The sequence below is a fragment of the Novosphingobium sp. NDB2Meth1 genome, from assembly GCF_900117425.1.
In the GTDB taxonomy this organism is placed as follows: Bacteria; Pseudomonadota; Alphaproteobacteria; order Sphingomonadales; family Sphingomonadaceae; genus Novosphingobium.
This window is the reverse complement of record NZ_FPEH01000022.1, coordinates 1-55,324: the sequence shown is the minus strand read 5'-3', so window position 1 is coordinate 55,324 and position 55,324 is coordinate 1. Positions and strand designations below refer to the sequence as shown.

Below are 55,324 nucleotides of genomic sequence, written 5' to 3'. Positions count from 1 at the left end.
CATGAAGGTTGTGCTCAGCTGCACCTCAAAGGCCAGTCTGTGGGTGTCTGTCCGCGCCGAAACGTCAGGTCGGCGGAGGCCGCAGAGACCTTCGCTCGCTCTCCAGGTCCTTTCTGAGGCCACATCCTTGAACCGTGGATCGGCCGAGAGGCTCCGCAGAAGAAGTTCCTTGACCCGCTTGTGCGCGCTGCTCTCCTGGGCGCCGCGGTACTTCATGGCCCTGATATCGGCTTCGCTCAGATCCGTCCGCGTGACAGCCGGACACGAGCCATTTTCATGGCGATGCCGAAAGAAGAACCGCTTGGTCGTGCTGCAAGCCAAATAGACCGGAACACCGCACGTCGCGCAGACGAAGCGTGCTTCCTCACGTTTGACGAGCGCCTTAAGTCTTTGGCGTAGCAGAATTGCGCGCTCATACCGGAATGCCCGGATCAACCGGCGGACATTGAGCACATGCCCAGTTCGCGGGTTCCTGACAGCGTCAATCTCGGGCTTTGTCACCGCCGATGCCCATGCCAGCGGATCGACGGTCGTGTTTCCAACCATGGCCATTTCCTTTCCTTGTGGCAGCAGACTCCCCTCGCCCGGGATGGCTAACAGCGCTCCAATCGCGCACCCGCCTGTTTTAGCCCCCAGCGTCGCTCGACATAGAATTCGAGCGACTTGCGGACCTCGAAGCTCAGAACTTCCTGCGTGAACCCATATTCCAACCGGACAGCGGCCTGCTGCTCTTCTGTAAGGCTGCTCAGCGGCCGAAGCCGGACTTCAACGAACTCTTCCCAGTCAGCATCGCGCGGAACGTCTTCGCCGACCGGTGCCACATCGAAGGTGCTATCGGGATGGACCCGAACCGGAACATAATCGCGCCATTCGCGGTGGTGGAAACTCCACGCCCGAACGTGCAGGCGCTCGCCGTCGGAGGCAAAATGCGCCGGTGCGATCCATTGGTTCTGACGCAGCCCACTCGACATTGACACATAGCCGATCTCGATCTTCTGCCGCTGCTCGACCGCCTGCCATAGGCGACGCATCACAAATGGGGGGCACTGCCGGGCCGGTGATGGAAGAATAGAAAGGCCGCTCGATGTGGGATGGCCGACAAACTCATCCGGCGAGCCTGCATCCTCCATAAAAGGCAGGCCGCGATGGTGGGGGTTGGCAACATAACACTTTCGGACCGTGTCATAACGAGGCTTCGGCTCTGCAACCCGCTCGAGATATTCCCTCAGATCGATTGCCGCCTGCGGAGACGAAATCCCGAAACGCTCGATCAGGTCCTTCCGGTTCACCTGCCCGCGCCATGTGAGGCACCGGTCGAGATAGACCAGGCGGGCGAGCATTGCTGGCTTGAGTGCAGGATCGTCCATGTCCGAACCCTACTTGACGAGCTGCCGCACGTCTATATAAATTTTATATGCACTTGGATTCGAGGACAGAATAATGCGCATCTTGCACACCAGCGACTGGCATCTGGGCCGCCAATTTCATGGCCTGTCCCTCGATGAAGACCATGACCACATTCTCGTCCAGATCCTCGCGGTGATCGATGATGAACGCCCCGATGTCGTGATCATCGCCGGCGACATTTTTGACCGGGCGAACCCGCCGCAGAACGCGATAACCCGCCTCTCGCAGTTTCTCACAACCGTGCGTGCAGCGTCCGATGCGGCGATCGTTATCATCGCGGGCAACCACGATTCCGCCGCACAAATCGGTGCGATGGGCGTTCTTGCAGATGGCGGCGCGGCGATCGTGCGCGGACCACTGGATGAAGATGAGCGACCGCTCGTGGTTTCCGATGCGCATGGGCCCGTGGCCATTTCCGCCCTGCCCTTTGCCTTCGAATACGCCGCCCGCATGTGCTTCGAAGACGACGGCATCGCCTGCCCGGCAGATGTCATCCGGGCCCAGCTTGCCAGCGCTCGCAAGCACGTGGCCGAGGGAATGCGTTGGGTTGTCGTGGCCCATACCTTTGTCGACGGCGCAGCAACCAGCGAAAGCGAGCGTCCGCTCACGCGCATGGTCGGCGGGATTGAGACGGTATCGGCGGCCGCCTTTGAGGGCGCACACTATGTGGCCCTTGGGCACCTTCACCGCCCGCAACCGGTGGGACTGGGTCACATCCGTTATTCCGGCGCACCTTTGGCATTCGGGTTCGATGAGGAAGGTCAGCAGAAGTCGGTCAGCCTGATCGACCTTGCGGCCGACGGCACTGTCACGGTGGCCGAAGTGCCGCTGCGGCCGCTGCGTCAGGTGAGAACCATCCGAGGCAAGCTGCTCGAGCTGCTCGCGGCCACGGAAGTGTCCAACGACATCATCCGCGTCGTTCTTACGGACGACGCCCCGCAGATCGACCCGATGAAAAGGATCAGGGCATTCTATCCCAATGCCGTTCAGCTCTCCTACGAGCGCAACGAGCGACCAGCAGAGCTCCGCCTCGAGGAGCAGCGCGCTGCCATTGATGACCCGCAGACGCTCTCCTCCGCATTCCTCGAGTTCATCCGTGGTGAGCCCCTGTCGGAGGCGGAAGGGCAGATTGTGGCCTCCACGCTGCAATCCTTCGCTACGATGGAGGAAGAAGCATGAGGCCCATCAAGCTCACCCTCAGCGCTTTCGGTCCCTATGGCGGCGCGGAGACGATTGATTTCCGCGAGGCGACGGATGCCGGCCTTTTCGGGATTTACGGTCCAACCGGATCAGGAAAGTCGTCGATCTTCAGCGCGATTTCTTTCGCCCTGTTTGGCGAGGGGGCAAAGGAGGAGCAAGGCATCGGTACGATGCGCTCTGACTTTGCGCCTGAGGATCTGCTGACCGAAGTGAGCCTGCAATTCGAACTGGGCTCCAAGCGATATTATGTCAGGCGTCAACCTGACCAGGCACGGCCGAAGGCGCGAGGCGAGGGTCACACCATGCAGCCACACGCTGCCTGGCTGTTCGACGTATCGGACGTCGCAATCGATGATGTCGGTCCGGATAACTCGGGCGTTCCGATCGCAGAAAAGAAGGTCGGCGCCGTCCTCAGCCACGTCGAAGGTCTTCTCGGCTATGGCGCACAACAGTTCCGCCAGATTGTCCTGTTGCCGCAAGGGAGGTTCGAGCGTTTCCTAGTGTCGAACAGCAAGGACCGGCTCGAGATTCTGCGGGAGCTGTTCGACGTCTCTCTGTACCGCCGGCTCACCGAAAAGCTCAAAGCCGATGCCGCGAACATCAGACGCGAGATCGAAGACGGCTACCGCTTACACGCAAGCCGCCTTCAAACCGAGGGCTACAGCAGCTCGGACGAGCTCGCCGACGGCATCGCCTCGGCACTTGAACGGTACGAATTTGCCCAGCTGGCAGTCTCGGAGACAGCGGCCGTGCTCGCTGTTGCCAACAAAGCCTATGCGGCCGCTGAAGAGCAGGAAAAGCGCTTTGTCGAAGTCGAGGCTGCGTCGGCTGCACTCAAGCAGCTCGAGGCACAGGGCCAGACTTTCGAGGTGATGCGAACCCGCAGATTCCAGGCCGATTTGGCGCGGCGCATATCGGACCTCGACGCCAGCGTTGCCGATGCCCAGAGGCGCTACCGCGAAGCGATTGATGCGCACGCCAACGCTGAAGTCGGAGCACGAGAGGCAAGCGAGGCTCTTTCGGCAGCGAATGCGACGCTGCTCGATCTCCGCTCCCGCGATCATGAGATCGAAGACATCACGCGCAAGATCGACCAGCTGAACCGCCACAAGCAAGTTCTGGTGGATGCCGCCGAGCGTCTGGCTGGCCTTGAAGCCGCCGAGGCAGGGCTGGAAAAAGCAAAACAGGCTCACTCTCAAGCCGCCGACGCTGAGGCACAGGCTGCTGATCTCTGCGAAGAGAAGGAGGCGGCGCTCGCGGCGGCCCAAGCCAATGGTCTTGAGCGACAGAGGCTGAACGCAACTCGCGATGGTTTGAAGAGCGAAGTAGATGCAGCACAGGCCTTCGCAAAGGCGGCGCAAGATTTGGAATTGTCGCAGGAAGCCTGCGAGAAGGCATCAAAGATCGCCCGCGACGCACAGGCCCGCCATACCGAAGCGGTCGCTGTAGCCGAGATGCACGAGCGCGCCTTCCTTGCAGCCCAGGCCAGCGTCCTTGCCCAGCGATTGCAGGACGGGCACCCCTGCCCGGTTTGCGGCGCCAGCGACCACCCCGATCCGGCGCATGATTCAGGCGATGCGGGCGCACTCGAAAAGGCGTGGCGCAATGCTCAGGGCGCTGCGCTTGCCGCTTCAAAGGCTGATCGCGAGGCCCAGGCTGCCGCCAGCTCGGCCCGTGCCACGCTCGACGCGAAACGTGCCGTTCTGGACGGGCTCACGGAGCCAAAGCGCGACGTGAGCGAGATCGATGGCGATCTGCAACACGTGCTTGGCCAGATCAGCAGTTTGGGTCCGGACGTCGATATCGGCCTTCTCACCGAGGAACTGGACGGCGCACGCAAGCGCAAGCTGGCAGCGACGGCGGCCCTCCAACAGGCTCGAGACGCGCTCGGTAAGGCAACGACTGCAGAGGCACTGGCCCGGCAGGCGTATGACGAGAAGATTGCATCGGTCCCCGAGAACCTGCGCCAGCAAGACACTCTGCAGACCACAATCGATACCGCCAGCGCAGACGTGAGCAGCCGGAAGCAGGCTCTTGCCGATGCCGACGCGAGGCAGCGCGAGCTCGATGCCCTTGCGATCAAGGCAGCAGCCGCACTGCAAAGCGCTTCGACCGCAGTCAGCGAAACCGGCATCGATCTCGCCGCAAAGCGATCAGCATTTGAAGCCCGCCTTACCGAGCTTGGGATCGCCGAGGCAGACTATCGCGCGGCGATCCCCGACATTGCCGAGATCCCTGCACTGGAGCAGGCAATCGCGGGTTTTGACACCGCCCTTGTTGAAGCCCGCGCGCGGGAAACGATGGCAAGAAACGCGGTCGGCAACGCGCAGCGGCAAAGCCTCGAACCCTACCGTCTGAGCTGCGCGCAAGCACAGGCCGCCGCCGACGAGGCAGCGAAGCAGAGCGCTGCTGCTCAGCAGAAACACCAATCGCTTGTCGAGCTGCAGACCAGTCTGGCAGACCAGCTTGAGAACCTTCAAGCCCTTGAGCAATCGTCTGGCGCGCTGCGAGGAATTGCGGAAGCCTTCGACGGTCAGAACGAGATGAGGACCAGTCTCGAGACATTCGCCATCGGTGCGATGTTCGATCAGGTTCTCGAAGCAGCGAACCTGCGCCTCGATCCCATGACCAGTGGCCGGTATCGCTTTGAGCGCGACACCGTTAGCGTTGGCGGCCGATCCAAGAGAGGACTGGACGTTCGCGTCCATGATATCGAGACCGGCCGCGCTCGCGAGATCATCACGCTTTCGGGCGGCGAGACCTTCATCGCAGCCTTGTCCCTAGCACTCGGGCTGTCCGACATCGTCGAAATGACAAACGGCGCCATCAGGCTCGACACTATTTTCATCGATGAAGGCTTCGGCAGTCTAGACACCGATAACGACGCCGGCACACTCGATCAGGTCCTGCAGGTGCTTCAAAGTATCGTGGGCGAACGGCGCGCTGTGGGGCTCATCTCTCACGTGCCGTTGGTGCAACAGGCTGTTCCCAATGGATTTACTGTGCACAAAGGTGCCAATGGAAGCCAGATCGAAGTAAGGTCGGTATGAAGCCGTAAGGTGAGCCCTTGCTCACTGCGACGGGAATAAATGGAAGAAGCAGGGGCAAATATGACCACAGCGCGACTGTTCGATCTGAACATCGAGAAGATCCTAGAAGCTTGGGAGAGCGCGCATGCGGTCCGTGAACTGATTGCCAATGCGATCGACGAACAACAATTGACCGACACCCCCGACATCGAGGTCTTCAAGACCGAACATGGCGACTGGATGATCCGCGATTTCGGACGCGGGCTCCGATACGAGCACTTCACACAGAATGAAAACGCCGAGAAGCTCCAGAATGCCGGGAAAGTCATTGGCAAGTTTGGGGTCGGCCTGAAGGATGCGATGGCAACCCTCCATCGCAATGGTGTCGCCGTGATCATTCGGTCCGCCCACGGCGAGATCACGCTAGCCCAGATAGCCAAGCGTGACTTCGATGATGTGGTCACTCTTCATGCCGCGGTTCAGCCATCACCTGATCCGTCGATGGTTGGCACCACAATTCTTCTACGTGGGCTGAGCGATGAGCAGATGGAGAAGGCAAAAAGTTTCTTCCTTCGATTTTCCGAGGAGGAAGTGCTCGAATCAACGCGCATCGGCGAGGTTCTTCGACGGAAGCCGAATGTGTCGGCACGGATCTATGTAGCTGGCCTTTTGGTGGCCGAAGAGGAGAACTTCGCGTTCTCCTATAACATCACAGCCCTCACTGAGCCGATGCGCAAAGCACTCAATCGTGAGCGAACCAACGTAGGCCGCACAGCCTACTCTGATCGCGTGAAGCAGATGCTGCTCAATGCGACCACAGCGGAAATCGGTTCGGAGCTTGCTGACCAGTTGCAGGCATTACAATCAGGCCTCGGCAGCGACGAAGTTCGATGGAAGGAGGTGGCAATTCACGCCGTTCGGATCCTCAGCGGCAGCGGCAAATACCTATTTGTCACCGCCGATCAATTGATGACCAATTCGTCCTCGGTGGATCATGCCCGGAACGATGGCATCAAGATCATCACGATACCCGACAGCATTCAGAGAGACGTTGTCGGCATGACGGATCTCAGCGGTGAGCCGATCCGTGATCTCGGCCAATATCAGACAGAGTGGAACGATAGCTTCGTATTTGATTTCGTGGAGCCCAGCTCTCTTTCAGCTGCAGAGCGAGCGGTTTTTGAGAAGGTGGAGGACATCGTCGCGCTTGTTGGCGGATTGCCCCAAAATGTGCAGTCGGTTCGCGTGAGCAATACGATGCGGGTGGAACTTGCGACGGGCAGCGATGCTCTGGGACTATGGGATGGCTCTACCCAGTCGATCGTCATCCGTCGCGACCAGCTCTCTTCGGTTTCGAGTTTTGCGGGCACACTGCTTCATGAGATCGTCCACGCCCGCACCGGGTTCGACGATGTCACGCGAGATTTTGAGAACGCGCTTACAGATGTGATCGGTCAAACGGCTGCAACGGCAATTGCATCCGTTCGAAGGCCGAAGTCGCTTCTCACCGGTCTGTTTGGCCGTGCTTGAGCTGAGCACGACGCAACCGATGCCAATGTTTGTCGGTCATTGCTGGAGGAGCTTGCGGGTGATGATCATAGTTTGATGACGGTGCCTGCTGGCCACCGTGCCCGACGATGTCTTCCTTAGCGGGCAGGATACAGCGGCAGCCTCATCCTGTTGTAAATATCGGCAATGGCCTCGTAAGCTATTGTTCGTTCATGTGGAAGGACAACTGGCTTCATGGGCAGATATCTCTAGATCACAAATATTCGCAACGCAGCGAGAGCCTGCGGGGTCTGCGTATACAAAAAGGGGCAATCCGTGAGCGGAACAATCTCGGCAGATGCACTTGGGCGCCTACGCGCTGCAAAAGCGGCAATGCAGAAGGACGGTGATATCCGAGAGATTCTCGAGTCGCGGGATAGCGTCGTCGATCGCTATGGCCCACAATTCCAGCCTGGCCAAATCGAACAGATCGACGAGAAGGTATTGCGCTCCTTTCTTCTTATAGAGAACAACAAGCATTGGTCTGGGCTCTTTCGGCAGAGCAACCGTATTTGTGCTGACATGACCGCAACTCGGGCCGCACTCGCAGCGTTGGTCGATGAAAGCCGGCCGATCGAGGAACGAACCCGGCCTGCGACCGAGATAAAGGGTCTAGGCAAAGGGATCATCACAGCGATCCTTCTCGTAGCATACCCAAACAAGTATGGTGTCTGGAACAATACGTCGGAGAGCGGGCTGATCGACCTTGATCTGATGCCTGACTGGCCGCGCGGAGCGAGCTTTGGCGTACGCTATGCCGCAATTAATGGCGTTCTGAACGAACTCGCCAGAGAACTTGAGGTCGACCTTTGGACGCTCGACACCATTTGGTGGTATCTGTCAGGCGATAAGGAAGAGACCGAGGTCGACTCTGAAACCCCACTGACCGCTGATTCCCCAACAGGACAAGTTGCAGCCCGCTTCGCGATCGAGCGGCATCTGCATGACTACCTCTTCGACAATTGGTCTCAGCTCGAACTGTCCAGGGACTGGGATATCTACGTTCGAGACGGGGAGCCGGACGCAGGATACGAGTTTCCGACTCCGATCGGACGGATCGACCTTTTGGCTAAGCACAAGCACGAGTCGAAATGGCTCGTGATCGAGCTTAAGCGCGACAAGTCGTCGGACGCAGTAGTAGGGCAGATACTGCGCTACATCGGATGGATAAGCGCTCACCTCGCTCAGCCAAGCGAGACCGTGGAGGGGCTGGTCATCGCCGCGCGGGGCGAAGACAAGCTCCACTATGCGCTTAGCGCGGTGCCCTCCGTCTCGTTCAAAAGCTACGAAGTGGAGTTTCGGCTGAAAGACGGACCCCCCGTTCGATGAGTTCTCGCGCCCCTAATCGGTTTTGCTTACGGAAAGCTTGCCGATGAGGTGAAGCGCAGATTGAAACATGTCTTGGCAGTGGTCAGGTATCCAGCCTCGCGGCTTTGCTGATCGCAACTTTCGCAGACAACAGTAAGGTCTGCCTAAGAGGGCAATCGGTAGCGGTTTCGCAGTACGGTACAAGGAACTAGCAAGATGCGAAGCGGTCTATAGTCGACAAGGTGGCTCGACAGTTCGCGGATTATCGGCCTAGATTTGAATCAGTTTTCAGCGGGAGCTTTGATGGGGCATTACGAGGATTTCAAGCGCTTGCTCGCCGCCATTGAAGCATATCGGAGGGATGCTAGCATTCCGGTCGAAGCTGAACAGATCGACGCAGCTTGCGAACGAATTCTGACCCATGATCCCTTTGATGAAACCGCCATTGAATGGAAACGGATTGCTGAATTGGTGAAGGAGCTCAACGGGGGCGATTGGCCGCCGACCGGTTGATGATCCACCCTTCGCTGCTATCCTCCGGCAATGCCCAACGGAATCGACCAACTCTATCGGACCGCGATCGAGAAGCTCGCCAAAAGCGCTGATGCCGATATCGAGCATCTCCGCCGCGCAGTGATCAGGGGCGACGGTGTACCCCTTGAGCCCGACCCACGCCTTCTCGCCGAGGCGTCCGGTAAAGGCGCGGATTGGGGGGAATATGCGTTTGGGGAACTCCGCGCATTTGGCTTCATTGTGGCGGATGTGGCTAGGTTTGTTTGGTATCGGCCGACGAAGAACGAAATGTGGGAGCGGCAGGCGGTTCTAGCCGGGATCGAGGCTACGGCTATCGTCAGACTGGTCTCGATGGACCTTTCTCCTGCCATCCCTGAAATACAAAGGCGGCTAGAAGCATTCGACCGAACTGCGGCTTCCGGCAAAGCGCTCGCCTCACTCCTCGCGCACCAGAAATTGATGGTCAGTGTCGTCGCAGCGACAGGCGAAGTCGCCACGCTCGAGGAATATGCAAGGCGCGCCAGCGTTGCACAGGTCTATGCGCGAGCAGCGACCCTGGAGCTGACGGATATAGAGGGCATGACGACATCTGCCCGAACCATGGTCCAATTGCTTTGTAAGGGCGACGCGCGCGATTGCGCTGCCGCTGCGACTGCCATGCGGATCCACCCCCGGCAGCCCGCCTTTGCGGCTTGAGGTGTGAGCGCTGCTACAAGGGATGCGCGGCCGCGCCGGCATCACTCAGTGGACCAAGCAGCGGGCGCGCGGCCTTCGTACTCCCCGTATACGTCGGCAATCCGCTGACCTGGGGCTCGATGGCCTGAAGGGCGTGATACTGGGCGCTTTTTGGAAAGTCTTTGCGCTCCATCTGCTCGATCAACTTGTGGAGCGCCGGCGCGGTTGAATCGAAGAAGAAGCGGCTCGCTTTCCGTACGCCATCAAGATCACCCGCGCGCGCCGCGACCAGATAGCTGTCCGCAGCTTCAACCAGGAAACCCGTGCGCTCGGCATAGATGTCCGAGAGCCAGAGTAGCCTGAAAAAGGCCTGCGGGATGAACTGCTCGACCAGCTCGGACAAGGTGCTCTGCGGTCCTCCCAAAATGATCGTCGCGAAGGACATCGCCCCGAGAAAGAACGCCTCATCCTCCACTGCATGGCTGCGGACGTCCTTCTCAAGGCTCTCGGCCACCGCCTGCAACCGCGAACCTCCCGCCAATGCCAGACGAAGGGCGCCGATCTCGACGATCGCTCCCAGCGCAAGGCGCCATTCCTCGATCTGTTCTCTCGTGAAGGTCGAAACAACATAGGCACGGCCACGCTTGGTGAGATAGCCCCCGACACCCAGCGACACCAGAAGATGGCGAGCCATCGACAACGACACGCCGGTATGCGCGACAATGTCGTCAGCGGTCATCGACGTACCGGGCGGCAAGTCGCCCAGCATGACCCGCTCACGCAGCTCGATATAGGTCGCGTCAATCTTCGACAGCATGAATTCCCCACGGCCCGCCAGACATGGCGCTTGCCGCTCTCTCCGGGTTTCAACTTAGCATAACGCCTGCGAAATGCAGCCTCCTATGCTGCTTCGCTCAACTCCAGCCAGTCCCCAACACCACCTCCAATCGTTGTCATCGAACCATGATAATGGTATGTTCAGATTGGAGAAAGACGATGGAAGACTATGAAAACTGGCGAACTGTCGATTTCTCGAAACGAGCAATACCTGACGACCTGACTGGGAATGGTGATCCAGATTTCTTGAAATCACGTATTCCAGAAAACGATGCCCGATCTCATCTGGATAGCCACCCCAGAAACAGCGCTGGACCTTGGATCGTGATTTTGGTTTCCATCGGTTTCATCGCATTCAGCTTGCTCAGCTGATAACTGCGAGATCGTATCCGGGCGCTGCCACAACTCCCCATCCGCTCTACCGCTGATCTCGATCATAGAACCGTTCATTGAAGCGCTCGTCAGCGCCACCTGAAGTAGAACGACCCCCGTCAAATTCCCGACGCCGATCATCAAAGCGGGTGCCATTGGCCTCGTAGCGCTCCTTCAGGCTCCCCTGCCCTTCGCTTATCCGAGCACCAATCGAGTCATCGGTCGATCCCTCGACAAGATTCCGGGAGCTTCCGCCAGAACGCTGTGGCGCTCGAGCCCTAAGGTCAGTTTCGGTGAAGCTACCGGGCCCGGCGACTTTGCCGGTAAGCGTTCCCTTTTCCGGGATGAGATCATTGAAAGGCGCCACCCGCTGATCGTAGTAGTCGGAGATGATCTCGCGCGCGACAAGCTCGTAGACAGCCTGCTCTTGCGGACTGTAGTCGGTTCGAGCAAGGCTGGGTGCAGTGATCCCGAGTTCCGCCGCCTTTTCCTGATAGCGGCTTGCCACGATCTGGCTCATGTCGAAGGCGAGACTAGCACCAAATCCCTCCCGTGTAGAGGTACTGTCGGTGAGTGATGTCGCCAGCTCGTCAATCTGGGCGATCCGCTGATCGATCCGCCGGATCTCCTCGAGTGCACGTTCACGCGAGTAGGCGTTCTCGGAATAGCCCTCACTCCGGCTGAAGCTTCCGCTTTGAGCGTAGCTCCCACTGTCTTGCGTGACATTCGAACCATTCGAACGATTGTCCGAAGTCGAGGACTCGAAGCCCTGCGTTTCGTTCCGATCATTTCCTCGAGAGACAACGTCTGTTCGCTGGCGGCTACCGCTGATGCCAGCTTGGACACCTCCATTGGCGCCCACACTCCCCTTGCCCCCAGGCCCGCCATCGCCACCTCGAGTGCCTGCAACGCTGCCGGACAACCCGACACTGCCGCTGCGGCTCGTCTCGAGACGATCAATGTTGGTTTGCTGATCTCCCCTCGACCGCGTGACACGATCGCTTTCGCTGACGGTGTCCCTGGCATCCAGCGACTGATTGTCGAACCGCTGCAGGTTCTCGCCCGAGCGATAGCCCGCCGATCTTTCACTGCCACTCGAGTTGCGCACTCCGCTGGTTTGCCGCGTCGAGGTACGGTCGAGGAACGAAAGTGCGCGCGACCGCTCTTCCGAAAGAGTGTTCCGCGCCGTCTCAAGTTCAGAAAGGGTCTGCTGCCGCTCGGCATTGGCGAACTGGCTGAGCGACGCGCCGAACGCCAATCGGCTCATGCCCGGCGACGTGTCAAAGACGCTCGCACCATCCGTCATGGTCTTTGTCGTTGTCCCATTCGCATTGACCGTCGACATGACCGGCGCCCCGCCGGTGAAGGAGGGAGCGGCATTCCATTGTTCGGACTGCCGGTTGAAGCTTGAGAGGTTCATGAAGCTCTCGTTCCCGTAGGAATAGTTGCCGGTCGTACGCTCGACGGCAGCCGCTTCGGCTGCCGCCTGCGCTGGGGCAAGCATCGAGGTCGCTTGCGACGAGACGGCCATGGCCCCTTTCGCCATTCCGCCGGCGAGGAAGGGGATCGACATCATTAGAAAGCCCGCGATCGTTGCCGTATCCGCATTGACCGCATCGATGCCCGCCATCCCCGCCATGGTAATCCCGCCCGGTGCGGTGGCGTTCAGGGCATCGGAAGCGCGGTCCATGATGAACATGTGCAGGACCACATAAAGCGGCCCCCACGCAGCTAGGTAGAAGAACCCTGTGAAGTAGCCCTTGAGCGCCATCGTACCTGTCCGCGGCATGAGAAACAGCGGAAAGATGACCGGGAACATCGCATAAAAGACCACCGTCAGGACGATGTTGAGAAGCGGCACCCAAGTCATCGCCTGCTGAGCGATCGAGCTGTAGGTGTTGCGCGCCTGCTCCTCTGCTCGAAGCATCGCAAAGGTATCGCCGTCCGCGGCCCCAAGATTGGCCCGCGCCTCGAGGAAAGCGTTCACCAGCGAGCGCTGCTGGAAAACCTGCTGAGCTGTCTGCGAGCTCCCGTGGAACTGGTTTGCGATCACAGGGAGATCAGAAACCAGCTTCGCTCTCGCCAGAGCTGGCGTCAGGCCGGGGAACAGCTTGCGGCCCTCTTGCTGCAGACCCAGCTCGGTATAGGCGGTGATGCCAGTCTGCAGCTCGCTATAGGCATTCTGGCAGGTGACGATGATCGGTGGCCCGCTCGCAGGCAGGAACTTCATTCCCCGCGCCGGAGACCCAGGCCCCATATCGGCAAGGATGTTGTTCGAGTTGGCGATTGTGTCGAAAGAGGTGTGTCCGAGCAGAATGTCGTAGAACAGACACTGCTTGAAGTACTCTCCGAGGTTTGCGCTTATCCGCGGGTCGCGAATCTGAAAGTCGCGGGTCCGGTCCCAAAGCCGCGCACCGTAGATCATCCCGTTGGTCGACATCTGCAATGCACCTGGCATCACGAAGACCGTTTCGGCGGTGCGTGTCAGCCAGTCCCCGGCCTGGCTGCTGACCGACGCGATCATCGCCAGACCGATGGGCACGTTGGCAACCGTGGCCGGCGCGAGCGAGGGATTGAGGCGATCGGTAATCCGGACCGAGGTCACTGGGACGACCAGAGCGCCGTAGATCAGTGTCGCACCTAGAAACCAGTTGAACCAGGCCCGCCAGTCGAGACTGAAAGCCACGATGAGCAGGGTATAAATGAGCCCGATCACCATCACGACACGCAGCAGCGCGCGGAAACCCCCTCCCCCGGTCCAGGCGCTGACCGCATTGAAGATGTTGACCAGGTACTCGCCTCCACCGATCGTGAAGATCTCCATCATCGCTCGTCCTTCCTGCCGCGCGCCGGGCCTATTGCAGGCCCTGATTTGAGAGGGATGTGCTGAATCGCAGCGCAGCCGACATCTGGGGCGAAAGGTTGTTACGCAACGTGCCCTCGAGGAAAACAGCCCGCTGAACGACATGCTGGGTCCGTTCGAGGCGGAGGTTCATCCCTTGGGAATATGTGTCGAGCACCTGTCGGACCGAGACGATCTGCGCGCGCCACTGTGACAGTGCTTCCTCATTGGCATTCTGGAAGGAGCCGACGCCGCGCGAGGCATAGCCGTAATACTGCTGTGCCAGCGCATCGAGGAGGTCCATCGCGACGATCTCGGCAAGATCGTTCATGTCATTGGCTGTCATGCCGCCAAGCGTTGCGGCCGCGTTGACCGAGATGATCTTGTAGAGGGGGATGGTCGTGGCTCCCAGAAGACCAATCTCATCAGGCGTGAGAGCAGCATTGCTGCGCACCTTGCCGTTCATGCTCTCGATCATCGCCCTCACACGCGGCTTCAGGGCCTGCGAGGCAGAAACAGACATGCTCTGCGTGGTGGGATTGAGGCACTTGTCGCTCGTGTCGCACTTCAGCATCGTGACCGAGCCCCCGCCATCGAGCAGCGCGGTCAGCAAAGCCCGGTCTCCCTGCCCGACGAACTGGTAACCGCGTTTGCCGCTGGCATCGCCGTCCTGATAGAAGATCACCGTGCCGACGAAGGTCATCAGGTATTCGCGGAAGTTCACCGAGAAACTGGGGTAGCTCTGCTTCAGCATCTCCCACGTGAAATTGTAGCTGGCCGCGGGAATGGCGGGATCCTTGTTCGCCTTCAGGGTCGCCTCGCGCTGCCCACCCGTCCCGCATTCATGCCGCCCCTTGGCCCAGTCGGAGAACAGGCCCTGGCTGTTCCCGATCGACTTGCAGATCTCCGACGACATGCGATCGGACTTGCCCCACAGGCCGCCGACGAGGTTCTGTGCGGTCTCGCAGCTGTTCATGTTGAACTGGTTCATCTGCTGCGCCTTCTGCGCCATTTCCTCAATCGTTGCCGAGATCTGCGGACTGATCGACTTGATCGCGAGCTGGAAGGCAAAGCCGAGCGCATTGTTGGCCGTCGCCTTGAGCATCGCCACGATCTCGTCCGAATTGATGAACGAGAAGGAACCCGAGAAGACATCGATACCCCCGCAGCCGGCTTTGACCGAGGGCAGCTGGAGATTGACCGGGTTGACGCTCCTTTGCGGGAAACGGGTCCAGATGTTGCCGCCTGAATAGTAGCCCGCAGACTGGCCCTGATAGGCAACCGGCCCGGTGGCGTTCGCAGCCGCGCCCATGTCATTGAAGAAGCTGTTGAGCTCAGACCCCACATTCGCATGAACAGGGCCAGCACCCATGCTGGCAACTGCCAGCGCTGACAAGGCAATCCCCGCTCGCCTCAGGACAGGAGCGAGCAGCCGGGTCGCCGAATTTGGCGTGGAGGTGCGTGCCATCAATAGTCGCTCCCTGGTTCGATCTTGGTGAGGTAGAAGATGCGCTGCATGACCTCGTCGGCCGCCATCACGCCGTAGCCGATCGGAATGGGCTGCTTCGTCTGGGTGTCGAACAGGACAAGGGCAGGAACGGTCCCGCCTTGCAGCCCCATGCGCTGGTACTGGCCGCTGTCGACCACGAAGTTGGGAAACGCCTCGTTGGGGCCACCATCCATCGACACCGCCAGTACCTCGAGGCCGTAACTATCGGACAGGGCCCGCATGACCGGCGAGAATGTCCGGCAGGCCGAGCATGACGAGGAGTAGAAGTAGAACACGCCGTAACGCTGAGTGAGCGCTGCCATCGATCCCTCGCGCTGCTGGCGGCGATCGGTTAGCCAGGTCTGCTTGGCGAGGGTCGAGACTGGACGCTCAAGCGTGTAATCGAGCTCGGGGTTTTGCCAGATTGCACGGCTCCAGACGTCGGCGAAGGTCGACGCACGATCAAGCTGCTCGCGCTGGAAGCGTATGTAGTTGACGATGTTCTCCGAGGTCGGCTCGAGGATCGCGCGCGCCTTGAGCTCGTCGAGCTGGCGGGTAATTGCCGCCATGCGGTCAACCGCAGGCGGGCTCTGGGCCGGCTGCTGTTGGCTTCGCTCCCGCGCCTTGCGTTTGGCCTCTTCCGAATTGCAGTAGAACCAGGTGCCAAGCTTGCGCTCATCGCAATAGAACGCATCGCGCGGGGCGGGGGATGCGCTCTGCGCCACCAAAGGAGCACCGAGCGCCACGCCGAATGCGCTCAGGGCAAGGAAAACAGGCTTATTCATGGGCATTGTCCTTTCCCGAGGTCGAGCATCTGGAGGAGGAAGGCGGTTTTGAAGAGACCACGGCCGCGGTCGATCATGCGGATCATTCCCCCCGAAAGAGTGGTCGTGGCCGCGACGCCGGCTTCCGTCAGGCACAGGCCGCAGTCATCTGTGCCCGAACGGCGCGCCCAATCCTTGTCGAGAAGGCGCGCAACCGAACTCGCGACCTCGCTGCGTGTCGCCGGATGCAGGAACCAGTCTTCGATCCGCGCAAGAAGATCGGCCTCGGTCCGCGCGAGATCGCGACCGATCGCAACCGCAACCGCCAGATCGAGAACCTCAGCAGATGGGAAAGGTCGTTCTCTCCCGAATGGCAGGACCGTGGCACCGGTCATGATCCGGTCCCTCCATGACGAGTATAGTAGCTCTCGATTTTCTGCTGAATCTGGATCGACATCTCGATCTCACTGGGCAGCTTTGCCGCGTCGACGAACTCGGCGTAGACCTCTCGGAAGTCCATGCGGCTGAGATCGAGCTGCTGGAATTGTGCGATCAGGAAGCCGTCGCAGTCAGGTTGCTTCGGGGTTCCCCACTGCATGCCGAGCTGGGCCTTCCCCTGCTGGTTGAGGATGCGGACCAGCTTGCTTCCGTAGCAGCAGTAGGACTGCTTGCGGGTTACGCAGACTCCGAGGACGCGCGCTGAACAATAGGTGCCGACAAAGTGGCAGAGGCCAGCATCATCGCGCTTGTCGACCTCGCGGTCCTCGCGGTCGCACAGGAACGGTGTCAGGAGCGGAACGCCCTTCCCGCTACAGCAGTTCGAGAGGCCAAAAATCTTCCGGGTGCAACGCAGATGCTCGCCGCTGAAGATCTTCAACTGGTCGGGATCGAAGCCATCGCGCAGGTTCCCCATCACGTTCATGGCGACCATCGCGTCCTTGAACTCGGTGGACGCCTCGCGCGTCACCTGCGTGCATTCGCCGTCGATGCAGTAGAGGTCGCCCGCGCAGACATAGGCGGCTGAAGCGGAGGTGCCCGTTTGGGGAAGGGTGCACTGGTACCAGCGGTCGTGGACATTGCAGGTCACGCCATCGGGCTCGAAGCTCAGGCATTCATCATGACTGAACTTGCAATCAGAGCGTGCTTCCAACGCGGCGCAGTCATTGGCCGGTGCCACACCCTGGCACTGATAGGTGCGCTGCCACTCCCAACAGCTTCGCGTAACCGAAAGACCATTGATCACCCGCGTCTCGTCAGGGGCCGTGCAGACCTCGCTAGCTAGGGTGCAGGTGGCGCCATTGGTGGCACTCCGGCAAGCAGCTTCGTCTATCGTTTCGCCGACGATCCGAGCAGTGTTTCGCTCGACTCCGCCCGGCACGCCGCTGAGCCTTGAAGGGCATTGCCAGACCTGGCGGTAGATCGGCTCTCCAGGCTCCGAACACCATTTGCGGCCGTTATCTTTTGCTACCCACTGCAGGCACCGCTGACCGATGCGCACGCTCCTCTCGAGGGTGCAGGAACCCGAACCCTGCGCATTGGCAAGCATCGGGCACATGTCGGTTCGCTCGGCAAACTCGTCGGTTTCACAAGCATATTCCCAGGAGCGCCGCCCTTCGGTCTGAACGCTAAGCGCGGCATTGCATGTCCGTGGTGCGTCAAAGGGCTGCGACCCGCTGTTGCAGCTTTCAAGATAGGTCGTTGCGCCATCGCCGCCCGGGGGAAGCGGCGAACAGGTGTTGGCTTCCCCTCCGATCCCAGCTCCCGCCCCGAGGTAACGATCGGGATCGCCCTCAATTGCCGAGGCAGACGACAAATCGATCGTCGCAGGATCGACGACCTTGCGGCGCGGATCAATGACCGTCCGGTATTGCTCCTGGTAGCGCTGTGCTTCGCCGGCCGTCGTCAACCCCTTGGGGTCATCGACATAGCGCCGTGCTGGAATGTCCGTCCCGCCAAAACCGGGCACACTTGCTTCACTGCCAGCGCTCAGAATAGTCGAGTTCGTGCCATCGCGCAGGCTACGGGCCATGGCCTCGCCATCGGCGCGCGCATCGCCAGATGTCATCTGGGCATGAGCAAGGTGCCCGGACGCGAGCAACGCAAGACAGGCAAATGACAGCCGCACCGGGTTCACCGCGCAGTCCTCATGTTCGCGAGCGCGACCCGAGACACTGGTGCGCCCGGGCCGTTGGCGTCAGCAAAAGTTTCGAGCACATAGGCCACGCTCACATTGCCCGCGATCCGGTCGTTGGGTGGCGGCGCGGTTACGCAGTCGAGTTGGTCGCAAGGCTCAAAATCCGTCGAGAGAGCCACGAAGGTCGGCACCCGATCAACACGGAGCGAGCGAAACAGCCGCGGGTCGATCGCCACGTTGGTGGCCCCGGCCTGGTCCACAACCTTGCGGATACCCGTGATGAAGGCTTGGGGATTGCCGGAGGAAAAGCCACGGAAAACCACGACGCCCCCAGCCTTGGTCGTGTCCGCAATAAGCCGGGCGAGCGCGTCCTCCGGCATCGACAGGCTGGCAAAGGCAATGAAAAGCGGCGCGCCCTTGGGCTGAACATTGCCGGCCTTTGCGCCGGTTACGATCGCGTCGAAATCAATGGCGCCTTTGACTCCTCCCATGTCCGATACATCGAGATCCTGCACGGAAGCCTTGGCTGCATCAACGACACCTTGCGCCTCACTGCGATGCGCCTCGCTCCTTGCGGTCGCGAAATCGAACAGTTCTTGCGCATCGGCCTGCGCCGCGTGCCCGCGCGCCTCGATAGCCTGAATATCGATACCTTCAACGGTCTGGGCGAAGACCGCCACCGCAAAGCCTGCAAGACCGACACCTGTAAGACAGAAAGCGAGCGTGCGGTTCACTATCCCTCTCCCGGCTAAAGGACGCAGCAGTTGCGCTTGCGCCAGACAAGGAAGCCCACGTCTTCACCCTTCACAGGGTAGACCTGACCCGCCTTGGGCAAGAGCGTTGTGGCGCCGATGGGCGAACAGGCCTCGCGTCCGCTCACCATTGCGGTTGGGTTCACCTGCTGCAGGCGGTACTGGCTCTTCTTGAGGATCGGCATGAGATACTTGGAGCACAGCGCCTTCGGACCGCTGGTGCCCCAGGCCAGGCCCTGCCGGTGCATCTTGTAGATCATCCGCTCGGCCGCGAGCCGGGCAGATTGCTTCATGCCAACGTTCGCGCCGATGTTGCCGTTCATCGGGTACATCGGACCCTGACAGCCCGAGCACCAGAACAGCTCATCCATCGGCAGCTTTGCGCTCGCCGAAATGCAATCGGCCGAGCAGGCGGCTTGCGCCAACGGCGAAGTAAACAGGGCCGCCTCGGGATTGAGCAGAGTGGTCAGCTCATCATCCTGCCAAAGGGGATCAATCTCACTCAGATAGGCAACATCGAAGGAGCTCGCCTCGAGGCACAGGAAGTCCGTGACGACCTCTAGCCAGTAGAGCAGCGGGTAGATGTAGTAATGGACGTGGTACTTGGCGCTGTTCTGCGCCTGACCGCCAACCTGTGAGGAATCGGAGGCATAGCCATTGCCGATCGAGAAACCGGGATTGAGTTTGATCCCGCCGAGATTGGGGAAACACCAGGGCTTTGTCGTGACGTCGACGAGCCGCACCGGCTCCCAGAAACCCATCGCGAGGCCAATGCGCGGAACAGGAGTGCCGCACGCACAGATCGGGAGGTCCGGATTCTTGGTGTCGGCCCGGGAGGACGGCCAGATTTTGAGCGAGCCGAGCGAGAGCGGGAACATGCAACCCCAACACACATCGGTGACAGGATTGACGAAGCTGCCCGAGCAGCGGCCAGGCCCGGCCGGAAGACCTTGAGCCGCTGCCGGCGTTGCCAGCGCTGCTACCAGCAGAGCCACGATGGGAGCCAGAAGCCTACCCAGCATCCTGGTCCTCCCTGCCCTGCATGAGCCACGCATCGTCGGCCGCATTTTTGGCCTTCAGCCAGAGCCAACCCTGAACGATGACAAAGGTGACGGTGGCGCCCAGCCAGGGAAACGCCAGAGGGCGTGACAACGTGCGCAGCTCGCCAAAGAAGAGAACTGTTGCGGAGAGCACTGCGCAGCCCATGATCACTCGGATGCGGGCGCCTCGCAGCATCGGCGTTTCGGGGGCAGCGAGCGGGACCGGCAAAAGATCGCGCCACCCGGTCATGTCGGCTGCCCCTTGCGGCGGATGACATGCTCGGTGACCTGCAGCAGATCACCCTTGCGCTCGACCACGGCCGGCGTGTGGCGGATACCGAAATGCGTTATCAGGCGCCCATCTTGGTCGAAGTAGAAGCGTCGGCGATGCGTTTGCATCTGGGTGAACGGCGAGCCGTCGACGAAGATGATCTTGGCCGCTTCATCGCCTCCCCGCTGCATGGCCCAGGCGAGCTCTGCTGGATCGTTGCCATTGATGAAGACGAGCTTCTTCGAAAGACCCGTATAGCTCAGCGGATTGACGCGCTGACCTGCGACAGCAATGAGATTGCCGCGATCGTCGCGAATGTCGTTCTCGACCACGATGGCAGGATCAAACTCCCAGCTGCGGGTCTCACCCGCAGGGCTCATCCCGGCAACAGCCACCGGCTGCATGACCCGCTGCGTGACCTTCTCGGCAAACTGGCGGTTCAGCGCATCAATCTTGCCGCTCGCCTGCGCCGTATCGAGACGGGCCTTGATGACCGCCAGGAGGTCAGGCTCGATAACGGGCCAGGTCTGACCCATTTGTCCATGATCGACGCCCACGCGCGTGGGCGGAACGGGCACGCCTGCACCGATCGCGAACGGCGTCAGCACCGCAAGAAGGATTCCGCGCTTCACAGGCCCGCCCCTCACAGGATTGCCCTTCCGGTGCCAACCAGACGGTCGCGGCAGACAAAGCCGATATGCGCGTAGCGGCTGTCGAACCCGTCCTTGTGCGAGGTCGCTGCAAAGATGCAGCCCTTTGGCACTATGCCCAGAGGGCCTGCCTCGAGCGCGTCGCCGCGCTTGGTCACAGGCTTCAGCGATGCAACCAGCTGACCATTGACCAGAACGTCTGCGCCCCGCCGCGTCACGACGTCTCCCGGCAAACCGACCGCGATCTTCGCAAAAGGAGGCGGGTTGGTACCAAAGTACTTGGTCGTCACCCGGTCATGGCCCGGATGAAAGATCACGTAGTCGCCGCGCTTCGGGAAGCGGCCGCTCTCCACCAGGAAGGCCCAGTTTGGAAGCGAGTCCGAAGCATTGACCATGAGGGCGTGCGTTCCGCTCCACCGGGCCAGCGCACTGAAGCCCATCGCGAGGGAGCTCAGCACGGCGATGACCGCGAGCTTCTGTACGAGCGAAAGGCCCTTGGAATCAGCGCGCTCCACCACCCTGCCCTCCGCCATTCGCGGCCATGAAGGCCTGCATCTCGGATTCGACGCGGGCCGCATTTGCAGCGGAGCCCTTTGGTCTCACGCCCGATCCCATGCCCTGCATCGCTTGAGCGGGCGTCGGCCGCGGGACCTTGGCATAAACGGCAGCCTTCACGCTTTGCGTCACGTCCGGCACATTGCCGCCAACGATGGCCTCGTGAACCAGCACGACTTTGCCGCTCTTGGAGAGGCTGGCGACAGTTTCATCGAGCGCCGCCATGAAGACAGCCGTCTCGCGTGCAGCCGTCGTTTCGTCCGCGCTAGAACGGGACTGCGCCTGCAGATATTCGCCGATGATCCCCTGAAGCTGCAGCTGGACGAACTCCTGCCTCGAGTCCGGCGAAGCTGCGATGTTCCGTGTCACCCAGGCGCCCCAGATGAACATGGCGATGCCGGCTACAAGCAAAACCAGTTCCCGCGTCGACATGCCGGCAAAACGGCGTCGCATGAGCGTTCCGGTCGGTTTTCGCGCCGCTGTCGAGACAGCCTCGTGGGCCGGTGGCAGCTCATCAAACAGATCTCTCATTGATCCTCTCCCCCAGTAACAAGAGGCACGGTAAGGGCAGCGCGAAGGCTCGCGCGGCGGAAAAAGGCGGTGAGCGCCACGACAGTCGCGAAGATGGCCAGCACGAGGGCCTCGAATTCACTCTGTCTGGCAGGGCCAGCTGCTGCGAACCGCGATGCGAGGTTGCCGAGCTGCAGCATCAGCCCTGCAAAGGTGAAACTGCCCAGCGCAACGAACACGAGCAGCCCCGTGCCGAGCGCCGCGAGCAAGGTCGTCGCGCCCCACCCTGCGAGGCGCAGGGCGACAAGCAGCGTGTCCTGGCCGCGCTGGACAAGATCCGCCCTCTGCCCAGTACGAGGCAACGCGATCATTCCGCCGCCTCCGCTTGCTGGTGTCCCTCAGGAAATGCGACGGCCTCGATCGCGTCGTGCATCGCCATCCCGCGCTCGATGTTTGCCTCAATCCGCGCGAAGACGTCGGGGCTCGATGAGTAGAGTGCTGCTGAATAGCGGTCGAGGACGAGCCGTCCGATGCTTTCGGTATCGGGCCCGCGGATGAAGATATCCGAATAATCGGTGCCATTGCGCTTCAGCGAGCGCAGCAGCGCCTCGGTAAGGTTGTCCATCTCGAAGCGATCCGAGTTGCGGAAGTCCGAGATGGTCTCGCCCTTTTGCTGGAGGATCAGGAACCAGTCAGAGTTTTCGAGCGCGGCCCGCGAGCCTTCCGACTTGTAGTAATCGTGAATCGACTGGGTGGCCGTGATCAGCGCCCCGCCGTACTTTCGGCACGTGCGCGAATAGGTCTCGACGAAGTCGGCCATCGCACCGCCCTTGAGCATCTGCCAGGCCTCATCGATGATCAAAGGCTTCGGCGTCGCGCGGTCCATCCGGCGCATGACCTGCGAGGCGATGAACATGATCGACGTGAGAACAACGCCGCGCAGCTCCTCGCGGGTCGCAAGATCAGAGAGCTCGAAAACCGTCAGATCAGCGGACAGGTCAAGGTTGGCATCGCCCAGAAAGAAGCGGCCGAAAGTGCCCTTGGCCGCGAACGGCAGGAGCGAGGTTGCAAGATCATAGGCACAAGGGTGCCGGGCCTCCCCGAGCGCCGCGATCACATGGTCGACAGTCCCGTCACGGCCATGCTCTTGCCAGACGAGGTTGACCGCCTGGTCGATAAGCCCCCGTTCGGTGTCGTTCAGCCGGGTCTCATTGCGCGCCATCTGGGCGATGATCGATTTGAGCATCGCGAGGCAGTCGACCAGATAGTCATCGTCCTCGCGCGCAAGATGCTCATCGATCATCCGGAACGGGTTGATCGAGATGCCCGAGGACAGCTTGAACTCGGTGAACGTGCCGCCAAGAGCCTTGGCCATATGCTCGAAGCTGCGGCCATCGTCGATCACGATGGTCTTGGCTCCAACCCCTGCAAAGCTCGCTGTCAGATCCTGGAGGAGAACCGATTTGCCCGAACCGGACTTGCCTGCAATCGCAACATTGTGATTGCCGGCAGTATTCTGGAACGGCGACCAGAACTGCGGTTGACCGCGCCTGCCAATGAACAGCAGATGCGGAATATTCCCCCCGACATACTCTCCCTGGATCGGCGCGATCGCTGCAACATTGGCCGAGCGCATCGTCCGCAGGCGCTTCATGCGCTTCAGATCATGGTCGAGCCCGTCGGCAAGCAGCAGCGGGAAGTGCGCCATAAAGGCGGGCAACTGGATATGGGTCTCGTCGATCAGGTCCCATCCCGTGGCCTTGTAGAGCGCTTTCAGCGTGCGCTCGCAGGGCTCGCCCCGGCCCTTGGGCGCGATGATCGAGACGGCATAGTAGCAGGAGACCAGCTTCTCGCCCTGCTTGACCCTGTCGGCCACGAACTGCCATTCGGCGGCCTCGGTGCGCAGCTTGGGGACGAGCTTGACGCCCTTGCCATCGGCCAGCGATGTCGTTCGCGCGAACTTGTACCCTGCCCTTGCCTCCGAGGATTCCGGGCCCGGGATGATCCCGCAGACCGTCTGAAGCACCGGGCAGGGAAGACTGAGCTTGGGATTGAAGATGTCGCCGATGATCTTCTGGGTATCCCAGGGTGCCCAGCGATCAGGGAATCCTCGCACGGCCATGGTACGGACGTCGAACCGCTCGGGCACAAAGTCCTTCAGTTCGGGGACACCTGATGCGACCGCCCCCGTCGGCCGCAGCGATTGAGCATGGAGGACAAGGCGGTCCTTCTCGACATGCGTCACCAGGTCGCGCCGGACACATTGCTCGTTGATCGGATCGAACCGGTTGTAGTCAGGGACCTCGTCTCCGGCACCGTTTGATGGCGCGAGGATCTCGTCGAACAAGCGGATGAGATCGATCGGCGCGAACTGCCGGACCGGAACGTTGATCGATTCCAGCGCCGAAATGATCCCGTCGCGCATCGTGACGAGGTCATCATTGGTGAGACTGGACGCTTGCCCAATGCCCACCGACATCACGACACGAAAATTGCGCACGAAAAATGGTCCATCGCTCGCGAGCGTTGACCAGGCACCGCCAAGCAGTTTGTCGAGGCGGTGGCGTGCCAATGTCCGGAAGACGCCCGAAGCCGTGAAGCGGGGCAGCGCCCAGGCCTGCAGCATCTCGGCTACCCTGGGACTTGAGAAGTTGGTCACGCTGAACCGCGTTCCGGGCTGAAGAATATCGGAGAAGATCGTGCCGATGATCTCACTGACCCGGTCATTCGCGCCCACGAGCGGTGCAAGCTCGAGAATGAAGCCCTTCGAACGGACCTGGTGGAAGATGCGCTTCTCCTCGTCGAAGGAGCGATAGCCGAGAAAATGCGACAGCATCGGCACATCAGGCGCGCGGGCGCTGCGCTCCGGCTTGCGGCTGTCTCCCACAACGAGATCGACGAGCGAGCCCAACATCGCGCCTTACTCCACGACGCCGCTGAAAGCGGCGGGCTTGGGCCGGGCGCGGGATCCCTTGGCAGAAAGCCGCTGCGCAACCTCCGCCTGAATCTCGGCGATCGGATTCTTCGCGTCGGCCGTGGCGACCTCAGTCCCGGCCGCGCCCTTGCGAGGATCGGGCTTTGCGTCGCTCCCCTCCGGCAACGCCGCGAGCAAAGGCGGAGCGCTTTCTGCTGCGGCGAGAAGACCGCGACTGCGCGCAACCTTCGGACCCCGCTGGGCAATCTGTTCCATCGCGTCCCCGCGTCCGGGAAGCAGTGCTTCGGTGCTCACGACCCGGCGCGCATGCGTCGTGCCGCTGGCATCGGTGAAACCGGGGAAGACCACAGAGAGTTGATAGCGCGGGGCGCTGCGCGCCACAGGCGCCGCACTTGCCAGATGCGTGTCGTGGACAGGCGCATCGATCCCGTCATCCATCCGGTAGGGGCCGGCGGGATTGAGAAGGTCGGCAGAACTCGTCTCTTCGATCCGGGCAAGCGCAGTATCGTCGATCACGGACGATGGGGCGCAGATGCCGTCGGGCGCATTGCAGCGGAAGTTCGCGCTGACGTTGGTGCCAAGCGTCGAGCAACCCGACAGAAGGCTCCCGAGGACCGCAGCGACCATGGCAGCTTGCGGACGCAGATTCTTGTGCATCATGATGCTTTTCCTTCGATCCAGCTGAGCAGGAAGTCGCGCGGGCGGTAGCCATGGAGAACCGCGCCATCTTCGCGGACGATGACCGGCGTCCCGCTGAAGCCGTGCTGCCTTGCGAAGGCCTCGTTGGCATCGAGCCCGCTGGTGTCACACGATCCTGCAGATGTGACCGCCCCGCCCTCGTACGCCTGGGTTACTGCCCGGCGCCGGTCGGGTGCGCAGATCACGGCCTCCGAGATTGGCCTTGTGCCGAGCACCGAGATCGGGCGCTCGATCACCTTGACATTGAGGGTCCCCAGCGTCTCGTGAAGCCGCTTGCAGTAGCCGCAGCGAAAGTCGCTGAAGACCGTTATGGTCCTGGTTCCACGGCCCATCACGATGCTGCCGTTCTTCGGCAAGGTCGCAAGAGCTGCCGGATCAATCCGGGCATCGGCTGCTGCAGACGGCGAACCAGTAGCGCCTGCCTGCGGCTTGGCCTCGGGCTCATCACTTGCGCCGGCACCGCCGACAAGCATGTCCGGGTTCATCTGGAGGAGACGGGCAGCCGTGAGGTCCTGTTTGGTCTCCATGTCGTAGACGCGCCCGATAATCAGGTAGCGCGCGCTATGGTCAATGTAGAACAGGTTCTGGCGGGCCTGGATCTCGCAGACGCCGTCGATGGACTTGCAGTCGATCGCTGTGATCTCGGTCTTGGGCAGGCGCTTGGTCAGCGCTGCCTGGATCGAAGCGGGGTCACTCGCCGCCGAGGCATGAGCAACGGCCGCGATCGCGGCCAGGCCACTGGCTGCCAGTCCTCCGGCTGCCGCGATCTGCCATGTCTTCCATTTACGCTCCATGGTGGTCCCCTCAGTTTCTGATGAAGGTGCCGTCGAGGAAGACGACCTCGACTGCGGCCCCGGTGGGCATCTCGACAACCGGCTGATATTGCTCGGCGCGCTCGATGAGATATTCAGAGACCGTGGTGCCGGCCTGCTGTCCGCCGCCGCCCAGGGCACGCAGCCCGATCTCGCCAGCGCCGGGGGTCCGTCGGCCCTCGCCCGCGATGATCGGCTGATTGAACCCTTCACTGAGCGCGTTGCCGACGCCGCTCACGAGACCTGCCAGAAAAGCCTGGGTGGTCAGTGAGCCCTCGCGGCTAACCACGCGGCCGCGCACGCCCACTTTGCCGCCGAACGCGATGAACCCCTTGACCTCCGATACCGCAAAGCGGCCGCCCGGCTGCGCGCAAGTCATGCGCTGGAGCTTCACATAGACCTTCTCCGAGGAGAGGTCCCCGTAGGCTGCGCCGTTGACCATGCACCCCTGCACCCGGGTCGCGAGGAGCTTCCCATCCCCGTAGACCGAGCGCGCGGGCCCGGTAATCCGGAGCAGGACGGGGAGCGGATCGCTCTGGCTGCGCGTATTCGTCGTGGCATCGACGCCGACCACCACCGTTGCCTTGGCAATCGAATTCGGGGGCAGATAGTTGGGCGAGTCCGTATAGACGGCGGGCGACTTTGTCGGGTCGATACGCGATGCCGTCCCGCTTGCTGACGTGAACGAGACCATCTGGACGTCGCTACTGCGGCGAACGGGCGGGGCTTCTGCCGCTCCGGCCTCTGGTGACGCCGGCACGCCCATCTCGCGGGCCGCCGCGACAGGTCCTGGCGCTGTCGGCCGCGCGTTGCCCCTCTGGACTTGCTGGCGCAGTTGCTCGTTCTCGCGCTCGTAGGCTTCAAGGACACGCTGGCCATCGCGCGCCATGGCCGCATTTTCGCCGCGCAGCGCCTCGATCTCGGATTGCATCTGGGCGAACTGCGCGCCCTGCGCCTCAAGGCCCTTGAGACGCACGTCGGTCGAGTTCATCTCGCCCTCGTACATCGCGACCCATTCCTGATCGACGCGCTGCCGGTTCAGAAGTGCATCGGTCGAGACAGTTGTCTTGGCCCCCTTCTCCGTCGCCTCTTCGATGGTCTCCTCGGTATCGAGGACATACATGGCCCCAGCCACCGCGATCACGCCGGCAAGACCGAACATCAGCATCTTCTGCCGCTTCTGGACCAGTGAGTTCTCTGCAATGGCACCACTCGCATCGAGGGTGTCATGTTCCTCAGCCTCGCTGGCATCGAGGTCCTTGGGTTTGCGCTTGAGGAAATCCATCTGACTTACCCTCCTGACGGTACGACGACGTAAGCGGCGGTGGCCTGGCCGCTGGCGAGGTTGGGATTGGAAATGCTGACCGCGATGGCGCCGTCTCCGGCGATGATCTCTTCCTTGAGCGTCATCGGCTCAGAGCCATTGTTCTCGATGCGCAGGACCTTCCCGGTCATGGTCGGGCTGCGATATTCGCTGACCAGCTGGACCTTCAGATCGCCGACATTGACCGGGGCACGGGCAGCATCGCTGATCTCGAAACCCGCAACGCGGCGCTGCTCGAACATGGCCCGGACGAGCGAGACCGCACGATCATCGAGCGTTGCAGAGGCCTCGAGCGACTGAGGCGCACCCTGAGGGTTTTCGAGATCGGCGTTGGCGACGAAGACCTGCAGCGCCGCTTCGCCCGATACCTCGCAGTCGAACTTGTAGACGAAGCCACGGCGCGTCGTCCCGAAGAACGAAATATTGCGCTTGGAATAGCCGTCCGGAACGGAAAGATAGATGTCGCCGCGGGTCGGCTCGTGCACGATTGAGAAGTCTTCCTGCGGAACACCCGCCTGGACACGCGAGACCGAGACAAACTGGTCATCCTTCAGCGAAATCCGGGTAAGGTCCGACTTCGACGCCTGGCAGCGCACCTCGCCATTGTCGGCTGCCAGAATATGCTCGTCGGCGAGAGCCGGAACGGCGGTCAGAGCGAGCGCGCCGCCGACCAGTACGACCCCGCACAAGCGAAGGAGCTGGCAGTCAATGCGGGAAGCGAGGACGCTGCCGGTCGCAATCAGCAACGAAGGCACAATCGGGTTCATTGTTCCTGCTCCTTCTTGACGACCACGCCAAAGCCCTTGAGGCGGAGCGAGACGCCGGTGTGCTGCCAATGGAATTCGAAGATCTTGTGCTCTCGGCGGACGTCGCGCGATCCGACGATCGTGTGCAGCACGCCGCCGACCTGACTGGTCAGGTTCTCGGGGTCCGTGCGGATCCAGTCGATCGTGATGAACTGGGTGACCTGCGAGTCCTGTTGCTCATCGATAATCTTGAGAAGGTTGGCCTTGAGCGGACCGCGCGCCTTGGGCGCGGCAATCGCAATGAGCCCGTCGAGCCAGTACTGCAGGTTCTCAGGTGACCGATTGAGCGCGAGCTGTGCCGTGTCGCGGGTCACCGCCTCGAGATATTCGGGGCTGACCGCCGCTGAGCTCAGCACCATTTCGCTGGGAAGGATCGGCTGAAGGACAACCTCCCGGTCCCGCGTCGTTGCCGCGACGAACATCACCAGCACCAGGGCGCAGAGAATGATGCAGGCCAGAGCCAGAATGTTGCGCTGCTTGAGGGTCCGCTGCGACGCCTCGTGTGCGAATGAAAGTTCCATGTCAGCCCGCCATCACACGCAAGTGGGAAGGCGGAGCGACCTTCAGACCGAAGAATTCACCCGGCAAATGCCAATAGGCAAAATGCAGGATCCAATACATCGAGCGCCCAGCTTTGAGTTTGCGGTACCCAAGCCATGCAGCAACGGCCAGAAGCAGGCCTATGACAACATGCTGCGCCAGAATTCCCCAGATGAACGGGATCACCAGCACGAGGAATTCATCAAGCGACCAGAACCCGATCAGTTCGGGATCGTCGAGATGCTTTGGAATAGAATACTTGTCCAAAGATCGTCTCCGCCAGAAAGGTTTGCTGCCATTCCCATGCCGGTGATGGAGCAGCGCCCCCGTTCGCGATGACCTTTGCTCTCGCTCAGATCGTCGCTGTGACCGTGGAAGTGACGATCGGCACGCCGGTGCCAGCGCCCACGCCGACGCCGACGGGGATCGCGACCTGGCCGAGCGAGAAACGCCCGCTGGCCATGGCAACGATGCCGCCGGCGAGCGAAAGCACCGTGATGATCCGTCCGCCCGACCCCTGAAGGAAGCCGGTGAACCGCGTGAGCGCCGTATTGAACGTGGCGTCCGTGCCGGCCATGGCAGCTTCGATACCGAAGACGCTCATGGCGGCGGCGACAGCAAGGGTGACGGCGAACGTCCCCCCTGCCTGCTTGAGATCATGGACCTTCATTGTCTTCCCCTTCTGGTTGACCAAATGACGCGGTGCGTCGTCACCAAAGGGGCCGCAGCCGAAAGGTTTTCTCAATCACTGTTGTGTAGAGCGAAGTCGGAGAAGTCCGCGAATCACTGTTTTTGATGCCAGGTGGTCCGATTTTTGATACCGGGTGGCTCGATTTTTAGGACCACGTGGTCATGGATTCAGGACCACGTGGTATCACCAGCACGCCACCCTGGTCATGAATCCATGACCACGTGGGTCTGTTTTTCATACCACCGGTCCGAATCGTTGCAGCCGCTAGGCGAGGCGATAGGGAACCGACGCCAAGGGGCCCCGATCAGTAGCGAACAATGGCGGGAGGAAACGCAATGGCCAGCGGAAAAGAGGTCGTCCACGAACTGCTGGTGAGCCGGGATGCTTTTGTGATCATTGCGGACGCCATCAAATGGCTGACAATAGAACGGTCGAAGTTTCAGCGCCTTAGAGATGTGATCACAGATGTGATCCGCGCTCCAGATCTTTCCAATCAGGAGTTGCTCGCCGCATTCAACCGGCACCGGCCCTGCGATGGGCGGGTAAGGATCTATCTCAGATTAAGCGGCGCTCTGAATGCCGAATTTGACACCCTCAAGGCCCGCCTCGGAGAAGTCACGGGAGACCAGTGCGGTGTGCGTGAGACGGTGATCTTCTGCGCCCTCGCCATCAGTCTGCGCCAAATTTCTCTTGCCAAAGCCGCGTTTTAGAATTCACATCATGCAGTTGCATAGGGAGAATTGACGGAGGCAAGGATGGGTCGGGGGGCGAACCCAAACGAGCGCAAGAGCTGTCATAGGCTGCAAGCTGAGTACGCCGATTTGATCAAGTACCAGATGAACCGGCAGGGCGTCAGTCTCCGTAAGCTTGTCGATGAGGGGATCATCAAGAGCAGCCACCGCAGCGGTCTGTTCGAGCGCATCGCTGATGGCAGTGTGTCGACAGCCGAGTTTAATCGGATCAACGAACGGCTTGGCATCGATCCCGTCAGAGCAGCGATCGCCGTCCACTGCTTTGTCAGCCCAGAGTCCTATGAAGACCCCTGCTGCGAAACCTCTGCCCAACTTGCCATTGCCCTGGCGCTCCAGCTCAGCGAAGAGATAGCCGCGTGCGATGGGACTTTTGAGCCGATCCGCGAAGCCCTTTGCCACGGCATCGCGCAGCGCACCTCGAGCGCTATAGCCAGGCACCATACAGCGCTGGAAGCACGGCGGCACGACCCTGCGCTGTTTGACCGCCCATTCGGCTGAGCAAGCGAACTGCAGCATCAGCCAAGCGCCCACGCTTAGCAGAAGCGTCGCAGATCCATTGGTGATATGGTCACACAGCTTGGAACATGTTCGCCGCCAAGCTCGCTTTGCGGAGCAATCGGCTCGAGGATCAGGGACCAGTCTGCCGGTGAAGCAAGAAGCGCTCATTGCCTGGACATCGCTCTATATTGCGGTCGGCATCATGGCGCTGATCTGCGCCGCACTTTCGACAATCGTGACCCTGAATGAATGGCGAACTGGCCGATGGGCTCCCGCCTGCACAAGCACGCTCGACAAGGCATTGTTGCTCCCGAAGCTTTGGCTGCGCTGGCAAGCCAACTATCTCACCGGCACACCTGTGATCTTGGCGATCAGCCTCTACTATGCCTCCAGGATTGGTTTTTCAGTTTTCTGGGACATCTGACCCTCCAGCGAACGCAAGAAGCCTGACCGACCTGAAGAGGTTGTCCGCGCCTCGCCGGGCAAGCGAGACTGGCGGGGCAGAGCTTCCGCTGAGCGATGCAAGTATGGTGCGGACATAGCTGCGCGTTTCAGCAAAGGGCGGAACTCCGCCATGCTTGTTGACGTTGCCCGGACCGGCATTGTACGCAGCCAAAGCAAGATGCCACGAGCCATAGCGATCGAGCTGCTCACGCAGGTAACGCGCTCCGCCGCGGAGGTTTTCGACAGGATCCCAAGGATCTGAAACGCCAAGATAGTTTGCGGTCCCCGGCATCAGCTGTGCCATGCCCATCGCCCCGGCAGGACTACGCGCAAAGGGCTGGTAGCGGCTTTCATGAGCAACGAGCGCGTCGAACAGCCGCACAGGGACGCCGGCTTCGCAGGCGGCGGCAGCGACGTGCCGAAAATAGAGACGGCGCCGCGATTGGGCCACCTCGGACAGGTCATAGCGCGGGAAGTACCCTCCAGAGAGACAATCGGGATCTGGCGCGAGGCTCGATGCATTCACCGGCACGGGAATGACAGTGGAGCTTCCGCGTCTCATCCAGGACGGGATATAGAACAACGGGGGCGCGGGGCTGACAGGGGTGATCTCCTGCTCCTCCGCAAACGCTGTCGCTTCAGTCTCGGGAACGGGCTGCTTGGCTTGCAGCTGCGCGTTGGGACTTTTGAAAACCACTCCGGGCACCAAGAGCGCGAATTCAGAGGGCGTGCTGCTCGAGAAGTCCTCAAGCTTGACCTCTTGGGCGACGGCTTGAGAATTTAGCGCGACAAGCGCTGCGCTGAGGTAGATTTTCATAACCACACCTTTCGGCATGGCTTGGGAACCGCCAACTAAGGTTATCGAGAAGGCTCCGCTGGCGCAAGCGTCGTATGGATTTGGAGAGGTAAGCACCGCAACAGCATCTGCCGCCCAAGACCCGGTCGTTCCTCGCCACACATCAAAGTGACCGCTTTTGTCGAAATCTGCCACTCAGCTTGATCGAGCGGACCGAAAGCTGCGACCACATCGCATATCATGGTCGAACGAACGTGGACCGAAACTGTGATCGGCCGTTGGAACTGCATCGGCACCGGAGTTCATCACTGCAATAAACGCAGCGGAGTGGTGCTGTAGGGTACGCTTACTTGTAGGATGCAGTCAGTTATCTGGCTTCGGCCAGCACAGAGTTTAACGAGAGGAGCTTAATTTGCTGGGTTGGTGCCATTCGCGTCCACAGCCCCTAACTTCAGCTTTGTGCCCAAATTTTGCTCATCTAGTTTGTAGGTGAATGATCGAGGAAGCTGTCGATCGCTCAGGCGTCAACCTAACATCCTTGGCTAGCTGGGGGGCCGTAAATCCGCATGACTGAAGCCCTCTGATTTTTTGCATTTCGGGGTGCTAGTCTGAGACTTGCTGGGCTCACAAAGGGCGAAAAGCATTTTGATATCGCTAAGAAGCTTGCGTTGCTCGAAGCTGCGTTAAGCTTTGCGCGAGGCTGTGTAACTATGTCTTTGATCACGTCGAACACAGCAGTATGGACCAAACGGCGACACAGCGCCTCTTTCTCTATCTCGCGGCATTTCTTGCCGCGCTGCTACCCATAGAGGCGACCTATGCAGCGAACGGTTGCGCGCCGATGACCGCGATGAACGGCGACCACGGCGACTGCGGCGATTGCAAGGATGACATGAGCCAACAGTGTCAGAGCTATTGCATCGCCTTTTGCCAGACGCTCCCAGCAAGCCACGTTTCGTCTCTTGAGGCACGCGACCTAGGCTCGCTCACTTATTTGCCGCTTCTCGCCAAGTTTCCTCCTCTGCCTGTCGGAGGGCCGGAACCGCCGCCTCCGCGAATGCTCCGCTGATCCATTCACTTCACATCAACGGAGTTAATATTATGAAGAAGTACATTCTCACTGCAGTGGTGCTCCTTGGTTCCAGTTCGGCCGCATTTGCCGCCGCGCCGGATCAGGTCACTGCCTTAGCCGTGTCCTGCTGCGACCTCGTGCTCGCATGCTGTGATGCGGCCATGGACTGCTGCCCGTAAGGGATTGATCAGTGCATGAGGGCAGGCGTCGGTTCACTGACCGGGCGCCTGCCTTTTTATGGGCTTCAGTAGACTGTCCGGCGACCGAAGGTCTTGCGGTTGGCCGCCATCAGGCTGATCGTCCCGGCCCGATCAGGATCACACCTGCTCCGACGAGGCAAATTGAAGCGCCAATGATATCCCACCGGTCGGGTCCCGCGCCTTCGACACTCCAAAGCCAGATGAGAGACGCTGCGATGTAAACGCCGCCATAGGCTGCAAACGCGCGGCCTGCGGCGGGCGTATCGACCAGCGTCAGCAGCCATGCGAAGATGGCGAGCGACACTATGCCCGGAGGTACCCACCAGGGAGATTTGCTAAGCCGCAGCCACGCCCAAAACGAGAAGCAACCGGCGATTTCTGCCAGTGCGGCCAAGGCATAGATAAGTGCGGTTTGTAGGGTTGGCATGGTCATGAATTGATCCGTGGAGGTAGCGAGCATGTTCAGACCATCGCTGCGTGTCGCAGTATCGTCAACGCCGCCTGCCGCACACATGAACGTGAGGTCTAAGCAGCGTCGCCGGTGGAGCAATCGTCCATCACTTCGTGGGCACAGTGCGCGGGGCCAAGGTCTCGATGATCTTGCATTCGGCCACGGTCCCGTGACGGCAGGATCCGATGATCCGATCAAGCTCGCCGCGCAGTGCGCTCAGATCGGCGATCTTGCGGTCGATTTCGGTGAGGTGGACGCGCGCTATGCCGTCAACGGCATCGCAGGATTGGGCCTTGTCATCCGACAGCGTGAGCAGTTCGCGCACGGCTTCGAGCGTGAAACCGAGATCGCGGGCGCGGCGGATGAACGACAGGCGCGCCAGATGATCATTGCCATAGGCACGGTAATTGGCACTTGTCCGGGCGGGTGGCGGCAACAGCCCGATCTTTTCATAATAGCGCACCGTCTCGACTTTCGTCGCCGCGGCGCTCGCGAGTTCGCCAATTTTCACTGCCACTCCTTCGGGCTTGACCCTGTAGTTGCTACAGGGTGTACATAGAATGCCGACTCGCAGATTGTCGAGAAGGCAAAAAGATGGCTGATGATTGCTGCAAGGCCGCGTGCGGAACGACGGCAACTCTGAACGACCCGCGCTGGCACAGGGCCTTGTGGATCGCGCTCGGCGTGAACGCCGGTATGTTCGCGGTGGAAATGGCGGCAGGGGCCGCTGCAGACAGCCGCGCGTTGCAGGCGGACGCACTCGATTTTCTGGGGGATGCCACCAATTATGCGATCAGCCTGCTGGTCGCCGGGATGGCGCTGGCATGGCGCGCGCGGGCGGCGCTGGCCAAGGGGCTCGCCCTCATCGGTCTGGGTGGTTGGGTCGTGATCACAGCCGTTCTGGCGGCGCTCGGCGGAGCTGCACCCGAGCCTGAACTGATGGGAATCATCGGCGCGCTCGCGCTGGCGGCCAACACCGGTGTCGCCATCATGCTCTACCGTTTTCGCACTGGAGACGCGAACATGCGCTCGGTCTGGATATGCTCGCGCAATGACGCGATCGGCAATATCGCCGTTATGGCGGCCGCACTTGGCGTGTTCGGCACCGGAACAGCCTGGCCCGACCTTATTGTTGCAGCGATTTTGGCACTGCTCGGGATCAGCGGCGGCATTCAGATTGTCCAGCAGGCACGGCGTGAATTGCGGAGCGTTGCGGCATGAAGGTTTCCCGTTCGACACATATCGCGCTCAAGCCGGAAACAGTCTGGGCCGAGGTGCAGACGGCGCGCCTGCTGCAGCATATCGCCTGGCCGCTGGTGCGCTTCATCCCGGTCGATGACGCGGCGTTCGACAGGTTTCGGCCTGGCGAGCGCTATGAGGTCAAGCTCCGCCTCCTTGGCATTATTCCGTTCGGGACACAGTGGATCGTGACGTCCCAGCACGAAGCTGCCGGCACCGAATGGCCGAAGCGTCTGCGCGATGACGGCTATAGTCACCTGATCACAAGGTGGGACCATTGGATTACGGTTGCTCCGGATCGGAGCGGGGGGACACATTACACCGACGAGGTTGAGGTGTCCGCCGGCTTGTTGACCCCGCTTATCTGGGCATTCGCGCAGATCTTTTATTGGCACCGGCAGGGACGCTGGCGGGAGCTGGCTAGAAGCCTAAGCGCGCGGCGGGTAATTGCGGCCGAAATGGCGGCATATCGGTCAGCTGAAGCTTTAGGAAATCATGGCCTTGCCTGGCGCCATCTTGAACGGGTGCACATTATTGCGCAGCCCTTTTGGGGCCTCCATCTCGCCATTCACGGCGCAATGTTCAGTCTCGCCATCCGGCAGCGCGATTGGAGCGAAGCACTTGGCCAGATCTTCCGACTGCTTCTTGCACCGATCGGCGCGCTGACGGGAAAGTTGCCGATCGGAAATACCGGGCGGTCGACTGTGAGCGCCTTTCAGCCAATGCCAATTCCACCTGATCTTCTTGAGCTTTTGCAAGACGGGATAGGCAAATGACCTTAGGCGTTCACGGTTGCTTTTTACGGTCGGTACGAGTAGGTCATTAGCGTGCGGGCTATGTTCCTCCTGTTATGGCTGGCTATCGGCCTTGCCTTTGGCGGCGTTGAATCGCCGGCTGCAGCGCATAGTGCGAGCGGGTACGACAGCGTCATGATGCTGGACGCTCACGCTGATCATGCAAACATGGACGGGCACCGGAATAGTTCCAGCGATGACGGTGGCCCATGTCATGGGCTGGTTCATCATCATTGCAGCATCGGACTTGCCAGCGAAGGGACAAGTGATTTTGGTCTGCCACTGGGCGGCGATACCTCGCATTCAGCCTTGAGTACCGCCGTTCTGAGTTCGTTCGCTCAAGCGCCTCCCCTTCAACCGCCGTCAGCCTGAACCCAGTCGCTCAGTGCACTCGGGCCATTGCGCCCGTGTGCCATTTGCACCTGTGTTCAGGAGTTTTCCATGCAATTGCTTTTGTGCGTCCCCACCCGGGCGGCGATGCTGGTCGCTGCCTCGCCAGCGCTGGCTGCCTCCCCCTTTATCAGCGGTAGCGAAATCGAGCACCCACTTGCCGATACTATCCGGCTAATCACAACCCGGACTGTTGCGGCTAACTCCGTGTCTCTCCCTCTGCGCAGGGCGTATCCCACTCCAAAGACAAGACGCGCCGGCAAAGGTCAATCGTCCGACTTGCCGATTGGTCACCCATGCAGGCCGGTCTTTATGAAGGAGCGCCATCTCGATGCATAAGATTTTTGTGACTTTCTTAATCGCCGCCTCATGCGCTTCGATCGCCCATGCACAGGTCGGATCGATCGCACCCTTTTCGCAAGATTCGCCAGTTTACACGCTTGAACAGGCAGTCAGTTCAGCTGGCGGATCCGCACCCGCCACGGAAGCAGCCAGTGCTGCGGTCGAGGCAGCGCGCGCGGGTCGCACCGTTGCGGGCTTGCGGCCGAACCCGGTCGTTCAAGGCCAGGTTGAGAACGTCATCGGTTCCGGGCCGTATCGGGGGGTCCGCAGCGCGGAATCCACGGTCGGCTTTGCGATCCCGATCGAGCTAGGCGGCAAGCGCGGCGCCCGCGTCGCGGTCGCCAACGCGCAATTGTCCCGGGCCGAGATTCAGGCCGCGATCATCGCGGCGGACGTCCGGCTTCAGGTGACACAGCTCTATGTCGAGGCGGTCGCGGCCGATCGACGGGTGGCGACGGCACGCGACCAGGCCCGGATTGCCAGCGACGCGCTGCGCGCCGCGAGCGTTCGCGTGCAGGCGGGGCGGGCATCGCCGCTCGAACAACAGCGTGCTGACGTCGCTCGGATCAATGCTGATGCCAATGTCGAGCGGCAGGTACGTTTGGCGGAAGCGGCGCGAGCCAATCTGGCGCGCCGGATCGGTCGGCCGATCGACGGCGCGCTCGATGACACGCTGCTCGATCGGCTTCCGGGTACAAACGTCTACGGCCCGGTGGCGCCGGTCGATACGACCGGCACCTTGGCGTTGGCGGCTGCGAACGCGGATTTCTCCATCGCAGAAGCCGGCGTGCGGCTCGCGCGCGCCAATCGCGTGCCTGACCTCAATGTCGGTCCTGCGATCCGCCGCCTGGAAGCGACAAACGACATGGCGGCAGTGTTCACCGTGTCGATTCCGATCCCGGTGTTCAACAATGGTCGCGCCGCGATTGCGCAGGCGACCGCGCAGCGGACCCAGGCGGATGCGCAGCGCCGCGTGACCGCGCTCGACATCGAACAGGCGATCACGGACGCGCAGGCGCAGGCGGCCAATGCCGCAACGACGGCTCGTGCGGCGTCGGGGCCGGCGCTGGCGGCTGCACAGGAGGCCGCCCGCATCGCGCGGATCGGCTATCGCGAGGGCAAGTTCGGCCAGCTCGAATTGCTCGATGCTGAACGCACGCTCGCCGAAACGCGGGTCGCCGCGATCGACGCGCTTGCCAATTACCAGAATGCCCGCGCGCAAGTGGAGCGACTGACCGCTCGTGCGCCCAATGGGGGGAATCAGTGATGAAGAGCTTTTATCTCGCGGGCGCGGCGTCGCTCGCCCTGCTCTTGGCTGCCTGCGGCGGCAAGGATGGCGGAAACGAGGCAACTGCCGAAGGCGCAGCTGCCAATGAGACGGCAGCGGGCACGGAAAAGGGCGGTGCTGAAGGCGGTCATGCCGGTGAAGGCGTCGTCACATTGGGTGCCGACCAGATCGCCACAGCGGGCGTCCAGGTCGGACGGCCGATCATCGGCGGGGCCGGGACGATCGAGCTGCCCGCGATCATCGAGGGCGACCCACAGGGAACGCAGGTCGTCTCGGCCGCAATTGCGGGACGCGTGGTCGCGCTCACCCGTAACCTCGGCCAATCGGTCGGACGCGGCCAGACCATTGCGGTCATCGAAAGCCGCGAGGCGGCGCAGATCAAGGGCGAGGTCGAGGCGGCGCGGGCGCGGCTTCAGCTCGCTAATTCGAACCTCGCGCGCGAACAGCGGCTGTTCGCGCAGAGAGTCTCCCCTGAACAGGATCTGATCGCCGCCCGCACAGCGGCGACGGAGGCGCGGATCGCCCTGACGCAGGCGCAGAGCATGGTTTCGGCGGCGGGTGTCGGCGGCGGCGGGCTCAACCGGCTCGGCATTGCCGCGCCGATCTCGGGCCAGATCATTGCGCGCCCCGTGACGCTGGGACAAACGGTCGCGGCGGATGCCGAACTCTATCGCATCGCCAACCTGAGCCAGGTGTCGATCGCGCTTAATCTCAAGCCCGAGGATGCGGGCCGGGTGCGTCCCGGCAATACGGTGCTGGTGAAGGCGGCAGGCCGTCAGGCGACCGCCCGCGTGACCTTCGTGTCGCCGGCGCTTGATCCGCAGACGCGGCTCGTGCCTGCGCTCGCCACCCTCGACAATCGCGGTGGCGAATGGCGGGTCGGCGAGCCTGTGACGGCAGCCGTGCAGCTCACGGGCAGCGGCGGGAGCGGGGCGGTCCGCGTGCCGACGACGGCGGTCCAGAGTTTCGAGGGCAAGTCGGTCGTGTTCGTGCGCACGCCCACCGGCTTCAAGGCGACCCCGGTCCAGCTCGGCGATGCGTCGGGCGACACGGTGATCGTCCGGTCGGGCCTGACCGGCAACGAACAGATCGCCACCACCGGAAGTTTCACGCTCAAGGCCGAGATCGGCAAGGGCGAAGCGAGCCACGAGGATTAAGCCATGATCGCCCGTATCGTAACCTGGGCGGTCGAGAAGCGCTGGCTAGTCCTGCTCCTCACCGTCATCGTCGCCGCCATCGGCGCCTTTTCCCTCTACCGGCTACCGATCGACGCGGTGCCGGACATCACCAACAATCAGGTCCAGATCAACGTCCGCGCGCCTGCCCTCTCGCCCGAGCTGGTCGAGAAGCAGGTGTCGTTTCCAATCGAAACCGCGCTCGCCGGCACCCCCGGCCTGGAATATACGCGCTCGTTGAGCCGCAACGGCTTCGCGCAGATCACGGCGGTCTTTTCGGACGCGACGGACATCTATTTCGCCCGCCAGCAGGTGGGCGAGCGTCTGCGGGGCGTGCAAGAGAATCTGCCCGACGGCGTGAACCCTGAAATGGGTCCGATCGCGACAGGCCTGGGCGAGGTGTACATGTACACCGTTCGTCTCGATCATCGCGAGGACGACAAGCACAAGCCCGGTGAACCGGGCCAACAGCCCGATGGCAGCTACATCACGCCAGAGGGCGAGCGACTGACGACCGAAGAGGACAAGGCGACCTACCTGCGCACCGCGCAGGACTGGATCGTGACGCCGCTTCTGAAGACCACACCGGGCCTCGCCGGTGTCGACTCGATTGGCGGTTACGCCAAGCAGTTCCTCGTCGTGCCCGACGTGCAGAAGCTGGCCTCGCTCGGCATCACGCTGACGGACCTGGGAAATGCGCTGGAGCGCAATAACACCAGCGTCGGCGGTGGCTTCGTCAATCGCAATGGCGAAGGTCTGGCTGTTCGCTCGGATGCGCTCGTTCGCAATGCCAGCGAGTTGGCCAGGACCGTGATCGCGACACGTAACGGCGTGCCGATCACGGTCGAACAAGTTGCGACTGTGAAGACGGGTCAGGCGATCCGCATGGGTTCGGCATCGGAGAACGGTACCGAAGTCGTCGTCGGCACGGCGATCATGCGGATCGGCGAGAACAGCCGCATCGTGTCGACCGCGGTCGCTGAGAAACTGAAGACGATCAACGCTTCGCTGCCTCCTGACGTCGTAATTCAGCCGGTGCTGAACCGCACCGAGCTGGTCAATTCGACGATCAAGACGGTCGCGAAAAACCTGTCCGAAGGCGCGGTGCTGGTCATCGTCGTGCTCTTCCTGCTGCTCGGCAACTTCCGTGCGGCCCTGATCGCGGCGTTGGTCATCCCGATCACCATGATGCTGACAGGCTTTGGTATGCTGCGCGCTGGGGTCTCGGCCAATCTGATGAGCCTTGGGGCTTTGGACTTCGGTCTGATCGTCGACGGCGCCGTCATCATCGTTGAAAACGCGCTGAGGCGGCTTGCCGAACAACAGCATCATGAAGGTCGCTTGCTGACCGTCAAGGAACGGCTTGCGACCGTGGCAGCCGCCGCTCGCGAGATGATCCGCCCCTCGGTTTACGGGCAGGCAATCATCATCCTCGTCTACGTACCGCTGCTCACGCTGACCGGCGTGGAGGGTAAAACGTTCGGACCGATGGCGCTGACCGTCATCATCGCGCTCGCCTTCGCCTTCATCCTCTCTCTCACCTTCGTGCCGGCGATGATTGCGATCTGGCTGTCGAAGAAGGTCGAGGAGAAGGACGGCCGCATCATCACGTGGCTGAAGAAGCGCTACGAACCCGGTCTCGACCGGGCCATGAAGCGCCCGACGCTGACGATCGGTGCGGGTGTGGGAAGCCTTGTGGTGGCGGCGCTTGCTTTCACTACGCTCGGCTCGGTGTTCCTGCCGCAGCTCGACGAAGGCAATTTGCTGATCCAGTCGCTCCGCATTCCGGCAACGTCGGTCCAGCAGAGCCAGGCGATGCAGGTGCCGATCGAGCGGATGATGTCGAAGCAGCCGGAGGTGCAATTCGTCTATTCCAAGACGGGCACCGCCGAGCTGGCGGCCGACCCGATGCCGCCGAACGCGACCGACATGTTCGTCATCCTGAAGCCGCGCAAGGATTGGCCGGATCCTGAGCTTCCCAAGGAGGAGCTGGTCAGCCGGATCGAGGGAAATCTCGCAAAAATCCCGGGCAACGCCTATGAGATCACCCAGCCTATCCAAATGCGCTTCAACGAGCTGATCGCCGGCGTTCGCGGCGACATCGCGGTGAAGGTGTTCGGCGACGACTTCACACAAATGAACCGGACGGCCGAGCAGGTTGCTGCGGTGTTGCGCAAGACGCAGGGCGCAGCAGACGTGAAGGTCGAGCAAACGACGGGCCTGCCCATGCTCGACATTCGCGTCAATCGCGACGCAATGGCACGCTTGGGGGTTACTGCCCAAGATGTGCAGGACATTGTCACCGCGACAATCGGCGGGCGCACTTCGGGCCAGATCTTCGAGGGCGATCGGCGCTTTCCGGTCGTGATACGGCTCTCTGAAGCGCAACGGGCGGACATCGGCCTTCTCGAACAGGTGCAGGTGCCGGTGGCGGGGGGCGGCTATGTGCCGCTGTCCAGTGTCGCTGACATCAAGGTCGTCGACGGTCCGAACCAGATCAGCCGCGAGAACGGCAAGCGGCGCGTGGTGGTGCAAGCCAACGTGCGTGGCCGCGACGTCGGATCCGTCGTGGCGGATGCGCAGGCGGCGATCGGCAGCCAACTCCGGCTGCCTGCCGGTGCCTATCTCGAATGGGGCGGTCAGTTCGAGAACCTGCAATCGGCGAGCGAACGGCTGAAGCTGGTCATTCCGGCCTGTTTCATCCTGATCCTGCTGCTCCTCTACGGGGCGTTGGGATCGGTCCGCGATGCTGCGATCGTCTTCACCGGCGTGCCATTCGCGCTGGTGGGCGGCGTCCTGCTGCTCTTCCTGCGCGGCATGGACTTCTCGATCTCGGCGGCGGTGGGCTTCATCGCCCTGTCGGGCATCGCGGTCCTCAACGGCCTCGTCATGGTCAGCTCAATCCAGGATCTGATCCGGTCGGGGCTATCGCGCGAGGAGGCGGCCCATGTCGGCGCAATGCAGCGTCTGCGGCCAGTCGTCATGACCGCGCTCGTCGCCAGCCTCGGCTTCGTTCCGATGGCGCTTGGCGAGGGCGCGGGCGCGGAGGTGCAAAAGCCATTGGCGACCGTCGTCATCGGCGGCCTGATCTCAGCGACGCTGCTGACGCTGTTCGTGCTGCCGACGCTCTACGCCCGGTTCGGGCAGAAGGCGATCGAGAAGCCCGAGCACTACAATGAGGAGCATGAAGGGGACGACCACGGTCAGACCTTCGTGAACAACTTGGCCTGATGGGTGAGCGGGGCGATCCGCGATCGCCCCGCTCATCTCTGGGAGATGGGGATATGCCTCGCACCATAACCAGCTCAATGCTTCACGGCGGGCCACTGCGGATCTGGTCGGCGATCACCGATCCGGATCATCGCCGGGCTTGGAGTCCGCTCGTATTCCTCGACAACCCGTGCCAGCTTGGCGAGACGGAATGTACCTTCGCGATCCAGGGCATCACCCGGCCAATTCGGACGCCGGCCCTGGTCGATCAATTCGATAAGCCGCACGCCTTCGCTTGGTCCTGCGGCATCCCTTATCTGTTCACGCTCGAAGAGCGGTACGAGCTGGCAGGGGACGACGGTGGCACCAGGCTAACACATAGCTGCACGCTGCGCGGGGCGCTGTCTCTGCCGTTCGCGGCGATGATGTTGCGTCGCCTGCGGTCCCTGATGATCGAGGCTGACGATCGCCTCGCAACCTATCTGCGCTGGCGGGTGGGTCAGCCTGCCCGTGGGATCAATCGTCAGCGCGTCCCCTCCCGGTACAGGAGGAAGGCGCGATGACGCCGTTGAAGCGGGTTCTGCCCGCCCTCATCCTCGTTATCGGGCTGGCGGCTTGCACGGAAAGCAAGCCGCCAGCCCCGCCAACGGAGCAGCAAATCCATTCGTCCGACAGCGCCGTGGCGACAGGGGAAATGGGGCGGCATCCGTATCGCTGTTCCGACGGGGAACCGCTGTTCGTCGATTTCAAGGACAATGGCCTGCAGATCGATTTGCGGCCCTCGAACAGCGGGCTGCCTATGACGCTGACGGCGCCGGCCCAGGGCCTGCAATATGTCGGCGAGACGGCCACCGCGACCTTCAAAGGATCGCAGCTCACAGTCGTGGAAGGGGATGGCCGCACCCGGACCTGCGAGCGGGAGGGCACCCGATGAGCCGCCCCGATTTCCAACCCGTCGCACTGCAAGGGGAGAGAAGCGATGTCTGACACGTCGATCTCAAATGTGATGGCCATTCGGGCCGAAGTGATCGCGCGAAGCCGCGCCTTGCGCGAGGCGCAGCCGACGGCACCGCCCGGCGTGACGCCGACCGCTCCGGCGTCGAACTTCGCCGATACCCTCAATGCCGTGGTCGCGAAGGTCAACGAGACCCAGGAGCAGGAGGATGTCGTCACCGAAGCATATGAGCGTGGCGAAACCACCGACATTGCAACCGTCGCGCTCATCCAGAGTCGCGCATCCATTACTTTCGAGGCGACCCTGCAAGTCCGGAACAAGCTGCTGTCCGCTTATCGGGACATCATGAACATGCCGATCGGATGACGATCGCTAAGAGATTTAGGGCGTAATTGATATGATTGTCGGCGCGAGGCCACGTTTTAGGCAGATCATTATCGAGGTTTGGAAGCCTCTCACGATCCTGTTCGTGTGGGACGTGGCGGTGACGGCATTCCACATGATGACCCCGATCAAGGAACCGCCTTTGCCGACGGCGCTGTTCGGCACTGCCATCGCGCTCTTCATGGGGTTTCGCACCAATGCTGCTTATGCTCGCTGGTGGGAGGCGCGCACTCTATGGGGCGCGCTCATCAATGCGTCGCGCAGCCTAGCCCGGATCACGCGCAGCCTGACCAAGGGGGAACCCGAGGGCAGTGAGATGCGGCACGACATCATTCTGCGGCAGATCGCCTTTGCGCACTCGATGCGCTGCCAGCTTCGCCGACAATCGCCCTATGAAGAGATTGCCCGGGTCGCCGGAACGGACGTCGCCGATATGGCGGTCGCTCGCCTGAACCCTGCCAACGCGCTCTTGGAGGACATATCGGGCATTTACGCCGACGCGCTCGCGGAAGGTCGGATTACCGAGATCCAGCAGGCGACTGTCGAGCGCGTCCTGATCGACATCGCCAATGCGCAGGGCGGCATGGAGCGGATCAAGAACACGCCGCTGCCCAATGGCTTTCGGTTCTTCCCGAATCTCTTCACGCGCGTGTTCTGCGTGCTGCTTCCGATCGCGCTGGTCAAATCCTTGGGCCTCGCCACGCCGATCGGATCGACGTTGATCGGCCTCGTGTTTCTCGCGGTGCTGAGCATCGGCGAGGATCTGACCGATCCGTTCGCCAATAGCGTCCACGACGTGCCCCTCACGGCCATGTGCCGCACGATCGAAATCGACCTTCTCCAGACGGCGGAACTGCCGGCCCCCGAGCCGCTGACGCCTGACCACGGGGTGCTGTGGTAATGGGTGTGCGCGCTTTTCTGCATCTGCCCGGCCTGGCGATTGCGCGCGCTGGCGCCGTTTTCGTTACCGGCGTGGTTGTAGGGGCGTGCAATCCAGTCCCCAGCGAACCCGCCGAGCCAGCTCACGATAAGCGGCTGACGCCAAGGCTGATCGCGCAACGCATCATGTATTGCGACGACGGCACCCGCGCCGATGTCGATTTCATCGACGACGGCTTGAAGATGGCCGTCACCTGGCTGCCGAAGGGCAGGACCGAGATCCTGCGCGCACAGCGAACCGGTGACGAGTTTCGCGGCGACCAGTCGCGGGCAGTCGTGGCGGGCGGGTCGATCGCCTTCACGCAGCGCGGGAAGATCCGCGTCTGTCATCGAACACCGGAGGAATCATAGGATATGCAGGCATTGCTCTACACGCTTGCGCCTGTGCTGGCCGTCGTAATCGGCGCGATCGTCGCGAGCCGCACCAAGCTGAAACCCAGCCTCGTGGCGGGCCTTCAGCATCTCGCAGCCGGCGTCGTGTTTGCGGCGGCAGCGACCGAAATCCTTCCCCAGGTCAAGCATGAGGCTTCGCCCAGCGCGACGCTGATCGGCGGGGCGGCGGGTGTCGCGACGATGCTGGGGCTCAAGGCATTCGAGGCCCGGTTCAAGGGACCGACGGCGCTGCTCGCCGCGATCGGCTTCGCCACTGCCGTCATCGCCATCAAGGGCGGTGTCGAAATCCTGCGCGACGCGCGCGCCGAGACCAAGAAAAGCGAAAGGAGGTCGTCATGAACGACAAGCTCGAACTCGATATACCAGTGCTGTTGCCGGACCTTCCCGACGCGGCTGACGCCTGCCTGGACCGTCTCGTATCAACCCTGACGAAGCGCGAAGGTGTCGAGCGGGCGCATGTGATCTGCCTCGACGGCGACACGCCAGCGGCGCTGTGCATCCATTTTGACGCCGCCAAACTGCCGCTGCCGCGTCTGCGCGAGATGGTGCGCGCCGCAGGCGCCGAGATCACCGAACGCTTCGGCCATGCGATCTGGCAGGTGACAGGTATCAGTCACGAACGTCGAGCGCGCACGATCAGCGATGCGCTGCGCGCCTTGCCGGGCGTGGTACAGGCAAGCGCGAGCACCAGCGGCTCGGTTCGGGTCGAATATGATCGCCGAGAGACCACCGAAGAGGAGGTGCGGGCCGCGCTTCGCAAGCTGAAGGTCGGTGTGGGCAAACGCGTCGCCGCAGACGAACATGCCGACCATGACCACGGCCCAGGAGGCCACGGCGCGGAAAAAGAGAAGCACGGCCCCGACGATGGTCACGACCATAGCCATGCCGAATTTCTTGGTCCCAATACCGAGCTGATCTTCGCGCTCGCCTGCGGCACGCTGCTGGGGATCGGGTTCGCGATCGAGAAGCTGGTGCCCAGCGCGCCGGGTTGGCTGCCGACCGCTTGCTATATCACGGCCTATTTCTTCGGCGGATTCTTCACGCTGCGCGAGGCGATCGACAACCTTCGGATGAAGAAGTTCGAGATCGACACCTTGATGCTGGTCGCTGCCGCTGGCGCTGCTGCGTTGGGCGCATGGGCCGAAGGCGCGCTGCTGCTGTTCCTGTTCAGCATCGGCCACGCGCTAGAGCATTATGCTATGGGTCGCGCCAAGAAGGCGATCGAGGCGCTGGCGAAGCTTGCGCCCGAAACAGCGACCGTTCGGCGCGACGGGCAGACCATCGAAATCCCGGTCGAACAGATGGTCGTCGGGGACATCGCCATCGTCCGCCCGAACGAGCGCCTGCCTGCGGACGGCTTCGTCATCAAGGGCACCAGCGCGATCAACCAGGCCCCGGTGACGGGCGAAAGCATCCCGGTCGACAAGGTGCCGGTCGCGGACGCGGCGGCAGCGCGCGCCAAGCCCGATGCGGTGGACGCGGAAAGTCGGGTGTTCGCCGGTACGATCAACGGCGGCGGCGCGATCGAGATCGAGGTGACACGCCGTTCCAACGAAAGCGCGCTCGCCAAGGTCGTGAAGATGGTGAGCGAGGCAGAGACGCAGAAGTCGCCGACGCAGCGCTTTACCGATCGGTTCGAGCGGGTGTTCGTGCCTGCCGTCCTGCTCCTGTCGGTGGTCCTGCTGTTCGCATGGGTGGTCGTCGACGAACCGTTTCGCGACAGCTTTTATCGCGCGATGGCGGTGCTGGTGGCGGCAAGCCCGTGCGCGCTCGCCATCGCGACGCCCAGCGCGGTCCTGTCCGGCGTCGCGCGGGCGGCGCGCGGCGGCGTGCTGGTGAAGGGTGGCGCGCCCTTGGAAAATCTCGGCTCGTTGAAGGCGATCGCCTTCGACAAGACCGGCACGCTGACTGAAGGGCGTCCGCGCATCACTGATGTCGTGCCCGTCGATGGCGCCGATGAAGGCGAGTTGCTGGCGCTGGCTGTCGCCGTCGAAGCGTTGAGCGACCATCCCCTGGCCCAAGCGATCGTCAAGGACGGCCGCGAACGTCTGAACGATCGTGCCGTGCCGACTGCCGGCGACCTCAAGAGCCTGACCGGTCGGGGCGTCACCGCGAGCGTGGATGGCGAGACGGTGTGGATCGGCAAGGCCGAGATGTTCGGAAGTGAGGGCATTCCGGCGCTGGGGCAGGGCGCGCAGGACGCAATCGCGAAGCTGCGCGAGAACGGCCGCACGACTATGGTGGTCCGCAAGGGGGACCGCGACCTGGGCGCGATCGGCCTGATGGACACGCCTCGCGAAGCTGCCAAGACCGCGTTGCGTCGGCTGCACGAGATGGGCGTGTCGCGGATGATAATGATCTCCGGCGATCACCAGAAAGTCGCCGAAGCGATCGCCGACGAAGTCGGGATCGACGAAGCGTGGGGCGACCTCATGCCCGAAGACAAGGTTGCCGCGATCAAGAAGCTCGCCGGCGAAGACAAGGTCGCGATGGTGGGCGACGGCGTGAACGATGCGCCGGCGATGGCAAGCGCCACGGTCGGCATCGCGATGGGCGCGGCGGGGTCGGACGTTGCGCTGGAGACAGCCGACGTGGCGCTGATGGCCGACGATCTGGCGCACCTGCCATTCGCAGTCGGTCTTAGTCGGCACACGCGCTGGATCATTCGCCAGAACGTCTTCGTCAGCTTGGGCGTCGTCGCCTTCTTGGTGCCTGCCACCATCCTCGGCCTTGGCATCGGCCCAGCGGTAGCGGTCCACGAGGGATCGACGCTGCTCGTCGTCATCAATGCGCTCAGGCTGCTCGCCTACCGCGATCCAGCGGGGAAGGCGGCATGAGCGCTTATCAGGCAAATGTGCTGATCGTGGGGGGAGGGCCTGCGGGCCTGACCGCCGCGATCTATCTTGCCCGCTATCGTCGGCGGGTCATCGTGGTCGACGCGGGGCATAGTCGCGCGAAATGGATTCCCCGTTCGCACAATCACGCCGGCTTTCCGGAAGGGATCAACGGTGGGGAATTGCTCGGTCGGATGCGCGCGCAGGCAGAGCGATACGGCGCGATCATTCTCGACGGCCGAATTGATGCGGCGACAGGATCACAAGACGCCTTCGAGGCGCAAGGCGGCGACCTGACGATCGCAGCCCGTTCGATCCTGATTGCGACAGGGGTGGAAAATCGCCGACCTGAAATGGACGGCGAAACCCATCGCGATGCGCTCGATCGCGGATTGCTGCGCTACTGCCCGGTATGCGACGGATACGAAGCGACCGACCAAGCGATCGGCGTCATTGGTGCCGATACGCATGGGGTGGCCGAAGCGCTGTTCCTGCGAACTTATTCCGATCGGATCACGCTGGTCGCGCACAACTCGGTGGACCTGAGCGAGAATGACCGGACGGAACTCGACGCGGCAGGGGTGTCAGTCGCATCGAGTCCGCTTGATCGACTTGATTTTTCCGGCGACCGAGCGCGCTTGCACCTGGTCGACGGAAGCGTGCTGGATGCCGACACGATCTATCCCGCGCTCGGTTCCGACAGCAACAATGCCTTGGCCCGCCAGCTCGACGTGGAGTTGAGTGACGATAGTTGCATCATCGTCGATCCACACCAACGCACCAGTGTCAGCGGTATCTATGCAGCCGGTGATATCGTCATGTCGCTGGACCAGATCAGCGTTGCGATGGGCCATGCCGCCATCGCTGCCACAGCTCTTCACAACGACCTTCGGCGCCGCGACGGTGAGACGATCAGCCGCAAGGCGTCCTGATGATTGTCCTGTCGAGATCCTGCGACCGATCATTCGGAGATGACCAATGAAATGGCTGATCGCCTTCGACCTCGACGGCACGCTTGCGGAGAGCAAGCGCCCTTTATCGGAGGATATGGCCGCAACCCTCGCCCGATTGCTCGCCGTCACCGACGTGGCGGTAATCTCGGGCGGGGACTGGCCGCAATTCGAAAAGCAGGTTGCTTCACGCCTTCCTGTGGATGCCGCCCTCGACCGCCTTTGGTTGATGCCGACCACGGGCACAAAGCTCTACCGGTTCATCAATGGCGCTTGGCGCGCTGTCTATACCGAGTTGTTCGACGACGCGGAGAGAGGGAGGATCCGCACGGCCTTCGATCGAGCGCTCGCCGATGCCGGCATCGCTGATGAACGCATTTGGGGTGAACGGATCGAGGATCGCGGTAGCCAGATTACCTTTTCAGGGCTTGGCCAGGCAGCGCCGCTGAAGGAAAAGGAAGCGTGGGATCCTGACCGAAAGAAGCGCACCGCGTTGCAGGCGACCTTGCGCGCGGCGCTGCCGGACCTCTCGATCAATCTTGGCGGCACGACATCGATCGACGTGACGAGGGCAGGGGTCGACAAAGGCTATGGCCTGAAGCGTCTGAGTGCCGAAAGCGGCGTGCCGCTCGATGCAATGCTGTTCATCGGCGATGCGATTTTCCCCGGCGGGAATGACTATCCTGCTGCTGAAATCGGCCTCGATACGGTGAAGGTGCGCGACGTAGCCGAGACCACTGCCGTCGTGACCGCCATCATCGCATGTCTGCACCGCTAGGATCGCCGATGTTCGCGACCATCGCCTTCCCCGGTGAGACATTCCACCATTTCCTCCGATCTGGAGCAATCGCGTAGAACAGGCAGGCCGACATGTTTCAAAGCTCGTGGTGGGAGATCGCCACCCATATCATCAGTCTCGCCTCCGCCTACGCGCTCGCCCTGCCGGTTGGCTGGGATCGGGAGAGGGATGCGCGCAGCGCAGGTATCCGAACCTTCCCACTGGTCGCCATTGCGAGTTGCGGGTTCGTGCTGGTGGGCATCGCAATCCTCGGCCGCACGTCTCCTGCGCAAGCCAGGTTGCTCGAAGGTCTGATTACCGGCGTCGGCTTTATCGGGGGTGGCGCCATCCTGAAGAAAGGCAGCAAAGCGTCGGGCACGGCAACAGCGGCCAGCTTATGGGCTACCGGGGCGCTCGGCGCGGCGGTCGGCTATGGCCTCTATGATATCGCCGTCATTCTGAGCGCCACCACCTTCCTCACGTTGCGTTGTTCTCGTCCGCTCAAGCGCGCCAGCAAAAGCGACGTCGGCACCCCCGCAAGCCCATGACGGCCTCTCAGGCGCCTCGATGGCCGCGGCCCGTTCGCGCGCTTACTAAACGCTGGACGCCGGCGAGCAGCATCGCGGCGCAGGATCGCCAACATCGCTTGCTGCGCTGGGCGACACTGCTGGAGCGCAATCCGCATCGGATCATCGGTTTGCTTTCTCCCTCCTGGGCGGGCGGTGATGCGCGCGGCCCAATCGTCGATCGGCCGAGCGCGATCGATGTCGCATGGGACGACGTGGTGCTGCGCGCGATGGGGCTGGCGGGGCGGTCACGCGCCAATGTGAAGGCGTTTTTCGGGCTGTCGGATGCGGAGCTGGATCGCATTGCCGCAGGCTCCTGGCGGTGTCCAATCCGCCCCGCTTGGCAAGTCGCCGTGCGGATCAGGAACGTCGAGTGTCCGCGACTGGAAAACCGGATCGTAGGGTCCGTCTTCGCCTTCCTGCTCGCATTCTGCGCGATTTTCTATTGGGTCTTCTGACGAGGCTGGCTTGTGTTCGACATCATAACATCGATCCTCTCAGCGCTCGGCGGCTTCGGCGTCTTCCTGCTGATGCTGGCCGAAAACGTCTTCCCGCCGATCCCATCGGAAGTGATCTTGCCGCTCGCAGGCTACACGGCTGCGCAAGGACGCGGCTCGCTGTTGATGATCGTTGTCGCCGGCACCCTCGGATCGGCTGCAGGGGCAGTGCTGTGGTACTATGTCGGCCGCTGGATCGGCATCGATCGGTTGAAGCGCTTCGCGTCCCGTCACGGCCGATGGCTTACGCTGACACCGGGCGAGGTCGATCATGTCGACCGCTGGTTCGACCGCTATGGCCATTGGGCGGTTCTGTTCGGCCGTATGGTCCCGGGGGTCCGGACATTGATTTCAGTCCCCGCAGGGGTCAGCGGGATGCCGCTCGGCCCGTTCCTGCTCTCGACGCTTGCCGGCTCCGCAATATGGACCGTGATCCTAGTGCTGGCGGGGTACGAGCTGGGCGAACGCTATAATCAGGTGGCGAACGTCATCGAGCCGGTCAGCAACGGCGTGCTCGCACTGGCCGTCATCTGGTATCTCTGGCGAGTTGCGACCTTCGGGCGCTCACGGCGCCGATCGGATCGGCATCACTGATGGGCTCTCCGATGCTCTATCTCGCAAGCAAAGCCATCATCTCGGCCATATTGATCGCGGCGGCGTCGGAAGTGGCGAAGCGCTACCCCGGATTTGGAGCGCTAATTGCGTCGCTGCCGGTGGTATCGGTACTCGGCATGATATGGCTGTGGCACGACCGGCCTGATGCGACGAACATGGCGGCACATGCGCAGGCGACATTCTGGTTCGTCCTGCCCTCGTTGCCGATGTTTTTGTTGATCCCGGGCCTTCTGCGTCACGGCGTCGGCTTCTGGCCAGCCCTTGCAGCCGGGTGCGGCCTTACCATCCTGCTTTATTTTGCGATGGTCTTCGCACTCCAGCGCCTCGACATCGCTTTATGACTTCGATCATCAACCAAAGGGTCAGCGCAATGATAAACAGCAATCAACGCGGGCTCATTGCCGCTGCTGCAACGATCCTCCTCGCCGGATGCGGACTGATTAAACCACGGGATGCGGGCTATTTCCGTTTCCACGCGGAAGAGGCGAGGCTGGTCGTCACGCGCTGCGAGCGGGGGCAGGAAACCGGCAGCGACTGCCAAGCTGCGGCCCAAGCCGTGGCCGAACTCGATGCCGCTGCGCTTCGGCAGTCCCCTGCCAAGGGCGGACGCTAGGCCGGGCATGATCGCCGACGATGAACGGGTGGTGCCGAAGCGCGCCGCCAAGAGCCGCGCCATCAACTGAGACCCCGCCACTGGAGAAGAACTGCTATGGTCAGATTTAATAGGACGCTCGTGCTGACGCTGGCGATGGCCGCTGGGCTGATGCCGCTTGCCGCGAGCGCACAACATACCCAACACGCTTCCGGCGCATCGCAGGGTGATGCTTTAGGCCGCCGAGCCGATCCGCCCGCAACCAAGGCCTACCGGGCCGCAAATGCCAAGATGCATGGCGATATGGACGTGGCCTTCACCGGAGATGCCGACGCCGACTTCATGCGCGCGATGATCCCGCACCATGAAGGCGCGATCGCGATGGCCGAAGTTGAATTGAAATACGGCCGCGATCCCGCCGTTCGTCGGCTTGCGGCCGAAGTGGTGGCTACACAGCGGCGCGAAATCGCAGAAATGCGGGCTTGGCTTGCACGCCGGGAAGCCCGCAAATAGCGGCCGACTAGGGCGATCAGCAATCACCGCCGTCAATGGTGGCGGCGGTGATGCCTTGGGCGGGAATGACGATCGTGGTGCCGATCGCGTGCGTGGTAGCGTGCTTGGTATCGGGGATAGTCGGCATAATAGCTATTCCCGTAGTAGGGCTGGGAATGGCGATAGCCATGACTGGAAACCACCACGCCGCCGTGTCGGCCATAGTTGCCGTGGCCTCCATAGCCGCTATGACTGCTGGAATGGCCGCCACCATGATGCTGAGCCAGCGCAGCGCCGGGTGCCAGCGTCGCTAATAGCCCTGTCGCAATCCAGAATAATTTACGCATCTCTACTCTCCCGTCATCGCCATCACGGACGAATGACTTATGCGGCCATGAGTAGAGACTGCCCTTTGAATAGCGACTGAACGTCCTATTGGTCGCGTACAGATGCCACGTGCGCGGCGAAACTGCCGCGCCCGCCCCGAAACTCCCCAACAACTGCGCCCCGATCCCAATGGCCGGACAGAATGCCCCGGCGAGGGATGCTTCCGACCGGCCTCCGGCGCGCGGCGAGTAGCCGCGCGCGGCGCGTGTCACGGTCGATCAGCTCGCCGGTCGAAATATCTACCGCGCTGCGCAGCGGGATCATTCCGGCCGCCATTGCTCGACCAGCGCCGCCATCGCATCGCGGTATCCCCAAGCATCGGGATAAACGGTCGGCTCCTGCGCCAGATACGCCATGTCGATCAGCATATCCTCCGAAATGGATGGATCGCAGTTGCACAGGTGGAGAACCGGGAAGTGCCCCCATGTCGCGCCATCCCACCATGCCAACAAGAAGTCGGCTGCCCGCGATGCTTGTCCGGTATCTGACCCGGCGATCACGATCAGGCGGCAGATAGCCTGACCGACTTCATCGAAGCTGACAGCTCGGATCGCAGGGCGGCGTTGAGGTAGATTCATGAGACTTGGTTCCTGCTGCCTTCAAGGGTGGAAGGGGACGGGGACCAACAGCGCGTCGTCGATCGGCTCGACGTCACGTAGTTCCACCATCACGATCTTCTCTACCCGTTCGGCGCCGGTCGGATCGAGATAAACATAGGTGTGATCCGCAAAGACCGGACTGCACAAGCGCCAGATGACACCTTTCCGACCAACGCGGCGTTCCGCGCGGCCATCATAGGATGCGAAAGCGCCCGCTATGCGGACCCGCTGCGCGATCCGCAGCCAATTGGCTGCGCCGTTGATGACGGCGGCCTGTTCCTCTGGCGAAAGAGCCGGTCGGCCGATGCCGAACGTCGCTTGGGGATCGCGCGCGATCCGGGACAGCTTCTCCTCAACCGGCTCCGGTTTCCAGTCCACGACTGGCCCCGGCGCAGCCTTGTGCATATGCGTCACCGGCTTTCCGCCGAGTAGGTCGGGCTGCACGCCGACAAGGCGGCGGTGGAACATCGCCTTGTGATAGGCGCGTCGCCATTGTGCCTCCGGGGTCAGCGGCTTGCCGGTTGGACCGTCGCGCATGATAGCGACCAGCTCGTTGAAGGTTGCCTCGCTAACGGTCGCGATATTGAGGTCATAGACCAGTCGCGCCGCCACGCCCCGGCCCTCGTCGGGGCCGGGATCGTGAGGGCGCTCATGCCGCCTCGTCCATTTCGGGGGCCGTCTCAACGGCCATGCGGCTCAAAAGCCAATCGGACGCATCTTGCGCGAGGCGGGCGGCGGTGAAGATGCACCGCTTGTCGTTGCGCAGGGCCTGGAGTAATCGCGAGGTGTCGATAATGTGAAGGAACGCGGTTTCAGTGTCTGAAATGCGCAGAATTGCGACGTTATCTGACGGGCTTTGCTCCGCATTATTTCTCGACGAACCTCTGCGGTCGTTTGACCTGCAGAGGAGCCGTCAATGCCGAATACCGATTGCGAACTGATCGCCGAACTCAAAGCCGCACTGATCACCCAACGATACAGCCCGGTGGTGACCGGGAACTACTGCGCCTATGCGCGCGGGTTCCTCGACTATCTTGCCCGGCGCAGCATCCCGATCGCGGAGGTGACCGAGGCGCAGGTGGGGTACTATTTGCACCATGCGATCACGATGTTCCGCAAACGTCATGGCCGACCACCAGGGCCGTGTTGGCACTCCATTCCGCGTTCTGGAATCCACGCCCTACTGCGGCTTGCACAGGGCCGTTGGCCACCCGCGCCCAAAGCGACATGTGCTGCTGACACGCTGCGCTTTACGATTTGCGACGAATACGAGATCTGGCTGCGCGAGGAGCGGGGCCTTGCGGAGCGCAGCATCTACGCATTGATGTGGGAAGGTCGGAACTTCCTGACCTGGCAGCTTGATCGATGCGGCGTCGAGTGTCTCATGGAAATGAGCGTCGGCGACATCGACCGTTACATGGATATGCGCAGCCCGCACCAAACGCGCAAATCGGTGAAGGACGTGGCGGAGCGTCTTCGCTCGCTGTTGCGTTATCTGCACCGTACGCGCCGCACCGCAATCGACTTGTCGCCGCACGTCATCGCCCCGCTATTGTATGCCTATGAAGGGGTGCCCTCGATCCTGGAGCGCGATCAGATCGCCGCCGTTCTGGAAACCGCGAGCAAAGACACAACGCCTATCGGGCTCAGAGATCAGGCGATCCTGCAACTGCTGGCGACTTATGGTCTGAGGTCCGGCGAAATCCGCAATCTGAAGATCGAGGATATTGACTGGCGGACGGAATCGATCCGCATCCTCCACACCAAGACCCGTGCCTGTTCCTATCTTCCGTTGATGGCTCCGGTGGGCGAAGCCATCCTCACCTATCTGCGCTCGGGACGACCGCAAACTGACGCCCGTGTGTTGATTGCCACTGAGAAGTGACCCGGGAGAGGCCGTAATTTCCACTGAGATTTGACCCATGTTCTGATCGTTCCCTTGGCTGGCAGTCGGGGGATCATGGAGTGATCGACATGGCGTTATTGAGT

At 61.9% G+C, this 55,324-nt stretch carries 62 protein-coding genes (1 of these 62 cut by a window edge); 32 read left to right on the top strand and 30 right to left on the bottom strand.

What is annotated here, in order from left to right; genetic code table 11:
• A protein-coding gene (locus NDB2M1_RS16280) for a DUF6035 family protein (RefSeq protein WP_072383925.1) crosses the window boundary here: on the bottom strand, nt 1–552 show its 5' portion. It extends 921 nt beyond the left edge of the window; 552 of the gene's 1,473 nt are visible here — the first part of the coding sequence; the start codon lies at nt 550–552; its stop codon lies off the left edge, out of view.
• Nucleotides 553–593: 41 nt separating this feature from the next.
• Nucleotides 594–1,367: a WYL domain-containing protein gene (locus NDB2M1_RS22150; RefSeq protein ID WP_072383924.1), complete on the bottom strand. Its 774-nt coding sequence runs from the start codon at nt 1,365–1,367 to the stop codon at nt 594–596.
• A gap of 73 nt (nt 1,368–1,440) precedes the next feature.
• On the opposite strand from NDB2M1_RS22150, the gene NDB2M1_RS16270 reads away from it, so the two are divergent.
• The 6 genes from NDB2M1_RS16270 (at nt 1,441) to NDB2M1_RS16245 (ending at nt 9,701) form a co-directional block, all read left to right on the top strand.
• Nucleotides 1,441–2,586 carry an exonuclease SbcCD subunit D gene (locus NDB2M1_RS16270; RefSeq protein ID WP_072383923.1) on the top strand — a complete coding sequence of 382 codons (1,146 nt, stop codon included), beginning with the start codon at nt 1,441–1,443 and terminating at the stop codon, nt 2,584–2,586.
• Entirely contained in the window at nt 2,583–5,657 is a 3,075-nt protein-coding gene (locus NDB2M1_RS16265) for an AAA family ATPase (protein ID WP_072383922.1), read from the top strand. Before NDB2M1_RS16270 ends, NDB2M1_RS16265 begins: the two co-directional genes overlap by 4 nt.
• 39 nt (nt 5,658–5,696) lie before the next feature.
• The gene (locus NDB2M1_RS16260) at nt 5,697–7,166 is read left to right on the top strand and encodes a hypothetical protein (RefSeq protein WP_083554917.1); all 1,470 of its coding nucleotides are present in this window, start codon (nt 5,697–5,699) and stop codon (nt 7,164–7,166) included.
• Nucleotides 7,167–7,460: 294 nt separating this feature from the next.
• Nucleotides 7,461–8,513, top strand: coding sequence for an endonuclease NucS domain-containing protein (locus NDB2M1_RS16255; RefSeq protein ID WP_143146802.1), 1,053 nt, complete (start codon nt 7,461–7,463; stop codon nt 8,511–8,513).
• Between the two features lie 282 nt (nt 8,514–8,795).
• On the top strand, nt 8,796–9,005 hold the full coding sequence (locus tag NDB2M1_RS16250) for a hypothetical protein (protein ID WP_072383921.1): 210 nt from the start codon (nt 8,796–8,798) through the stop codon (nt 9,003–9,005).
• 30 nt (nt 9,006–9,035) lie between these two features.
• Nucleotides 9,036–9,701, top strand: a complete 666-nt coding sequence (locus NDB2M1_RS16245) for a hypothetical protein (protein WP_072383920.1) — start codon at nt 9,036–9,038, stop codon at nt 9,699–9,701.
• A gap of 13 nt (nt 9,702–9,714) precedes the next feature.
• Here NDB2M1_RS16245 and NDB2M1_RS16240 read toward each other — a convergent pair whose 3' ends face one another.
• Nucleotides 9,715–10,497: a GntR family transcriptional regulator gene (locus tag NDB2M1_RS16240; RefSeq protein WP_022677998.1), complete on the bottom strand. Its 783-nt coding sequence runs from the start codon at nt 10,495–10,497 to the stop codon at nt 9,715–9,717.
• A gap of 179 nt (nt 10,498–10,676) precedes the next feature.
• Here NDB2M1_RS16240 and NDB2M1_RS22145 point away from each other — a divergent pair, with 179 nt between their 5' ends.
• Entirely contained in the window at nt 10,677–10,889 is a 213-nt protein-coding gene (locus NDB2M1_RS22145) for a hypothetical protein (protein ID WP_137775965.1), read from the top strand.
• A 46-nt stretch (nt 10,890–10,935) separates the two neighbouring features.
• On the opposite strand, the gene NDB2M1_RS16235 is transcribed toward NDB2M1_RS22145, so the two are convergent.
• The 20 genes from NDB2M1_RS16235 to NDB2M1_RS16140 form a co-directional block, all read right to left on the bottom strand.
• Nucleotides 10,936–13,716, bottom strand: coding sequence for a conjugal transfer protein TraG N-terminal domain-containing protein (locus tag NDB2M1_RS16235; protein WP_072383919.1), 2,781 nt, complete (start codon nt 13,714–13,716; stop codon nt 10,936–10,938).
• A 28-nt stretch (nt 13,717–13,744) separates the two neighbouring features.
• On the bottom strand, nt 13,745–15,076 hold the full coding sequence (locus NDB2M1_RS16230) for a conjugal transfer protein TraH (protein WP_253185918.1): 1,332 nt from the start codon (nt 15,074–15,076) through the stop codon (nt 13,745–13,747).
• A gap of 122 nt (nt 15,077–15,198) precedes the next feature.
• Nucleotides 15,199–16,005, bottom strand: coding sequence for a conjugal transfer protein TraF (traF, locus tag NDB2M1_RS16225; RefSeq protein WP_072383917.1), 807 nt, complete (start codon nt 16,003–16,005; stop codon nt 15,199–15,201).
• Nucleotides 16,002–16,379: a hypothetical protein gene (locus NDB2M1_RS16220; RefSeq protein WP_039330795.1), complete on the bottom strand. Its 378-nt coding sequence runs from the start codon at nt 16,377–16,379 to the stop codon at nt 16,002–16,004. Before NDB2M1_RS16220 ends, traF begins: the two co-directional genes overlap by 4 nt.
• Entirely contained in the window at nt 16,376–18,118 is a 1,743-nt protein-coding gene (locus NDB2M1_RS16215) for a conjugal transfer protein TraN (RefSeq protein ID WP_072383916.1), read from the bottom strand. The genes NDB2M1_RS16220 and NDB2M1_RS16215 overlap by 4 nt, the downstream gene beginning before the upstream one ends.
• Nucleotides 18,115–18,852: a type-F conjugative transfer system pilin assembly protein TrbC gene (gene trbC / locus NDB2M1_RS16210; RefSeq protein ID WP_072383915.1), complete on the bottom strand. Its 738-nt coding sequence runs from the start codon at nt 18,850–18,852 to the stop codon at nt 18,115–18,117. The genes NDB2M1_RS16215 and trbC overlap by 4 nt, the downstream gene beginning before the upstream one ends.
• A 14-nt stretch (nt 18,853–18,866) precedes the next feature.
• Nucleotides 18,867–19,892, bottom strand: a complete 1,026-nt coding sequence (traU, locus tag NDB2M1_RS16205; RefSeq protein WP_072383914.1) for a conjugal transfer pilus assembly protein TraU — start codon at nt 19,890–19,892, stop codon at nt 18,867–18,869.
• Complete coding sequence (locus NDB2M1_RS16200) at nt 19,882–20,160, bottom strand: hypothetical protein (protein ID WP_039330803.1); 279 nt, start codon at nt 20,158–20,160, stop codon at nt 19,882–19,884. The genes traU and NDB2M1_RS16200 overlap by 11 nt, the downstream gene beginning before the upstream one ends.
• Nucleotides 20,157–20,813, bottom strand: a complete 657-nt coding sequence (gene traW / locus NDB2M1_RS16195; RefSeq protein WP_072383913.1) for a type-F conjugative transfer system protein TraW — start codon at nt 20,811–20,813, stop codon at nt 20,157–20,159. The genes NDB2M1_RS16200 and traW overlap by 4 nt, the downstream gene beginning before the upstream one ends.
• 11 nt (nt 20,814–20,824) lie before the next feature.
• Nucleotides 20,825–21,346, bottom strand: coding sequence for a S26 family signal peptidase (locus NDB2M1_RS16190; protein WP_253185917.1), 522 nt, complete (start codon nt 21,344–21,346; stop codon nt 20,825–20,827).
• Nucleotides 21,333–21,917 (bottom strand): TrbI F-type domain-containing protein, encoded by a 585-nt coding sequence (locus NDB2M1_RS16185; protein ID WP_083554914.1) that lies wholly within the window; start codon nt 21,915–21,917, stop codon nt 21,333–21,335. The genes NDB2M1_RS16190 and NDB2M1_RS16185 overlap by 14 nt, the downstream gene beginning before the upstream one ends.
• The gene (locus NDB2M1_RS16180; protein ID WP_072383910.1) at nt 21,914–22,267 is read right to left on the bottom strand and encodes a hypothetical protein; all 354 of its coding nucleotides are present in this window, start codon (nt 22,265–22,267) and stop codon (nt 21,914–21,916) included. Before NDB2M1_RS16180 ends, NDB2M1_RS16185 begins: the two co-directional genes overlap by 4 nt.
• Nucleotides 22,264–24,810, bottom strand: coding sequence for a type IV secretion system protein TraC (gene traC, locus NDB2M1_RS16175; protein ID WP_072383909.1), 2,547 nt, complete (start codon nt 24,808–24,810; stop codon nt 22,264–22,266). Before traC ends, NDB2M1_RS16180 begins: the two co-directional genes overlap by 4 nt.
• 6 nt (nt 24,811–24,816) lie before the next feature.
• Nucleotides 24,817–25,491, bottom strand: a complete 675-nt coding sequence (locus NDB2M1_RS16170) for a hypothetical protein (RefSeq protein WP_143146801.1) — start codon at nt 25,489–25,491, stop codon at nt 24,817–24,819.
• Complete coding sequence (locus NDB2M1_RS16165) at nt 25,488–26,324, bottom strand: DsbC family protein (RefSeq protein WP_066214299.1); 837 nt, start codon at nt 26,322–26,324, stop codon at nt 25,488–25,490. The genes NDB2M1_RS16170 and NDB2M1_RS16165 overlap by 4 nt, the downstream gene beginning before the upstream one ends.
• 10 nt (nt 26,325–26,334) lie before the next feature.
• The gene (locus NDB2M1_RS16160; RefSeq protein WP_072383907.1) at nt 26,335–27,627 is read right to left on the bottom strand and encodes a TraB/VirB10 family protein; all 1,293 of its coding nucleotides are present in this window, start codon (nt 27,625–27,627) and stop codon (nt 26,335–26,337) included.
• Between the two features lie 5 nt (nt 27,628–27,632).
• A complete protein-coding gene (locus tag NDB2M1_RS16155) occupies nt 27,633–28,433 on the bottom strand; it encodes a type-F conjugative transfer system secretin TraK (RefSeq protein WP_039330811.1) in 801 nt (266 codons plus the stop codon).
• Nucleotides 28,430–28,993 (bottom strand): type IV conjugative transfer system protein TraE, encoded by a 564-nt coding sequence (locus NDB2M1_RS16150; RefSeq protein ID WP_072383906.1) that lies wholly within the window; start codon nt 28,991–28,993, stop codon nt 28,430–28,432. The genes NDB2M1_RS16155 and NDB2M1_RS16150 overlap by 4 nt, the downstream gene beginning before the upstream one ends.
• A 1-nt stretch (nt 28,994) precedes the next feature.
• A complete protein-coding gene (gene traL / locus NDB2M1_RS16145; protein ID WP_072383905.1) occupies nt 28,995–29,279 on the bottom strand; it encodes a type IV conjugative transfer system protein TraL in 285 nt (94 codons plus the stop codon).
• Between the two features lie 85 nt (nt 29,280–29,364).
• Nucleotides 29,365–29,616: a hypothetical protein gene (locus NDB2M1_RS16140; protein WP_231729329.1), complete on the bottom strand. Its 252-nt coding sequence runs from the start codon at nt 29,614–29,616 to the stop codon at nt 29,365–29,367.
• 422 nt (nt 29,617–30,038) lie between these two features.
• Here NDB2M1_RS16140 and NDB2M1_RS16135 point away from each other — a divergent pair, with 422 nt between their 5' ends.
• The 3 genes from NDB2M1_RS16135 (at nt 30,039) to NDB2M1_RS16125 (ending at nt 31,377) form a co-directional block, all read left to right on the top strand.
• On the top strand, nt 30,039–30,413 hold the full coding sequence (locus tag NDB2M1_RS16135) for a hypothetical protein (RefSeq protein ID WP_022678018.1): 375 nt from the start codon (nt 30,039–30,041) through the stop codon (nt 30,411–30,413).
• Between the two features lie 111 nt (nt 30,414–30,524).
• Nucleotides 30,525–30,953, top strand: coding sequence for a hypothetical protein (locus tag NDB2M1_RS16130; protein ID WP_143146800.1), 429 nt, complete (start codon nt 30,525–30,527; stop codon nt 30,951–30,953).
• Between the two features lie 148 nt (nt 30,954–31,101).
• Nucleotides 31,102–31,377: a hypothetical protein gene (locus NDB2M1_RS16125; protein WP_072383903.1), complete on the top strand. Its 276-nt coding sequence runs from the start codon at nt 31,102–31,104 to the stop codon at nt 31,375–31,377.
• Here the strand turns inward: NDB2M1_RS16125 and NDB2M1_RS16120 are convergent.
• Nucleotides 31,357–32,214 (bottom strand): lytic transglycosylase domain-containing protein, encoded by an 858-nt coding sequence (locus NDB2M1_RS16120; protein WP_072383902.1) that lies wholly within the window; start codon nt 32,212–32,214, stop codon nt 31,357–31,359. The genes NDB2M1_RS16125 and NDB2M1_RS16120 overlap by 21 nt on opposite strands.
• Before the next feature lie 1,080 nt (nt 32,215–33,294).
• Between NDB2M1_RS16120 and NDB2M1_RS22695 the strand changes: the two genes are divergently transcribed.
• On the top strand, nt 33,295–33,444 hold the full coding sequence (locus tag NDB2M1_RS22695; RefSeq protein ID WP_171955424.1) for a hypothetical protein: 150 nt from the start codon (nt 33,295–33,297) through the stop codon (nt 33,442–33,444).
• 109 nt (nt 33,445–33,553) lie between these two features.
• Here the strand turns inward: NDB2M1_RS22695 and NDB2M1_RS16110 are convergent, their stop codons facing one another.
• The gene (locus NDB2M1_RS16110) at nt 33,554–33,925 is read right to left on the bottom strand and encodes a YnfA family protein (RefSeq protein ID WP_371328213.1); all 372 of its coding nucleotides are present in this window, start codon (nt 33,923–33,925) and stop codon (nt 33,554–33,556) included.
• A 97-nt stretch (nt 33,926–34,022) separates the two neighbouring features.
• Nucleotides 34,023–34,433 carry a MerR family transcriptional regulator gene (locus tag NDB2M1_RS16105; protein WP_216234035.1) on the bottom strand — a complete coding sequence of 137 codons (411 nt, stop codon included), beginning with the start codon at nt 34,431–34,433 and terminating at the stop codon, nt 34,023–34,025.
• 77 nt (nt 34,434–34,510) lie between these two features.
• Here NDB2M1_RS16105 and NDB2M1_RS16100 point away from each other — a divergent pair, with 77 nt between their 5' ends.
• Both NDB2M1_RS16100 and NDB2M1_RS21800 read left to right on the top strand, forming a co-directional pair.
• Entirely contained in the window at nt 34,511–35,137 is a 627-nt protein-coding gene (locus NDB2M1_RS16100; protein WP_072383899.1) for a cation efflux transmembrane domain-containing protein, read from the top strand.
• On the top strand, nt 35,134–35,931 hold the full coding sequence (locus NDB2M1_RS21800) for a DUF3703 domain-containing protein (RefSeq protein WP_083554913.1): 798 nt from the start codon (nt 35,134–35,136) through the stop codon (nt 35,929–35,931). Before NDB2M1_RS16100 ends, NDB2M1_RS21800 begins: the two co-directional genes overlap by 4 nt.
• 72 nt (nt 35,932–36,003) lie before the next feature.
• On the opposite strand, the gene NDB2M1_RS16090 is transcribed toward NDB2M1_RS21800, so the two are convergent.
• On the bottom strand, nt 36,004–36,252 hold the full coding sequence (locus tag NDB2M1_RS16090) for a hypothetical protein (protein ID WP_143146799.1): 249 nt from the start codon (nt 36,250–36,252) through the stop codon (nt 36,004–36,006).
• Nucleotides 36,253–36,670: 418 nt separating this feature from the next.
• Between NDB2M1_RS16090 and NDB2M1_RS16085 the strand changes: the two genes are divergently transcribed.
• The 18 genes from NDB2M1_RS16085 to NDB2M1_RS16000 all read left to right on the top strand — a co-directional run bounded on the left by NDB2M1_RS16085 (nt 36,671) and on the right by NDB2M1_RS16000 (nt 52,370).
• Nucleotides 36,671–37,948, top strand: a complete 1,278-nt coding sequence (locus tag NDB2M1_RS16085; RefSeq protein ID WP_072383897.1) for a TolC family protein — start codon at nt 36,671–36,673, stop codon at nt 37,946–37,948.
• On the top strand, nt 37,948–39,126 hold the full coding sequence (locus NDB2M1_RS16080; RefSeq protein ID WP_004212877.1) for an efflux RND transporter periplasmic adaptor subunit: 1,179 nt from the start codon (nt 37,948–37,950) through the stop codon (nt 39,124–39,126). The genes NDB2M1_RS16085 and NDB2M1_RS16080 overlap by 1 nt, the downstream gene beginning before the upstream one ends.
• A 3-nt stretch (nt 39,127–39,129) precedes the next feature.
• Entirely contained in the window at nt 39,130–42,375 is a 3,246-nt protein-coding gene (locus tag NDB2M1_RS16075; RefSeq protein ID WP_072383896.1) for an efflux RND transporter permease subunit, read from the top strand.
• A 53-nt stretch (nt 42,376–42,428) separates the two neighbouring features.
• Entirely contained in the window at nt 42,429–42,917 is a 489-nt protein-coding gene (locus NDB2M1_RS16070) for an SRPBCC family protein (protein WP_037569984.1), read from the top strand.
• The gene (locus NDB2M1_RS16065; RefSeq protein WP_072383895.1) at nt 42,914–43,288 is read left to right on the top strand and encodes a hypothetical protein; all 375 of its coding nucleotides are present in this window, start codon (nt 42,914–42,916) and stop codon (nt 43,286–43,288) included. Before NDB2M1_RS16070 ends, NDB2M1_RS16065 begins: the two co-directional genes overlap by 4 nt.
• A 45-nt stretch (nt 43,289–43,333) precedes the next feature.
• The gene (gene fliE, locus NDB2M1_RS16060) at nt 43,334–43,675 is read left to right on the top strand and encodes a flagellar hook-basal body complex protein FliE (protein ID WP_019368193.1); all 342 of its coding nucleotides are present in this window, start codon (nt 43,334–43,336) and stop codon (nt 43,673–43,675) included.
• 31 nt (nt 43,676–43,706) lie between these two features.
• Nucleotides 43,707–44,594, top strand: coding sequence for a bestrophin family protein (locus NDB2M1_RS16055; protein WP_072383894.1), 888 nt, complete (start codon nt 43,707–43,709; stop codon nt 44,592–44,594).
• Nucleotides 44,594–44,983: a hypothetical protein gene (locus NDB2M1_RS16050; RefSeq protein WP_072383893.1), complete on the top strand. Its 390-nt coding sequence runs from the start codon at nt 44,594–44,596 to the stop codon at nt 44,981–44,983. The genes NDB2M1_RS16055 and NDB2M1_RS16050 overlap by 1 nt, the downstream gene beginning before the upstream one ends.
• Before the next feature lie 3 nt (nt 44,984–44,986).
• The gene (locus NDB2M1_RS16045) at nt 44,987–45,364 is read left to right on the top strand and encodes a hypothetical protein (protein WP_253185916.1); all 378 of its coding nucleotides are present in this window, start codon (nt 44,987–44,989) and stop codon (nt 45,362–45,364) included.
• Nucleotides 45,361–47,862: a heavy metal translocating P-type ATPase gene (locus NDB2M1_RS16040; RefSeq protein WP_072383892.1), complete on the top strand. Its 2,502-nt coding sequence runs from the start codon at nt 45,361–45,363 to the stop codon at nt 47,860–47,862. Before NDB2M1_RS16045 ends, NDB2M1_RS16040 begins: the two co-directional genes overlap by 4 nt.
• Nucleotides 47,859–48,791, top strand: a complete 933-nt coding sequence (locus tag NDB2M1_RS16035; protein ID WP_072383891.1) for an NAD(P)/FAD-dependent oxidoreductase — start codon at nt 47,859–47,861, stop codon at nt 48,789–48,791. Before NDB2M1_RS16040 ends, NDB2M1_RS16035 begins: the two co-directional genes overlap by 4 nt.
• Before the next feature lie 46 nt (nt 48,792–48,837).
• Nucleotides 48,838–49,587, top strand: coding sequence for an HAD-IIB family hydrolase (locus NDB2M1_RS16030; RefSeq protein WP_072383890.1), 750 nt, complete (start codon nt 48,838–48,840; stop codon nt 49,585–49,587).
• 92 nt (nt 49,588–49,679) lie between these two features.
• Nucleotides 49,680–50,135, top strand: coding sequence for an MgtC/SapB family protein (locus NDB2M1_RS16025; protein ID WP_072383889.1), 456 nt, complete (start codon nt 49,680–49,682; stop codon nt 50,133–50,135).
• A gap of 98 nt (nt 50,136–50,233) precedes the next feature.
• The gene (locus tag NDB2M1_RS16020; protein ID WP_072383888.1) at nt 50,234–50,611 is read left to right on the top strand and encodes a hypothetical protein; all 378 of its coding nucleotides are present in this window, start codon (nt 50,234–50,236) and stop codon (nt 50,609–50,611) included.
• 12 nt (nt 50,612–50,623) lie between these two features.
• Nucleotides 50,624–51,244, top strand: a complete 621-nt coding sequence (locus NDB2M1_RS16015) for a DedA family protein (protein ID WP_072383887.1) — start codon at nt 50,624–50,626, stop codon at nt 51,242–51,244.
• A gap of 11 nt (nt 51,245–51,255) precedes the next feature.
• A complete protein-coding gene (locus NDB2M1_RS16010) occupies nt 51,256–51,606 on the top strand; it encodes a DUF3147 family protein (RefSeq protein WP_072383941.1) in 351 nt (116 codons plus the stop codon).
• Nucleotides 51,603–51,878 carry a hypothetical protein gene (locus NDB2M1_RS16005; RefSeq protein WP_072383886.1) on the top strand — a complete coding sequence of 92 codons (276 nt, stop codon included), beginning with the start codon at nt 51,603–51,605 and terminating at the stop codon, nt 51,876–51,878. Before NDB2M1_RS16010 ends, NDB2M1_RS16005 begins: the two co-directional genes overlap by 4 nt.
• Nucleotides 51,879–51,998: 120 nt before the next feature.
• Nucleotides 51,999–52,370, top strand: a complete 372-nt coding sequence (locus tag NDB2M1_RS16000; RefSeq protein WP_253185915.1) for a CopM family metallochaperone — start codon at nt 51,999–52,001, stop codon at nt 52,368–52,370.
• 16 nt (nt 52,371–52,386) lie between these two features.
• Here the strand turns inward: NDB2M1_RS16000 and NDB2M1_RS22690 are convergent, their stop codons facing one another.
• The 3 genes from NDB2M1_RS22690 to NDB2M1_RS15980 form a co-directional block, all read right to left on the bottom strand.
• Nucleotides 52,387–52,572, bottom strand: coding sequence for a hypothetical protein (locus NDB2M1_RS22690; protein WP_157228613.1), 186 nt, complete (start codon nt 52,570–52,572; stop codon nt 52,387–52,389).
• A gap of 424 nt (nt 52,573–52,996) precedes the next feature.
• Nucleotides 52,997–53,314: a DUF7673 family protein gene (locus tag NDB2M1_RS15985; RefSeq protein WP_038293167.1), complete on the bottom strand. Its 318-nt coding sequence runs from the start codon at nt 53,312–53,314 to the stop codon at nt 52,997–52,999.
• A 21-nt stretch (nt 53,315–53,335) separates the two neighbouring features.
• Nucleotides 53,336–53,947, bottom strand: a complete 612-nt coding sequence (locus NDB2M1_RS15980) for a hypothetical protein (protein ID WP_072383883.1) — start codon at nt 53,945–53,947, stop codon at nt 53,336–53,338.
• A 304-nt stretch (nt 53,948–54,251) separates the two neighbouring features.
• Here NDB2M1_RS15980 and NDB2M1_RS15975 point away from each other — a divergent pair, with 304 nt between their 5' ends.
• Nucleotides 54,252–55,220: a tyrosine-type recombinase/integrase gene (locus NDB2M1_RS15975; RefSeq protein WP_253185914.1), complete on the top strand. Its 969-nt coding sequence runs from the start codon at nt 54,252–54,254 to the stop codon at nt 55,218–55,220.
• Nucleotides 55,221–55,324 lie beyond the last annotated feature (104 nt).

Coding starts and splice junctions, on each gene's coding strand:
- NDB2M1_RS16240 (WP_022677998.1), bottom strand. CDS start 10,497: ATGCTGTCGAAGATTGACGCGACCTATATCGAGCTGCGTGAGCGGGTC.
- fliE (WP_019368193.1), top strand. CDS start 43,334: ATGTCTGACACGTCGATCTCAAATGTGATGGCCATTCGGGCCGAAGTG.
- NDB2M1_RS16055 (WP_072383894.1), top strand. CDS start 43,707: ATGATTGTCGGCGCGAGGCCACGTTTTAGGCAGATCATTATCGAGGTT.
- traF (WP_072383917.1), bottom strand. CDS start 16,005: ATGAATAAGCCTGTTTTCCTTGCCCTGAGCGCATTCGGCGTGGCGCTC.
- NDB2M1_RS16110 (WP_371328213.1), bottom strand. CDS start 33,925: ATGCTCGCTACCTCCACGGATCAATTCATGACCATGCCAACCCTACAA.
- NDB2M1_RS16140 (WP_231729329.1), bottom strand. CDS start 29,616: ATGAGCGTCTTCGGTATCGAAGCTGCCATGGCCGGCACGGACGCCACG.
- NDB2M1_RS16245 (WP_072383920.1), top strand. CDS start 9,036: ATGCCCAACGGAATCGACCAACTCTATCGGACCGCGATCGAGAAGCTC.
- NDB2M1_RS16050 (WP_072383893.1), top strand. CDS start 44,594: ATGGGTGTGCGCGCTTTTCTGCATCTGCCCGGCCTGGCGATTGCGCGC.
- NDB2M1_RS16100 (WP_072383899.1), top strand. CDS start 34,511: ATGGCTGATGATTGCTGCAAGGCCGCGTGCGGAACGACGGCAACTCTG.
- NDB2M1_RS16265 (WP_072383922.1), top strand. CDS start 2,583: ATGAGGCCCATCAAGCTCACCCTCAGCGCTTTCGGTCCCTATGGCGGC.
- NDB2M1_RS16065 (WP_072383895.1), top strand. CDS start 42,914: ATGACGCCGTTGAAGCGGGTTCTGCCCGCCCTCATCCTCGTTATCGGG.
- NDB2M1_RS16155 (WP_039330811.1), bottom strand. CDS start 28,433: ATGAACCCGATTGTGCCTTCGTTGCTGATTGCGACCGGCAGCGTCCTC.
- NDB2M1_RS21800 (WP_083554913.1), top strand. CDS start 35,134: ATGAAGGTTTCCCGTTCGACACATATCGCGCTCAAGCCGGAAACAGTC.
- NDB2M1_RS16035 (WP_072383891.1), top strand. CDS start 47,859: ATGAGCGCTTATCAGGCAAATGTGCTGATCGTGGGGGGAGGGCCTGCG.
- NDB2M1_RS16150 (WP_072383906.1), bottom strand. CDS start 28,993: ATGGAACTTTCATTCGCACACGAGGCGTCGCAGCGGACCCTCAAGCAG.
- NDB2M1_RS16170 (WP_143146801.1), bottom strand. CDS start 25,491: ATGATGCACAAGAATCTGCGTCCGCAAGCTGCCATGGTCGCTGCGGTC.
- NDB2M1_RS16235 (WP_072383919.1), bottom strand. CDS start 13,716: ATGATGGAGATCTTCACGATCGGTGGAGGCGAGTACCTGGTCAACATC.
- NDB2M1_RS16120 (WP_072383902.1), bottom strand. CDS start 32,214: ATGAAAATCTACCTCAGCGCAGCGCTTGTCGCGCTAAATTCTCAAGCC.
- NDB2M1_RS16250 (WP_072383921.1), top strand. CDS start 8,796: ATGGGGCATTACGAGGATTTCAAGCGCTTGCTCGCCGCCATTGAAGCA.
- NDB2M1_RS16160 (WP_072383907.1), bottom strand. CDS start 27,627: ATGGATTTCCTCAAGCGCAAACCCAAGGACCTCGATGCCAGCGAGGCT.
- NDB2M1_RS16085 (WP_072383897.1), top strand. CDS start 36,671: ATGCATAAGATTTTTGTGACTTTCTTAATCGCCGCCTCATGCGCTTCG.
- NDB2M1_RS16080 (WP_004212877.1), top strand. CDS start 37,948: ATGAAGAGCTTTTATCTCGCGGGCGCGGCGTCGCTCGCCCTGCTCTTG.
- NDB2M1_RS16260 (WP_083554917.1), top strand. CDS start 5,697: ATGGAAGAAGCAGGGGCAAATATGACCACAGCGCGACTGTTCGATCTG.
- NDB2M1_RS16030 (WP_072383890.1), top strand. CDS start 48,838: ATGAAATGGCTGATCGCCTTCGACCTCGACGGCACGCTTGCGGAGAGC.
- NDB2M1_RS15985 (WP_038293167.1), bottom strand. CDS start 53,314: ATGAATCTACCTCAACGCCGCCCTGCGATCCGAGCTGTCAGCTTCGAT.
- NDB2M1_RS16040 (WP_072383892.1), top strand. CDS start 45,361: ATGAACGACAAGCTCGAACTCGATATACCAGTGCTGTTGCCGGACCTT.
- NDB2M1_RS16075 (WP_072383896.1), top strand. CDS start 39,130: ATGATCGCCCGTATCGTAACCTGGGCGGTCGAGAAGCGCTGGCTAGTC.
- NDB2M1_RS22690 (WP_157228613.1), bottom strand. CDS start 52,572: ATGGCCGACACGGCGGCGTGGTGGTTTCCAGTCATGGCTATCGCCATT.
- NDB2M1_RS16200 (WP_039330803.1), bottom strand. CDS start 20,160: ATGACCGGGTGGCGCGATCTTTTGCCGGTCCCGCTCGCTGCCCCCGAA.
- traU (WP_072383914.1), bottom strand. CDS start 19,892: ATGCTGGGTAGGCTTCTGGCTCCCATCGTGGCTCTGCTGGTAGCAGCG.
- NDB2M1_RS22150 (WP_072383924.1), bottom strand. CDS start 1,367: ATGGACGATCCTGCACTCAAGCCAGCAATGCTCGCCCGCCTGGTCTAT.
- NDB2M1_RS16220 (WP_039330795.1), bottom strand. CDS start 16,379: ATGACCGGTGCCACGGTCCTGCCATTCGGGAGAGAACGACCTTTCCCA.
- NDB2M1_RS15975 (WP_253185914.1), top strand. CDS start 54,252: ATGCCGAATACCGATTGCGAACTGATCGCCGAACTCAAAGCCGCACTG.
- NDB2M1_RS16180 (WP_072383910.1), bottom strand. CDS start 22,267: ATGATCGCGTTGCCTCGTACTGGGCAGAGGGCGGATCTTGTCCAGCGC.
- NDB2M1_RS16010 (WP_072383941.1), top strand. CDS start 51,256: ATGCTCTATCTCGCAAGCAAAGCCATCATCTCGGCCATATTGATCGCG.
- NDB2M1_RS16135 (WP_022678018.1), top strand. CDS start 30,039: ATGGCCAGCGGAAAAGAGGTCGTCCACGAACTGCTGGTGAGCCGGGAT.
- NDB2M1_RS16045 (WP_253185916.1), top strand. CDS start 44,987: ATGCAGGCATTGCTCTACACGCTTGCGCCTGTGCTGGCCGTCGTAATC.
- NDB2M1_RS16090 (WP_143146799.1), bottom strand. CDS start 36,252: ATGCGAGGTATCGCCGCCCAGTGGCAGACCAAAATCACTTGTCCCTTC.
- traC (WP_072383909.1), bottom strand. CDS start 24,810: ATGTTGGGCTCGCTCGTCGATCTCGTTGTGGGAGACAGCCGCAAGCCG.
- NDB2M1_RS16185 (WP_083554914.1), bottom strand. CDS start 21,917: ATGAGAGATCTGTTTGATGAGCTGCCACCGGCCCACGAGGCTGTCTCG.
- NDB2M1_RS16270 (WP_072383923.1), top strand. CDS start 1,441: ATGCGCATCTTGCACACCAGCGACTGGCATCTGGGCCGCCAATTTCAT.
- NDB2M1_RS16070 (WP_037569984.1), top strand. CDS start 42,429: ATGCCTCGCACCATAACCAGCTCAATGCTTCACGGCGGGCCACTGCGG.
- NDB2M1_RS22145 (WP_137775965.1), top strand. CDS start 10,677: ATGGAAGACTATGAAAACTGGCGAACTGTCGATTTCTCGAAACGAGCA.
- NDB2M1_RS16005 (WP_072383886.1), top strand. CDS start 51,603: ATGACTTCGATCATCAACCAAAGGGTCAGCGCAATGATAAACAGCAAT.
- NDB2M1_RS16025 (WP_072383889.1), top strand. CDS start 49,680: ATGTTTCAAAGCTCGTGGTGGGAGATCGCCACCCATATCATCAGTCTC.
- NDB2M1_RS22695 (WP_171955424.1), top strand. CDS start 33,295: ATGAAGAAGTACATTCTCACTGCAGTGGTGCTCCTTGGTTCCAGTTCG.
- NDB2M1_RS16165 (WP_066214299.1), bottom strand. CDS start 26,324: ATGGAGCGTAAATGGAAGACATGGCAGATCGCGGCAGCCGGAGGACTG.